53 protein-coding genes (2 of these 53 only partly in view) are annotated in these 55,955 nt (G+C 66.4%); 30 read left to right on the forward strand and 23 right to left on the reverse strand.

Going from position 1 to position 55,955, the window contains the following annotated elements:
• The 10 genes from ribD to argS all read right to left on the reverse strand — a co-directional run.
• A protein-coding gene (ribD, locus tag ACFSGJ_RS16665) for a bifunctional diaminohydroxyphosphoribosylaminopyrimidine deaminase/5-amino-6-(5-phosphoribosylamino)uracil reductase RibD (protein WP_390264402.1) crosses the window boundary here: on the reverse strand, window positions 1-683 show its 5' portion. It extends 424 nt beyond the left edge of the window; the window shows 683 of its 1,107 coding nt (coding positions 1-683); it begins with the start codon at window positions 681-683; the stop codon falls past the left edge of the window.
• Between the two features lie 11 nt (window positions 684-694).
• Entirely contained in the window at window positions 695-1,162 is a 468-nt protein-coding gene (nrdR, locus tag ACFSGJ_RS16670) for a transcriptional regulator NrdR (RefSeq protein ID WP_390264405.1), read from the reverse strand.
• Between the two features lie 83 nt (window positions 1,163-1,245).
• Complete coding sequence (locus ACFSGJ_RS16675) at window positions 1,246-1,671, reverse strand: secondary thiamine-phosphate synthase enzyme YjbQ (protein ID WP_390264408.1); 426 nt, start codon at window positions 1,669-1,671, stop codon at window positions 1,246-1,248.
• Window positions 1,671-3,164 (reverse strand): DNA recombination protein RmuC, encoded by a 1,494-nt coding sequence (locus tag ACFSGJ_RS16680; RefSeq protein ID WP_390264411.1) that lies wholly within the window; start codon window positions 3,162-3,164, stop codon window positions 1,671-1,673. The genes ACFSGJ_RS16675 and ACFSGJ_RS16680 overlap by 1 nt, the downstream gene beginning before the upstream one ends.
• 261 nt (window positions 3,165-3,425) lie before the next feature.
• Window positions 3,426-3,632 carry a hypothetical protein gene (locus ACFSGJ_RS16685; RefSeq protein WP_390264414.1) on the reverse strand — a complete coding sequence of 69 codons (207 nt, stop codon included), beginning with the start codon at window positions 3,630-3,632 and terminating at the stop codon, window positions 3,426-3,428.
• Window positions 3,633-3,652: 20 nt separating this feature from the next.
• Window positions 3,653-4,300, reverse strand: coding sequence for an SMC-Scp complex subunit ScpB (scpB, locus tag ACFSGJ_RS16690; RefSeq protein ID WP_390264417.1), 648 nt, complete (start codon window positions 4,298-4,300; stop codon window positions 3,653-3,655).
• Complete coding sequence (locus ACFSGJ_RS16695) at window positions 4,297-5,082, reverse strand: segregation and condensation protein A (protein ID WP_390264420.1); 786 nt, start codon at window positions 5,080-5,082, stop codon at window positions 4,297-4,299. Before ACFSGJ_RS16695 ends, scpB begins: the two co-directional genes overlap by 4 nt.
• Window positions 5,075-6,073, reverse strand: a complete 999-nt coding sequence (gene nagZ, locus ACFSGJ_RS16700; protein WP_390264423.1) for a beta-N-acetylhexosaminidase — start codon at window positions 6,071-6,073, stop codon at window positions 5,075-5,077. The genes ACFSGJ_RS16695 and nagZ overlap by 8 nt, the downstream gene beginning before the upstream one ends.
• Entirely contained in the window at window positions 6,074-7,039 is a 966-nt protein-coding gene (locus ACFSGJ_RS16705) for an SPOR domain-containing protein (RefSeq protein ID WP_390264426.1), read from the reverse strand. It lies immediately after the preceding gene.
• Between the two features lie 74 nt (window positions 7,040-7,113).
• Window positions 7,114-8,859, reverse strand: coding sequence for an arginine--tRNA ligase (argS, locus tag ACFSGJ_RS16710; protein WP_390264429.1), 1,746 nt, complete (start codon window positions 8,857-8,859; stop codon window positions 7,114-7,116).
• Window positions 8,860-9,032: 173 nt separating this feature from the next.
• Here argS and ACFSGJ_RS16715 point away from each other — a divergent pair, with 173 nt between their 5' ends.
• Together ACFSGJ_RS16715 and ACFSGJ_RS16720 are read left to right on the forward strand one after the other, a co-directional pair.
• Entirely contained in the window at window positions 9,033-10,925 is a 1,893-nt protein-coding gene (locus ACFSGJ_RS16715) for a propionyl-CoA synthetase (RefSeq protein ID WP_390264433.1), read from the forward strand.
• Between the two features lie 594 nt (window positions 10,926-11,519).
• A complete protein-coding gene (locus tag ACFSGJ_RS16720) occupies window positions 11,520-12,899 on the forward strand; it encodes a sigma-54-dependent transcriptional regulator (RefSeq protein WP_390264436.1) in 1,380 nt (459 codons plus the stop codon).
• 14 nt (window positions 12,900-12,913) lie between these two features.
• On the opposite strand, the gene ACFSGJ_RS16725 is transcribed toward ACFSGJ_RS16720, so the two are convergent.
• Entirely contained in the window at window positions 12,914-13,681 is a 768-nt protein-coding gene (locus ACFSGJ_RS16725; RefSeq protein WP_390264439.1) for an NAD kinase, read from the reverse strand.
• 167 nt (window positions 13,682-13,848) lie between these two features.
• On the opposite strand from ACFSGJ_RS16725, the gene glyA reads away from it, so the two are divergent.
• The 6 genes from glyA (at window position 13,849) to ACFSGJ_RS16755 (ending at window position 20,190) form a co-directional block, all read left to right on the forward strand.
• Complete coding sequence (glyA, locus tag ACFSGJ_RS16730) at window positions 13,849-15,144, forward strand: serine hydroxymethyltransferase (protein WP_390264442.1); 1,296 nt, start codon at window positions 13,849-13,851, stop codon at window positions 15,142-15,144.
• Between the two features lie 54 nt (window positions 15,145-15,198).
• Entirely contained in the window at window positions 15,199-15,975 is a 777-nt protein-coding gene (locus ACFSGJ_RS16735; RefSeq protein ID WP_390264445.1) for an alpha/beta fold hydrolase, read from the forward strand.
• A 195-nt stretch (window positions 15,976-16,170) separates the two neighbouring features.
• A complete protein-coding gene (locus ACFSGJ_RS16740; protein ID WP_390264448.1) occupies window positions 16,171-17,310 on the forward strand; it encodes an ABC transporter ATP-binding protein in 1,140 nt (379 codons plus the stop codon).
• On the forward strand, window positions 17,307-18,230 hold the full coding sequence (locus ACFSGJ_RS16745) for an ABC transporter permease subunit (protein ID WP_390264451.1): 924 nt from the start codon (window positions 17,307-17,309) through the stop codon (window positions 18,228-18,230). The genes ACFSGJ_RS16740 and ACFSGJ_RS16745 overlap by 4 nt, the downstream gene beginning before the upstream one ends.
• Window positions 18,227-19,033, forward strand: a complete 807-nt coding sequence (locus ACFSGJ_RS16750; protein ID WP_390264454.1) for an ABC transporter permease subunit — start codon at window positions 18,227-18,229, stop codon at window positions 19,031-19,033. Before ACFSGJ_RS16745 ends, ACFSGJ_RS16750 begins: the two co-directional genes overlap by 4 nt.
• A gap of 68 nt (window positions 19,034-19,101) precedes the next feature.
• Window positions 19,102-20,190, forward strand: a complete 1,089-nt coding sequence (locus ACFSGJ_RS16755; protein WP_390264456.1) for a polyamine ABC transporter substrate-binding protein — start codon at window positions 19,102-19,104, stop codon at window positions 20,188-20,190.
• Window positions 20,191-20,245: 55 nt separating this feature from the next.
• Here ACFSGJ_RS16755 and ACFSGJ_RS16760 read toward each other — a convergent pair whose 3' ends face one another.
• Window positions 20,246-22,735 (reverse strand): GcvT family protein, encoded by a 2,490-nt coding sequence (locus ACFSGJ_RS16760; protein ID WP_390264459.1) that lies wholly within the window; start codon window positions 22,733-22,735, stop codon window positions 20,246-20,248.
• A 176-nt stretch (window positions 22,736-22,911) separates the two neighbouring features.
• Window positions 22,912-23,898 (reverse strand): 2-hydroxyacid dehydrogenase, encoded by a 987-nt coding sequence (locus tag ACFSGJ_RS16765; protein WP_390264462.1) that lies wholly within the window; start codon window positions 23,896-23,898, stop codon window positions 22,912-22,914.
• 169 nt (window positions 23,899-24,067) lie between these two features.
• Between ACFSGJ_RS16765 and ACFSGJ_RS16770 the strand changes: the two genes are divergently transcribed.
• Entirely contained in the window at window positions 24,068-24,571 is a 504-nt protein-coding gene (locus tag ACFSGJ_RS16770; protein ID WP_390264465.1) for an SH3 domain-containing protein, read from the forward strand.
• 76 nt (window positions 24,572-24,647) lie between these two features.
• The gene (locus ACFSGJ_RS16775; RefSeq protein ID WP_390264468.1) at window positions 24,648-25,535 is read left to right on the forward strand and encodes a cation diffusion facilitator family transporter; all 888 of its coding nucleotides are present in this window, start codon (window positions 24,648-24,650) and stop codon (window positions 25,533-25,535) included.
• On the opposite strand, the gene ACFSGJ_RS16780 is transcribed toward ACFSGJ_RS16775, so the two are convergent.
• The 6 genes from ACFSGJ_RS16780 to ACFSGJ_RS16805 form a co-directional block, all read right to left on the reverse strand.
• Window positions 25,536-27,551 (reverse strand): M3 family metallopeptidase, encoded by a 2,016-nt coding sequence (locus tag ACFSGJ_RS16780; protein ID WP_390264471.1) that lies wholly within the window; start codon window positions 27,549-27,551, stop codon window positions 25,536-25,538.
• Between the two features lie 22 nt (window positions 27,552-27,573).
• Window positions 27,574-28,671, reverse strand: a complete 1,098-nt coding sequence (locus ACFSGJ_RS16785; protein WP_390264473.1) for a HesA/MoeB/ThiF family protein — start codon at window positions 28,669-28,671, stop codon at window positions 27,574-27,576.
• Window positions 28,671-29,135, reverse strand: coding sequence for a dUTP diphosphatase (dut, locus tag ACFSGJ_RS16790; protein WP_390264476.1), 465 nt, complete (start codon window positions 29,133-29,135; stop codon window positions 28,671-28,673). Before dut ends, ACFSGJ_RS16785 begins: the two co-directional genes overlap by 1 nt.
• Window positions 29,132-30,139, reverse strand: coding sequence for a phosphopantothenoylcysteine decarboxylase domain-containing protein (locus tag ACFSGJ_RS16795; protein ID WP_390264478.1), 1,008 nt, complete (start codon window positions 30,137-30,139; stop codon window positions 29,132-29,134). Before ACFSGJ_RS16795 ends, dut begins: the two co-directional genes overlap by 4 nt.
• Window positions 30,140-30,225: 86 nt before the next feature.
• Entirely contained in the window at window positions 30,226-31,023 is a 798-nt protein-coding gene (locus ACFSGJ_RS16800; protein ID WP_390264481.1) for a ChaN family lipoprotein, read from the reverse strand.
• On the reverse strand, window positions 31,020-31,898 hold the full coding sequence (locus ACFSGJ_RS16805) for an RNA polymerase factor sigma-32 (RefSeq protein ID WP_390264484.1): 879 nt from the start codon (window positions 31,896-31,898) through the stop codon (window positions 31,020-31,022). Before ACFSGJ_RS16805 ends, ACFSGJ_RS16800 begins: the two co-directional genes overlap by 4 nt.
• 98 nt (window positions 31,899-31,996) lie before the next feature.
• Here ACFSGJ_RS16805 and cobU point away from each other — a divergent pair, with 98 nt between their 5' ends.
• From cobU to ACFSGJ_RS16825, 4 genes are all read left to right on the forward strand, one after another.
• Complete coding sequence (cobU, locus tag ACFSGJ_RS16810) at window positions 31,997-32,536, forward strand: bifunctional adenosylcobinamide kinase/adenosylcobinamide-phosphate guanylyltransferase (RefSeq protein ID WP_390264487.1); 540 nt, start codon at window positions 31,997-31,999, stop codon at window positions 32,534-32,536.
• Window positions 32,533-33,111 carry a histidine phosphatase family protein gene (locus ACFSGJ_RS16815; RefSeq protein WP_390264489.1) on the forward strand — a complete coding sequence of 193 codons (579 nt, stop codon included), beginning with the start codon at window positions 32,533-32,535 and terminating at the stop codon, window positions 33,109-33,111. Before cobU ends, ACFSGJ_RS16815 begins: the two co-directional genes overlap by 4 nt.
• A gap of 78 nt (window positions 33,112-33,189) precedes the next feature.
• Window positions 33,190-34,083, forward strand: a complete 894-nt coding sequence (locus ACFSGJ_RS16820; RefSeq protein WP_390264492.1) for a glutathione S-transferase N-terminal domain-containing protein — start codon at window positions 33,190-33,192, stop codon at window positions 34,081-34,083.
• A 50-nt stretch (window positions 34,084-34,133) separates the two neighbouring features.
• Window positions 34,134-35,636, forward strand: a complete 1,503-nt coding sequence (locus tag ACFSGJ_RS16825; RefSeq protein ID WP_390264495.1) for a YifB family Mg chelatase-like AAA ATPase — start codon at window positions 34,134-34,136, stop codon at window positions 35,634-35,636.
• A gap of 388 nt (window positions 35,637-36,024) precedes the next feature.
• On the opposite strand, the gene gshB is transcribed toward ACFSGJ_RS16825, so the two are convergent.
• The 3 genes from gshB to rsmI are packed head-to-tail and all read right to left on the reverse strand — an operon-like array spanning window position 36,025 to window position 38,268.
• The gene (gshB, locus tag ACFSGJ_RS16830) at window positions 36,025-36,969 is read right to left on the reverse strand and encodes a glutathione synthase (protein ID WP_390264497.1); all 945 of its coding nucleotides are present in this window, start codon (window positions 36,967-36,969) and stop codon (window positions 36,025-36,027) included.
• Between the two features lie 55 nt (window positions 36,970-37,024).
• Entirely contained in the window at window positions 37,025-37,378 is a 354-nt protein-coding gene (locus ACFSGJ_RS16835) for a YraN family protein (RefSeq protein ID WP_390264501.1), read from the reverse strand.
• Window positions 37,375-38,268, reverse strand: coding sequence for a 16S rRNA (cytidine(1402)-2'-O)-methyltransferase (gene rsmI / locus ACFSGJ_RS16840; protein WP_390264504.1), 894 nt, complete (start codon window positions 38,266-38,268; stop codon window positions 37,375-37,377). Before rsmI ends, ACFSGJ_RS16835 begins: the two co-directional genes overlap by 4 nt.
• A gap of 86 nt (window positions 38,269-38,354) precedes the next feature.
• Between rsmI and ACFSGJ_RS16845 the strand changes: the two genes are divergently transcribed.
• The 5 genes from ACFSGJ_RS16845 to ACFSGJ_RS16865 are packed head-to-tail and all read left to right on the forward strand — an operon-like array spanning window position 38,355 to window position 46,077.
• Window positions 38,355-39,533: a penicillin-binding protein activator gene (locus ACFSGJ_RS16845; RefSeq protein ID WP_390264507.1), complete on the forward strand. Its 1,179-nt coding sequence runs from the start codon at window positions 38,355-38,357 to the stop codon at window positions 39,531-39,533.
• Complete coding sequence (locus ACFSGJ_RS16850; RefSeq protein WP_390264510.1) at window positions 39,493-42,297, forward strand: [protein-PII] uridylyltransferase; 2,805 nt, start codon at window positions 39,493-39,495, stop codon at window positions 42,295-42,297. Before ACFSGJ_RS16845 ends, ACFSGJ_RS16850 begins: the two co-directional genes overlap by 41 nt.
• Window positions 42,297-43,835 (forward strand): murein biosynthesis integral membrane protein MurJ, encoded by a 1,539-nt coding sequence (murJ, locus tag ACFSGJ_RS16855; RefSeq protein ID WP_390264513.1) that lies wholly within the window; start codon window positions 42,297-42,299, stop codon window positions 43,833-43,835. The genes ACFSGJ_RS16850 and murJ overlap by 1 nt, the downstream gene beginning before the upstream one ends.
• 58 nt (window positions 43,836-43,893) lie before the next feature.
• Window positions 43,894-44,949, forward strand: a complete 1,056-nt coding sequence (trpS, locus tag ACFSGJ_RS16860) for a tryptophan--tRNA ligase (protein WP_390264516.1) — start codon at window positions 43,894-43,896, stop codon at window positions 44,947-44,949.
• Window positions 44,950-46,077: a hypothetical protein gene (locus ACFSGJ_RS16865; protein ID WP_390264519.1), complete on the forward strand. Its 1,128-nt coding sequence runs from the start codon at window positions 44,950-44,952 to the stop codon at window positions 46,075-46,077.
• On the opposite strand, the gene ACFSGJ_RS16870 is transcribed toward ACFSGJ_RS16865, so the two are convergent.
• Window positions 46,064-46,636, reverse strand: a complete 573-nt coding sequence (locus tag ACFSGJ_RS16870) for a L,D-transpeptidase (RefSeq protein ID WP_390264522.1) — start codon at window positions 46,634-46,636, stop codon at window positions 46,064-46,066. The genes ACFSGJ_RS16865 and ACFSGJ_RS16870 overlap by 14 nt on opposite strands.
• Before the next feature lie 271 nt (window positions 46,637-46,907).
• On the opposite strand from ACFSGJ_RS16870, the gene ACFSGJ_RS16875 reads away from it, so the two are divergent.
• The 11 genes from ACFSGJ_RS16875 to ACFSGJ_RS16925 form a co-directional block, all read left to right on the forward strand.
• The gene (locus ACFSGJ_RS16875) at window positions 46,908-47,390 is read left to right on the forward strand and encodes a VOC family protein (protein ID WP_390264525.1); all 483 of its coding nucleotides are present in this window, start codon (window positions 46,908-46,910) and stop codon (window positions 47,388-47,390) included.
• A 77-nt stretch (window positions 47,391-47,467) separates the two neighbouring features.
• Window positions 47,468-48,334: a branched-chain amino acid aminotransferase gene (locus ACFSGJ_RS16880; RefSeq protein WP_390264528.1), complete on the forward strand. Its 867-nt coding sequence runs from the start codon at window positions 47,468-47,470 to the stop codon at window positions 48,332-48,334.
• A gap of 73 nt (window positions 48,335-48,407) precedes the next feature.
• Window positions 48,408-48,863, forward strand: a complete 456-nt coding sequence (locus tag ACFSGJ_RS16885; protein ID WP_390264531.1) for a universal stress protein — start codon at window positions 48,408-48,410, stop codon at window positions 48,861-48,863.
• A 74-nt stretch (window positions 48,864-48,937) separates the two neighbouring features.
• Window positions 48,938-49,498, forward strand: coding sequence for a NifU family protein (locus ACFSGJ_RS16890; RefSeq protein WP_390264534.1), 561 nt, complete (start codon window positions 48,938-48,940; stop codon window positions 49,496-49,498).
• 4 nt (window positions 49,499-49,502) lie between these two features.
• On the forward strand, window positions 49,503-50,141 hold the full coding sequence (tsaB, locus tag ACFSGJ_RS16895; protein ID WP_390264537.1) for a tRNA (adenosine(37)-N6)-threonylcarbamoyltransferase complex dimerization subunit type 1 TsaB: 639 nt from the start codon (window positions 49,503-49,505) through the stop codon (window positions 50,139-50,141).
• Complete coding sequence (rimI, locus tag ACFSGJ_RS16900) at window positions 50,138-50,539, forward strand: ribosomal protein S18-alanine N-acetyltransferase (RefSeq protein WP_390264540.1); 402 nt, start codon at window positions 50,138-50,140, stop codon at window positions 50,537-50,539. The genes tsaB and rimI overlap by 4 nt, the downstream gene beginning before the upstream one ends.
• Before the next feature lie 171 nt (window positions 50,540-50,710).
• Window positions 50,711-51,700, forward strand: a complete 990-nt coding sequence (locus ACFSGJ_RS16905; RefSeq protein WP_390264543.1) for a BMP family lipoprotein — start codon at window positions 50,711-50,713, stop codon at window positions 51,698-51,700.
• 10 nt (window positions 51,701-51,710) lie between these two features.
• Window positions 51,711-53,285 carry an ABC transporter ATP-binding protein gene (locus tag ACFSGJ_RS16910; RefSeq protein ID WP_390264546.1) on the forward strand — a complete coding sequence of 525 codons (1,575 nt, stop codon included), beginning with the start codon at window positions 51,711-51,713 and terminating at the stop codon, window positions 53,283-53,285.
• Window positions 53,285-54,373 (forward strand): ABC transporter permease, encoded by a 1,089-nt coding sequence (locus tag ACFSGJ_RS16915; RefSeq protein WP_390264548.1) that lies wholly within the window; start codon window positions 53,285-53,287, stop codon window positions 54,371-54,373. Before ACFSGJ_RS16910 ends, ACFSGJ_RS16915 begins: the two co-directional genes overlap by 1 nt.
• Window positions 54,373-55,338, forward strand: coding sequence for an ABC transporter permease (locus ACFSGJ_RS16920; RefSeq protein WP_390264551.1), 966 nt, complete (start codon window positions 54,373-54,375; stop codon window positions 55,336-55,338). Before ACFSGJ_RS16915 ends, ACFSGJ_RS16920 begins: the two co-directional genes overlap by 1 nt.
• A protein-coding gene (locus ACFSGJ_RS16925; protein WP_390264554.1) for a purine-nucleoside phosphorylase crosses the window boundary here: on the forward strand, window positions 55,322-55,955 show its 5' portion. Its footprint extends 170 nt past the window's final position; the window shows 634 of its 804 coding nt (coding positions 1-634); its start codon is at window positions 55,322-55,324; its stop codon lies off the right edge, out of view. The genes ACFSGJ_RS16920 and ACFSGJ_RS16925 overlap by 17 nt, the downstream gene beginning before the upstream one ends.

Genomic DNA, 55,955 nt, shown 5'->3' on the forward strand with positions numbered 1-55,955 from the left:
AGATGCCGCGCCGCGACTATGCGGACCGGCTGACGGGACATCCCCATCCCACGGACGGTCAGCATCGGATCATCCGCACGCGCCGTCCCGCCCCCGACCAGAACCGCGTCATGGCGCGCGCGCTCGGCATGGACAAGATGGCGCGCCGCCGGGCCCGTGATCCATTGGCTCTCGCCGCTCGCCGTGGCGATGCGCCCGTCGAAACTGGTGGCGAGCTTGAGCGTCAGCATCGGCCGCCCCTCGCGCACGCGCATCAGGAAACCCTGGTGATCCGTCTCGGCCGCGGCAGCCTCGACGCCCTCGGACACCTCGACCCCTGCGGCGCGCAGGATGGCATGGCCACGACCGGCCACACGCGGGTCGGGGTCGTGCAGGGCGGAAACGACACGGGCTATGCCGGCGCGCACAAGCGCCTCGGCGCAGGGCGGGGTCTTGCCATAATGGGCGCAGGGCTCAAGGCTTACATAGGCGGTCGCGCCTGCGGCGGCGGGGCCGGCCTCTGCCAGCGCCATCGCCTCGGCATGGGGGCGACCGCCGGGCTGGGTCCAGCCACGACCGACGATCCGCCCGGCCTTCACGATCACGCAGCCAACGGCGGGGTTCGGCCAGACCTGCCCCATCCCGCGCGCGCCAAGCGACAAGGCAAGCCGCATGAAGCGGCGGTCGTCATTACCCCCGGCCATGTGCGGCCCGGTCACTCTTCCACGGAGCTTTTCGGGCGCAGTTCCGACACGAACTTGTCAAAGTCGTCGGCGGCCTGGAAATTCTTGTAGACGCTGGCGAACCGCACATAGGCCACCGTATCCAGTCGGGCGAGCGTCTCCATCACGATCTCGCCGATGACCTTGGAGGCGATATCGGTCTCGCCCAGGCTTTCGAGCCGCCGGACGATGCCAGAGATCATCTGGTCGATGCGCTCCGGCTCCACCGGGCGTTTCTGCATCGCGATGCGGATCGAGCGTTCCAGCTTGCCGCGATCGAAATCCTCGCGCTTGCCACTCGACTTGACCACCACGAGGTCGCGAAGCTGCACCCGCTCATAGGTGGTGAAACGCCCGGCGCAGGCCGGACAAAACCGTCTGCGACGGATCGCCACGTGATCCTCGGCCGGGCGAGAGTCCTTGACCTGGGTGTCGATATTTCCGCAGAAGGGGCAGCGCATGGCCAGTTCCTCGGTCAGGCAATCCTTTTATCCACAGCGACTATAGGCGAACCCCAATTCGTTGGGTAGGGGGGATTTCCGCATCAAGATGTTGCGGTCATCAGATGTGCCGCGACGCTGCGCCGGTGGGGGGCATCGCGGTGTTCCACCACATAGATCCCCTGCCAGCGCCCCAGAAGCAACCGACCGCCGGCAACGGGGATCTGCACGCTTACCGGCAGAAGGGCCGCCTTGATATGGCCCGGCATGTCATCCGGCCCCTCATATGTATGCGTGAGGTAGCGCATCGACGGGTCGGTCGTGGGCGGCACCAGCCGCTGCAGAAAGGCTGTCAGATCCGTCCGAACCTCGGGGTCGGCATTTTCCTGAACCAGAAGCGAGGCCGAACTGTGCTGGATAAACAGCGTCAGAAGCCCGTCGGCACCTGTCGGCCGGACCCAACCCGCCACATCCTGCGTGATTTCGTAAAGACCCGGGCCAGCGGTCTGAACACTTAAACTCCGCTGCATCAGACCGGCCCGGTCAGCCGCTCGCGCGCGGTGTCCTGTGGGAGGCTTTCTGCGGCCTCGTCCTCTTCCTCATCGAAAGGCACGGGCAGCGCCTTGCTGGTGCGGGCGCCCAGCTTGCGCAGCTTTTCAACCTGGCCAAGCACATTGCCGCTGCCCCGGGACAGCCGGTCAAAGGCCGTCGAATGGGCCTTTTGCGCGTTTTCCAGACAGTCGCCGACGCGCTGCATCTCGGTCACGAAGCCATGCACCTTGTCGTATAGCTTGCCTGCCCGGTCGGCGATTTCCTCGGCGTTGCTCTCGCGCCGTTCGACCGACCAGATATGCTCGACCGTCTTCAGCGCGACCATCAGCGTCGTGGGGGTCATGATGCCCACCCCCTTTTGCAGCGCGTAGGATGTCAGGTCCCCGCGCATCCGCAGCGCCTCGGACAGGGCCCCTTCGATCGGCACGAACATCAGGACATAGTCCACCGTGCTGGCGGACAGCCCCTGATACCCCTTGGCCGACAGCGTATCGATATGCCGCAGGATCGAACGCACATGTTCGCCCATCTTCAGGTCGCGCTCTTCCTCGGTCTCGGCGCTCAGCGCAGCCTCATAGGCGACAAGCGAGACCTTGGAATCGATCACCATGGTCTTGGACTTGGGCAGGCGCACGATCACGTCGGGGCGCCAGGCGCGGCCGGCCTCATCGCGCTGGCTCGACTGGACGTCGTAATGCAGCCCGCGTTCCAGCCCGGAATCCTCAAGAATGCGTTCGAGGATCATCTCGCCCCAGGCACCCTGCCGCCGCACATCGCCCTTGAGCGCGCGGGTCAGGTTCACCGCCTCCTGGCTGATCTCCTCGGACCGGCGGTGAAGCTGGGCGATCTGCTCGCGCAGTCGGGCGCGTTCTTCATCGGCGGATTTGTGAACGTTCCGCAATTCCTCCTGAAACCGCCCCACATGATCCTTGAGCGGGCCAAGGAGCGCGCCGAGCCGCTCCTGATGCGCCTTCGACAGATCCTCGCCTTGCAGGCGGAGCGTTTCCCCGGCGAGTTCGCGGAACTGGCGGCTCATCTCCTCGCGCAGGTCGCGCAGGGTGGCGATCTCACGTTCCGCCGCCGCGCGGTCCTTGCCGGCCTCGGTCGCGGCGATTGCAAGGCGGGATCGCAGGTCGGCCACGGCCGCCTCTGCCTCGCGTATCCGCGCGGCAAGGCTGTCACGTTCGTCCCGCAGGTCGATCATCCGCGCCTCGATCGCGTCGCGGGATTCCTGCAGACGTTCGGCCCGGGCGAATTCCGTCGTGATCCGGTTGTCCTTGTCGGACAGCAGCTGATCCTGCGCGGTCATACGATCGGCAAGCTTCGCGGCCCGCGCCTCTGCCTCGGCCAGTTGTTGCGCCAGGAATTCCGCCTGATCGCGCCAGCGCGACGTGCCGCGCCCCATCCAGACCATCAGGACAAGCAGGACGGCGAGGCCGACAAGCATCAGGGACAAGGGATCAGCGGGCATTGTTCTTCCTATGTTCCGCTCTCAGCATAGGGACCGGAAAGGGAATGACAAGCCCAAATGACGGCCCGAATGAAGGATGGGGAAGGGTCGCGGCCGCGTCCCCTTCCCCAGAACTTTCCGGCCAGCCGGAACAGATGCGGCTGCCTACGCGCAACCAGGGAAACTCATGACCAGCAACATCCGCACTGCCCGAACTTCATGCCTGTCGCTGCGGCGCAGAACAAGCCCCGTCGACGGCGGCAGGCAGAGCTTTGCCGAGCCTCAGCGTCCCAGTCGGCGGGTTATCCGCGCGGCCTGGCGGGCGCGCTTGGCGGCGGCGCGGGATTGTGCGTCAAGCCCCTTGCCCTTTGCCGCCCCTGCCCCGCCCGCTGCACCACCTGGACGGCGGGTCGCGGGCCTGCTGGCCGCGCGCATCCCCCGTCGCATGAACAGCCGCAGCACCATCATGATCAGCCGGTTGAAATTCATCGCGCACTCCTTTCGTGCGTTCAGTCCTCAAAGAGTTCGCTCTGCCCCACGGCAGGCGCTTCGTCCTGTTCCGGCCCCTCACCGGCAAGACCCGGCGGCAGGGGACGGTTATCAAGCAATCCGGCCTCGCGGAGTTCCCGGAGGCCGGGCAGATCGCGCGCGCTTTCAAGGCCGAAGTGATCGAGAAACGCCTCGGTCACAACATAGGTCACCGGACGCCCCGGTGTCATCCGCCGTCGCCCGAACCGCACCCATTCCAGCTCGATCAACTGGTCGAGTGTTCCGCGGGAAACCGCGACGCCGCGAATCTCCTCGATCTCGGCGCGGGTCACCGGCTGATGATACGCGATGATGGCCAGCGTTTCGATGGCCGCGCGGCTCAGCTTGCGGGTTTCCACCCGTTCCTTTTGCAAAACCCATCCAAGATCGGGCGCCGTGCGAAAGGCATAGCCGTCGCCGATCCGCACGATCCGCACGCCGCGCCCCTCATACTGCGCGCGCAGCCGCAGCAAGGCCTCGGCCGGGTCCGATCCGTGCGGCATCCGTTCGGCCAGGTCGCGCAGCGCAAGCGGCTCGGGGCTGGCAAAGAGCATCGCCTCGATCATCCGCTCCTGTTCCGGCAGGGGCGGCGGATGAAAGAGCGGCTGGTCCCGGGGCGCGTCCGTCATGCCCGGCGCCGCACATGGATGGGCGCAAAGACGCCGTCCTGACGCAGTTCGACCTTGCCGCCCTTGGCCAGCTCCAAGGTCGCCGCAAAAGTGGCGGCGGTCGCCGACCTACGGCGCGCGGGGGCATCGCCCCAGCCCTGCGGCAACCAGTCCGAGAGGTCGATCCAGTCGCCTGCGAACCCGATCAGCCCCCGCAGCCGGTCAAGCGCCTGTTCCATCGTGTAGACGTCGCGCCGGTCAAAGGCGTAGGGGCGGAATTCGTCCCGGGTCCGCAGCCGCGCATAGGCCTGCATCAGGTCCAGAAGACCCGCCGTATACCTGATGCGCCGGGTCTGCCGAACTTCTTCGACGCTGCCCCGCGCAAAGAAATCCCGGCCCTTCTGGTCGCGCGCCATCAACTGGGCGGCGGCCTCGCGCATCGCCTGCAACCGCTCAAGCTGATAGGCCAGATGCGCGGCCAGTTCCTCGCCCGTCGGGCCCTCTTCGGTCGGGTCGGGCGGCAGCAGAAGCCGCGATTTGAGATAGGCGAGCCAGGCGGCCATCACCAGATAATCCGCCGCCAGCTCGATCCGCAGCGCCCGCGCGCGATTGACAAAGCCCAGATACTGTTCGGCAAGCTGAAGAACCGAGATGCGGCGCAGGTCCACCTTTTGCGTGCGCGACAGCGACAAGAGCAGGTCGAGCGGCCCTTCAAAGCCGTCCACATCGACGATCAGCGCCTCGGAGGCCAGGCGGGCCTCGACGCTGTCATCGGGTATGGTCGCGGTGTTGGTGTCAGACATGATCCTGCTCGCCCATCAGGGCGGCAAGTTCCTCTTCCAGCGCGTCCAAGTCAACTGCCGCCGGGGTCACGCGCTGCGCAAGCGCCGCCTCGGCGCGCCGGGAGCCGTCGGCATCAAGCTGGCCGGCATGGCGGACGACCTCGGCCATCTCGGCCATATCGCCGTTGCAATGCAGCACCACATCGCAGCCCGCCGCCCGCGCCGCCGCGCTGCGTTCGCCGATCGTGCCCGAAAGCGCCTGCATGGAAACATCATCGCTCATGATCAGGCCGGCAAAGCCGATATCGCCGCGGATCACCTGCATCATCGGCCCGGAACAGGTTGCGGGCGCGGCATCGAAAGCCGAATAGACAATATGCGCGGTCATCGCCATGGGCAGGTCGTTCAGCGCCCGGAAGGCGGCAAAATCCTCGGCCTGCAGAACCTCCTGCGCGGTATCGACCCGGGGCAGGTCCAGATGGCTGTCGGCGGTCGCGCGGCCATGGCCCGGAATATGCTTGAGCACCGGCAGGACACCGCCGGCCAGCAAGCCGTCGGCGACGGCCCGGGCGGCGGCAACTACCTGTCCGACCGTTTCGCCATAGCACCGGTCACGCAGAAAGGCGTGGGTTTCGGCAAATGCTATATCGGCCATGGGGGCGCAGTTCACATCCACCCCGACCGCCCGCAATTCGGCCGCGATCAGGCGATAGCGCAACCACATGGCGCGCGCGCCGTCCCGCGCCTGCCGGACATGCGTCAGTGGGGCGGGCCATTCGCGCCACCGGGGCGCCCGCAGTCGCTGCACCCGCCCGCCTTCCTGATCGATGAGGATGGGCGCATCGCGGCCGACCGCGTCGCGCAGATCATCCGTCAGACGGCGGATCTGATCCGGCGTCTGAACATTGCGCGCGAAAAGGATAAAGCCCCAGGGCGCCGCCTCACGGAAAAAGGCGGCCTCCTGCGGCCCGAGCACCGGGCCGGCACAGCCAAGGATCGCAGCGCCGGTCATTCAGCGGATCTGAACAGGGATACAGGCGGCCTGCTCGGCCAGCAGCGCCGAACAGAAACGGCGCGCATCGGCATCGTCGGAAAACCCGTGGGCCCGCAGCCGGTAAAAGGTGCGTCCGCCGCTTTCTGCGGTCTGGATCACCCGCGCCTTGCCCTGAAGATAGGCCGGGAAGCGTCCGGAAAGGCGGTCCCATTCCCGCCGCGCGCTGGCGGCATCGTCGAACGCCCCAAGCTGCACGAGGTTCGTTCCGGCGGGCAGGCTGTCGGCGCTGATGTCCTGAACCGGCGCGGCAGAGGGTGCGGGTGCGGCGACGGCGGCGCTGGCAAGGGTCGCGCTGGCTGTCGCCACACGGGCCGGGCGGGCCGCGGGACGCGGCGAATAGGCAACGGCGGTCGCCGTGGCGGGGGCAGGCGACGCCGCCGGTTCCTCGGTCACGACGGGTGCGGTATCTGATGCAGCGGTGGCCAGTTCCTGTGCGAGCGCCAGCGCGAGGCCCTGCGCCTCTTCGACACCGAGCGCGGGGGCGGAAAGATCCTCGACCAGCGCCTCGGTCGCGATGCCTTCGGCGTTGACGGCCTCGGCGATCTGCGCCGGGTCGCGCAGTATCGGCTGAAGCGCCGCCGGCGGCACATCCTCGGATGTCAGGTCAAGCGGCTGCGGCGCGAGCACAAGCCGATCGGGCGGCGGTGCGGCCTCTCCCTCGGCGGCGACGGCGTTCACCGCCAGACCCTGATGGCTGGCAAGCCGGCCGCCCGGGTCCTCGGGCGCGATCCGCATTGGACCTTCCAGCGCGCGGACGACCGGAATCCCCGTCACATCCCGCACCGCCAGCCGGTATCCCCAGAACGCCACCCCCAGGATGAGCGATACCGAAATCACCGCACCGGCAAGATTCACATACCTTTGCAGACCGGCCCCAGTTTGCGGGGCCTCGTCGTCAAAGACGTCATATCCCATAACCGCCATGCCCAAGCCTCACTGTCCCACGGGTCATTCGCGCCCGCAGTGTCACTGCTCATTCAGCCGGCGGTGCGCTTGTATCAACGCATCTCTTGGACCGGCGTCACGCCAAGGATACCAAGACCGGCGGAAATAACAACCGCAACCGCCTTGGCCAGCGCGATTTTCGCTTGCGAGGTCTCCGGATCGCCCTCTTGCACGAAGCGCAGCTCGGGCAATTCGTTGCCGCGATTCCACAATCCGTGGAATTCGGAGGCGAGTTCATAGAGGTAGAACGCGATCCGATGGGGCTCGTTCGTGCGCGCGGCGGTCTCGACCAGACGGGGCCATTCGGCGATCTTCCGCGCCAGCGCGATCTCGGCCTCATGGGCGATGCGGTCCAGATCGGCGCCGGCCAGTGCGGCATCCGACGTGTCGACGCCCGCCTCGGCCGCCTTGCGCAGAACCGAACAGATCCGCGCATGGGCATACTGGACGTAGAAGACCGGGTTGTCCTTGGACTGCTCCAGCACCCGGTCAAAGTCGAAGTCGAGCGTCATGTCGTTCTTGCGCGTCAGCATCACGAACCGCGTCACGTCGGGCCCGACCTGATCGACCACATCGCGCAGGGACACGAAGGTCCCTGCGCGCTTGGACATCTTGAACGGCTCTCCGTTCTTGAAGAGCTTCACAAGCTGCATCAGCTTGATGTCGAGCGGCACCTTTCCCCCCGAAAGGGCCGAGACCGCCGCCTTCATCCGCTTGACATAGCCGCCGTGATCGGCGCCGAACACGTCGATCAGCGCATCGAACCCGCGCGTGATCTTGTCATAGTGATAGGCGATGTCGGGCGCGAAATAGGTCCAGCTTCCGTCCGACTTCTGCACCGGGCGGTCCACGTCATCGCCATGCGCGGTCGAGCGGAACAGCGTCTGTTCGCGCGGCTCCCAGTCCTCCGGGGTCTTGCCCTTGGGCGGCTCCAGCACACCCTGATAGATCAGGCCCTTTTCCCGCAGTGCGTCCAGCGCGGCCTCGATCCGGCCCGTGCCGTAAAGCGATTTCTCGCTGTAGAACACATCCATCGTGACGCCCAGCGCCCGAAGATCTTCGCGGATCATCGCCATCATGCGGTCGGTCGCGAATTCGCGCACCCGGACAAGCCAGACCTCTTCGGGCTGGTCGAGCAGGCTGTCGCCAAGCTCTGCCTTCAGCTCTTCTCCCAGCGGGATCAGGTAGTCGCCGGGATAAAGCCCCTCACGGATCTCGGGCGAGAGGCCATGCGCCTCGCGGTAGCGTTCGTAGACCGAGCGCGCCAGGACATCGACCTGTGCGCCGCCGTCGTTGATATAGTATTCTCGCGTCACGTCATGGCCGGTGAAGGCCAGAAGCCGGGCAAGCGCATCGCCGAAGACCGCGCCCCGGACATGACCCACATGCATCGGTCCGGTCGGGTTGGCAGAGACGAATTCAACGTTCACCCGCCGGCCCGCACCATAGTCCGAGCGTCCGAAATCATCGCCCGCCACGACCGCCTTGCGCAGCAGATCGCGCCAGACCGACGGGACAAGCCGCAGGTTGATGAACCCCGGTCCCGCGACCTCGGCCAGTTCCACGCGCGGGTCCTGGGCCAGACGCGCGGCCAGCGCATCGGCAATATCGCGCGGTCGCAGGTTCGCGGGCTTTGCCAGCACCATCGCCGCGTTGGTCGCCATGTCGCCATGGGCCGCGTCGCGCGGCGGTTCGACCGTCACGTTGCCGAAATCGAGGCCCGACGGCAGCGCGCCGTCGATTTCCAGGCTGCCCAGCGCGTCGATCACCAGCGCCCGCAGATCGTTAAAGAGGTTCATGATCCCGCTTCCTTCATTCGCGAGCGGTTTATCATGCCAGTGTCACAGGTCAATCGAAAGGCCCGGCAGCGTCCGCCAAGGCTTTCTTTGTCGGGTTGCGCTAACATCCGCGCAAGAATCTTGTGCGGGAAAACCTTCCGCCGTAACAGGATTGCGAGGAGAGGGAGGACCACATGAGCTACGCCGAAACCTATGCGCGTTGGAAGGCCGACCCCGAAGGGTGGTGGATGGAGGCTGCGCGCGCAATCGACTGGTTCGATCCCCCGTCGCGCGCGCTGTTCGAGGGGCGCGCGCCGCTCTACGAGTGGTTCTCGGACGGCACGCTCAATGCCTGCTGGAACGCGGTCGATCGTCATGTCGAGGCGGGAAATGGGGCGCGCGTCGCGATCATCCATGACAGCCCCGTCACCGGCTCGATCACGCGGATCACCTATGCCGAGTTGCGCGACCGCGTCGCCCGGCTTGCCGGTGCGCTGGCCGCGCGGGGCGTCACCAAGGGCGACCGCATCGCCATCTACATGCCCATGGTGCCCGAGGCGCTGGAGGCGATGCTTGCCTGCGCCCGGCTGGGTGCCGTTCATTCGGTCGTCTTCGGCGGGTTCGCCGCGCCCGAGCTTGCGACGCGCATCGACGACTGCACACCCAAGGCGGTGATCGCCGCCTCTTGCGGAATCGAGCCGGGGCGCGTCGTCCACTACAAACCCCTGCTGGACGAGGCACTGCGCCTTGCCCGCCACCAGCCGGATTTCTGTCTGATCCTGCAGCGGCCGCAGGAAATCGCCGCCCTGCACCCCGGCCGGGATCTGGACTGGGGCACGGCGGTGGCCGAGGCGGACCCGGTGGACTGCGTTCCGGTTCCGGGGAACCACCCGCATTACATCCTCTACACCTCGGGCACGACCGGGCAGCCCAAGGGCGTCGTGCGCCAGACGGGCGGCCATCTCGTCGCGCTCCACTGGACGATGCGCCACATCTACGGCGTGAGCCCGGGCGAAGTGTTCTGGGCCGCCTCGGATGTGGGATGGGTCGTGGGCCATTCCTACATCTGCTACGCGCCGCTTCTGCATGGAAACACGACGCTGGTTTTCGAGGGCAAGCCGGTGGGCACGCCCGATGCGGGCACCTTCTGGCGTGTCATCGCAGATCACGGGGTTACGACGCTTTTCACCGCGCCGACCGCGCTCCGCGCGATCAAGCGCGAAGACCCTGATGCGACACGCACCGCGGATCATGACCTCGGAAGCCTGCGCACCCTTTTCCTTGCCGGGGAACGGGCCGACCCCGACACCGTGCATTGGGCCGAAAAGGCGCTGAAGGTGCCGGTCATCGACCATTGGTGGCAGACCGAAACGGGCTGGCCAATCGCGGCGAACCCTATTGGCGTGCAGGCGCTGCCGGTCAAGGTCGGGTCCTCCTCGGTGCCGATGCCGGGCTATGACGTGCAGATCCTCGACGAAGGCGGCCACCCCGTCGCCCCGGGCGTCCTGGGGGCGGTTGCGCTGCGCCTGCCGCTGCCGCCCGGCACGCTCTCGACGCTCTGGAACGCCGAGGAAAGGTTCTGCAAAAGCTATCTCTCGCATTTCCCGGGCTATTATGAGACCGGCGACGCGGGCTATGTGGATGAGGACGGGTATGTCTTCATCATGGCCCGGACCGACGATGTGATCAACGTCGCCGGGCACCGGCTTTCGACCGGCGCGATGGAAGAGGTCGTGGCCAGCCATCCCGATGTCGCCGAATGTGCGGTGATCGGCGTGGCCGACGATCTCAAGGGACAGCTTCCGCTGGGAATCGTCTGTCTCAACCGGACCTGCACCCGCGATGCGTCGCAGATCGTGCCCGAAGTGGTGGCTCTTGTGCGCGACCGGATCGGCCCGGTCGCCGCATTCCGCCACGCCGTCGTCGTCGAACGCCTGCCCAAGACGCGGTCGGGCAAGATCCTGCGGGCAACCATGTCGCGGATCGCCGACGGAACCCCCGGCAAGGTGCCCGCCACCATCGACGACCCCGCGATACTGGAGGAGATCGCCGCCGCCTTTCGCGGCATCGGCTATCCGCGCGCATGATCGTTACGCCAGCAATGCACGTTAACACGTTTTGGGTGTTGCAAGCGGTTGGTCGCCCCCTAAAACTGGTGTAACCAAAGGGGGCGCAACCGCCGATTGCAGGTCGCGCTGCACCCATCAAGCTGGTGAGAGAATGTCCGGTTTCCTTGCGGCTGACCCCGCAAAAAAGGTCGATTGCCCGTGTACTGCCGCTTCTGGCGCCGTCGTTACCGGCGACGTGCTTGACGCGGGGCGGNTGCTTGACGCGGGGCGGCTGGACGGGTTGCGGACGATGGCGGGCGATCTCTGGCCGGAAATCCTGTCTCAGGTTCAGGCCGACCTGCACACTGCGGCAAGCGCTCTTGCGATGCCAGAGGCGGGGCAGAATGCGGCGATCGTGCGTGCCCAGACCCATGTTCTGATGGCAGTGGCGGGAACCGTGGGCGGGCTCCGCGTGCAGGCAGGCGCCGAGGCGCTCAACGAGCGCGCGCATGAAGACGGGACCGACCTAGCAGACCCTGTCGCGGAACTTCGCTGCGAAATTGCGCTCCTTCTGGATGCGCTTGCCCTGGTCGGGCGGGACGGGGATGCCGCCAGTTCACCCGGGGATATTGCATGAGCCGGCCACCGCTGCTGCTGATCGAGGATACGCCCTCGCTCCAGATGGTCTATCAGGCGACGCTGCGGGGCGCGGGCCATGAGGTCGTGACCGCCGGAACGGGCGAGGCCGGACTGGCTGCGTTCGGGCAGATCAAGCCGGGGGTCGTTCTTCTCGACCTGATGCTGCCGGACCGGGACGGGCTCGACGTGATGCGGCACATTCTGACGACGGATCCGGCAGCGCATGTGATCGTCATTACGGCCAACGGCTCGATCAAGAAGGCCGTAGAGGCGATGCGGGCGGGGGCGCACGACTTTCTCGTAAAGCCCTTCGACAACCAGCGGCTGCTCCACGCGGTCGAAAATGCCAGCCACGCCCTTCAGGTGCAGTCAGCCACAGCGGAGCCGAGCCGCACCGACGCCCCGCTTGGCGATTTCATCGGATCCTCGCCCGCGATGCAGGATGTCTACACGCGTATCCGTTCCGTCGCACGCTCCATGGCGACGGTCTTCATCACGGGCGAAAGCGGAACCGGCAAAGAGCTTTGCGCCCAGGCGATCCACAGCACCTCGAACCGCGCCGGCGGCCCCTTCATCGCGCTCAACTGCGGCGCAATCCCCGCGGACCTGCTGGAATCAGAGGTCTTTGGCCATCTGCGCGGGGCCTTTACCGGGGCCATCGCCGACAAGATCGGGGCGGCGGCGGCGGCGGATGGCGGGACGCTCTTTCTCGATGAGATCTGCGAGATGGATCTCAATCTGCAGACCAAGCTGCTGCGGTTCCTTCAGACCTCGACCATCCAGCCGGTGGGCGCGTCCCGCCCCCGCAAGGTCAATGTCCGCATCCTCTGTGCGACGAACCGCGATCCGATGGAATCCGTGCGTCGCGGCCAGTTCCGCGAGGATCTTTATTATCGCCTGCATGTGGTGCCGATCCACATGCCCCCCCTGCGCGACCGCGGCGATGACGTGATCGAGATCGCCGAAGCCCTTCTGACGAAATTCGCGCGTGAGGAACGCCGAAGCTTTACCGGTCTCAGCGCCGAGGTGAAGGAGATCTTCCGCCGCCTGCCCTGGCCCGGCAATGTGCGCCAGCTGAACAACGTGCTCTGGAATGTCGTCGTCCTGAACGAAGGACAGAACGTCACACCCGCCATGCTGCCGCTTGACCTGCGACCATCGGCCGGACCCGCCGATCCCCCGCCGGGGCCCGGCATGGCACATCCGCTGCGCGGACTTGCCGGCAAGACGCTGGCGGAAATCGAACGGCTGGTGATCGAGGATGCGATCCGCCGCCACAACGGGTCGGTGCCCCGGGCAGCGCGCGAGCTCGACGTCTCGGCCTCGACCCTTTACCGCAAGCGCGAAGGCTGGATGCGCACGACCAGCGCGTGATCAGCGCGCGGGGCCTAGACGAATTGCTCACGGATCAGCCGTTCCTCCAGCCCGTGGCCGGGGTCGAACAAAAGCCGGTGCCGGATGGCCGGTTCGCTCATGATCCGGACGCTTTGCACATAATGGGGCGCGCGGCCGTCGGCGTCGGCCATCACCGGGCGTTTCTCCGGCTCCAGCACCTCGAACTCCACCAGCGCCGTCTTGGGCAGGAGCGCGCCGCGCCAGCGCCGGGGCCGGAACGCCGACATCGCCGTCAGCGCCAGCACATCCGCCCCGATCGGCAGGATCGGCCCGTGGGCGGAATAGTTGTAGGCCGTCGAGCCCGCCGGCGTGGACAAAAGCGCGCCGTCGCAGACCAGTTCGTCCAGCCGCACCTTGTCATCGACCCGGATGCGCAGCTTGGCGGCCTGCGGGCCGGCGCGCAGCAGCGACACCTCGTTGATCGCCAGCGCCTCATGTTCCTGCCCCGCCCGGTCGATGGCGCGCATCCGCAACGGGTTCAGAACGGCCTCTTCCGCCGCAGCCGCCCGCAGGGGCAGGTCGCCCTCTCGATACGCGTTCATCAGAAAACCGACGGTGCCCCGGTTCATGCCATAGACCGGCACATCCAGATGCTGCGTCGCGTGAAGCGTCTGGAGCATGAAGCCATCGCCGCCCAGCGCCACGATGATCTCGGCCTCTTCCAGCGGATGATCGCCATAGCGGGCGGCAAGCCGCGCCAGCGCCTCTTGCGCGATCGGGACGCTGCTGGCGGTAAAGGCGATGCGCGCGGCGTTGCTCATCCTGTTCCCCCGTTTCCGAAAGTCATCGCCCGGCACCAAGGGAAACACAAGGGCACGAAAATCGGCCCGACGCCGCCCCCGGCATCGCCGGCGTCGGAATTCCACGCTTCCGATGTGCGGCCCCATGGGATAAAGGAGGCCGCATTGCAGTCTTGCCGGAGTGTCCCATGAACGCCAGCCACCGCGACAGCGGCTTTTTCAGCGAAAGCCTCAGCACCCGTGATCCCGAACTCTTTGGCGCCATCCGCAAGGAACTTGGCCGGCAACAGGACGAGATCGAACTGATCGCCAGCGAGAACATCGTGAGCCGCGCCGTGATGGAGGCGCAGGGCTCGGTCATGACGAACAAATATGCCGAGGGCTATCCGGGCAAGCGATATTACGGCGGCTGCCAGTATGTGGACATCGCCGAGAACCTCGCCATCGAACGTGCCTGCGCGCTTTTCGGGGTGCAGTTCGCCAATGTGCAGCCGAATTCGGGCAGCCAGGCGAACCAGGGGGTGTTCAACGCGCTGGTGAAGCCGGGCGACACGATCCTGGGGATGAACCTCGCATCGGGCGGGCACCTGACGCACGGGGCCGCGCCGAACCAGTCGGGCAAGTGGTTCAACGCAGTGCAATACGGCGTGCGTCAGCAGGACAACATGATCGACTATGACGAGGTCGAGGCGCTGGCCAAGGAGCATCAGCCCAAGCTGATCATCGCGGGCGGCTCGGCCATTCCGCGCCAGATCGACTTTGCCCGCTTCCGCGCGATCGCCGACATGGTGGGCGCCTATCTCCTCGTGGACATGGCCCATTTCGCCGGGCTCGTCGCGGGCGGCGCGCATCCCTCGCCCTTCCCGCACGCCCATGTGGCGACGACCACGACGCACAAGACCCTGCGCGGCCCCCGGGGCGGCATGATCCTGACCAATGACGAAGAAATCGCGAAAAAGGTCAATTCAGCAATCTTTCCGGGCATTCAGGGCGGCCCGCTGATGCATGTGATCGCCGCCAAGGCGGTGGCCTTCGGCGAGGCGCTGCGGCCCGAATTCAAGGCCTATGCCGCGCAGGTGGTCAAGAACGCGCAGGCGCTGGCGGACCAGTTGATGAAGGGCGGGCTCGACATCGTCACGGGCGGGACGGATACGCATGTCATGCTGGTCGACCTGCGACCCAAGGGGGTCAAGGGGAACGCGACCGAAAAGGCACTGGAGCGGGCGCATATCACCTGCAACAAGAACGGCATCCCGTTCGACCCGGAAAAGCCCGCCGTTACCTCGGGCGTCCGGCTGGGGACGCCTGCGGGCACCACGCGCGGCTTTGCCGAAGCCGAGTTCCGCCAGATCGCCGACTGGATCGTCGAGGTCGTTGACGGGCTCGCCGCGAATGGCGAGGACGGCAATGCCGAGGTGGAGGCCAAGGTCCGCGCCGAGGTGCTTGCCCTCTGCCAGCGTTTCCCGATCTATCCCGAGATCTGAGAAAGCCACCGGCGGTGGCGGGAACGTCGCCGCCGGTCCCTGAGGGAACAGCACGTGCTGCATTTCGACCGCATCGCCGGGCAGGACCCGCGACATCCGCCCCTTCTGATCGTGCATGGGCTGTTCGGCTCGGCGCGGAACTGGGGCGTGATCGCGCGACGGCTGGCCGACACCCGCGACACGATCACCGTGGACATGCGCAACCACGGCGCCAGCTTTCACGCAGCCAGCAATGGCTATGACGATCTGGCGGCCGATCTTGCCGAGGTGATCGAGGCTGCAGGCGGGCGGGTGGACGTTCTGGGCCATTCGATGGGGGGCAAGGCGGCGATGATGCTGGCCCTGACCCGGCCCGAGCGGGTGGACCGGCTGATCGTGGCCGATATCGCGCCCGTCGCCTATGGGCACAGCCAGTCACACCTGATCCACGCGATGCGCGGGCTGGACCTGACCGGGCTGACCACGCGCGGCGAGGCGGATCGTCGTCTTGCGGAAGAGCTCCGGGCCCCGGTCCTGCGCGCCTTCCTGCTCCAGTCGCTCGACCTCAAGGCGCAGCCCCCGCGCTGGCGCCTGAACCTCGATGTGCTGGAGGCAGAGATGGACCGCATCATCGGCTGGCCGGATATCTCGGGGCAGTTCGACGGGCCGTCGCTGTTCCTTTCGGGGGGCGCGTCCGACTATGTGCTGCCCGAACATCGCGCGCGGATAAAGGCGCTCTTCCCCAACAGCCGCTTTGCCCGCATCCCCGGCGCGGGGCACTGGCTGCACGCGGAAAAGCCGCGGGAATTCGAGGAAAACGTCCGCGTCTTTCTCGCATCCGGCCGGGAATGACAGGCCCGGATCGGCGCCCCCGGACCTGCGCCTGAAAAAGCGGCATCTGCCCGTTGCGGCGTCGCCGCAGCCACTGCTTGCCTTGACAGCCAAAGCGGCACTTGCATAGTTTTCCATGACCTGCCGGAAGGTCGCCCCGCACCCGCCGCCGCCTTTCCCGCCACGATCCCCTGCCCCACCCCTGCCGGAGCGTTGATGTCCCAGCCCCAAGCGAATGCCGCGACCAAGCCCTGGCTCCTGCCGGATGCGAAACCCTTCGTCCGCATCCACAAGGTCACCAAGAAATACGACGACTTCTACGCGGTGGACGATGTCAGCCTCGATATCTATCGCGGCGAGTTGTTCTGCCTTCTGGGCGGGTCGGGCTGCGGCAAGTCCACGCTGTTGCGGATGCTCGCGGGGTTTGAAACCCCGACCGAGGGCCGGATCGAGATCGACGGACAGGACATGGCGGGCATCCCGCCCTATGACCGCCCGACCAACATGATGTTCCAGTCCTACGCGCTCTTTCCGCATATGACGGTCGAGGCGAACGTGGCCTACGGGCTGATGCGCGAAGGCATGGCCAAGGCCGAGGCGCGCGACCGCGTGGCCGAGATGCTGCGGATGGTGCAACTGACACCCTTTGCCCGGCGCAAGCCGCATCAGCTTTCCGGCGGGCAGCGGCAGCGTGTGGCGCTGGCCCGTTCGCTGGTCAAGCGGCCCAAGCTTTTGCTGCTGGACGAACCCCTTGGCGCGCTCGACAAGAAGCTGCGCGAGGAGACGCAATACGAGTTGATCCGGATTCAGGAAACGCTGGGCGTGACCTTCATCATCGTGACCCACGATCAGGAAGAGGCGATGACCCTGTCCACCCGGATCGGGGTGATGAATGCCGGCCGGATCGTGCAGGTGGCCGAACCGCGCGAGATATACGAATTCCCCAAATCCCGCTTCGTTGCGGATTTCGTGGGTTCCGTGAACATGTTCGAGGGCCGCGTGGTCGAGGATGAGCCCGATTTCATCCGCCTCGCCAGCCCCGACATGGGCGGCACGATCCATATCGGCCACGGTGTGTCCTGCACCATGAACCAGCAGATGTGGTATGCGATCCGGCCCGAAAAGATCACCCTCGGCCGCGAAAAGCCCGAAGATGACGTGAACGCCGTGCAGGGGATCGTCGAGGAAATCCTCTACATGGGCAATCTCAGCATCTATCGCATCCGGCTCGACACCGGCAAGACGGTGCGGGCGACGCAGGCGAACCTGTTCCGCCAGTCGCAAGAGGCGATCACCTGGGACGAGCGCGTCTGGCTCAGCTGGGGCGACACCTCGGGCGTGGTGCTGTCGGAATGAGCGCGGTCTGGCGCCACAGCGCGGCGCTTTTGGGGCGCCTTGGTATCTCGGGGCGCGGGCTGGTCATCGCCATCCCGCTCGTCTGGCTGCTGATCTTTTTCCTGATCCCGTTTCTGGTCGTCGCCAAGATCAGCCTGTCCGAGGCCGCGATCGCCCGCCCGCCCTATCTCCCGCTGGTGGAATGGGACGGGCTGCGCGCCACCGTCAACCTGAACTTTGAAAACTACGCCTATCTCTGGCAGGACGCGCTCTATACCAACGCCTACATCTTTTCAATCCGGGTCGCCTTCGTCTCGGCAACCTTTGCGCTGCTGATCGGCTATCCTATGGCCTATTACATCGCGCGCAGCCCCGAACCGCGCCGAACCATCCTGCTGATGCTGGTGATCCTGCCGTTCTGGACCTCGTTCCTGCTGCGGGTCTATGCGTGGCAGGGGTTCCTTCGCACGAACGGCGTGGTCAACAACGTCCTGTTGTCGCTGGGCATCATCGACACGCCGATCCAGATGCTGCAGACCAACTTCGCGGTCTATCTGGGAATCGTCTATACATATCTGCCGTTCATGATCCTGCCGCTCTATGCGAACCTCGTAAAGCTGGACGACAGCCTGCTGGAGGCCTCGGCCGACCTGGGCGCGCGCCCCATCTCGACCTTCTTCAACGTGACGCTGCCGCTTTCGATGTCGGGGATCATTGCGGGCTTCATGCTGGTCTTTGTCCCCGCCATCGGTGAATTCGTGATCCCCGAGCTTCTGGGCGGGCCGAACACGCTGATGATCGGGCGCGTCTTGTGGAACGAGTTCTTTTCCAACCGGGACTGGCCCGTCGCCTCGGCGGTTGCGATCGCGATGCTGATCGTGCTGGTCCTGCCGATCATGGCGCTGCGCAACGCGCAGGCCCGGGCGGAGGAACGGGGATGAGGCGCGGCTGGTTCCTTCCCGTCGTGGCAGTGCTGGGGTTCGTGTTCCTCTATGCGCCGATCCTGTCACTGATCGTCTTCAGCTTCAACGAAAGCCGCCTTGTCACGGTCTGGGGCGGGTTTTCGACCCGCTGGTATGGCCAACTTTTCCGCGACCCGCAAATCCTTGGCGCCGCCTGGATCAGCCTCAGGGTCGCGTTCATCAGCGCCAGCATCGCCGTGGTTCTGGGAACGCTTGCCGCCTATGTGCTGATGCGGTTCGGCCGGTTCCGCAGCCGCGCGCTGCTGACCGGCATGGCCACTGCCCCCCTCGTGATGCCCGAGGTCATCACCGGCCTTTCGATGCTCCTGCTCTTCGTCGCGATGGAGCAGCTTCTGGGCTGGCCTGCGGGCCGGGGCGAAACCACCATCATCATCGCCCATGTGACCTTCTGCATGGCCTTTGTCGCCGTGGTCGTGCAGTCCCGCCTTGCGGGCATGGACCAGAGTGTCGAGGAAGCCGCGATGGATCTGGGCGCGCATCCGGTCCGGGTCTTTTTCGACATCACCCTGCCGATCATCGCGCCGGCGCTGGTGGCGGGCTGGCTGCTGGCCTTCACGCTGTCGCTCGACGATCTGGTGATCGCGAGCTTCGTGACCGGGCCCGGGGCATCCACCCTGCCCATGGTCATCTTTTCCAAGGTCCGGTTGGGCGTCAGCCCGGATGTGAACGCGCTGGCCACGATCATCATCGCCATCGTCGCGCTGGGGGTCGGCATCGCCATGTGGCAACTGCGCCGCAGCACGCATCGCGACCCGGAGTGACGCCGCCAGTTTACGGACCCGCCCGCAGCCCCTACCCTGTCGCCTGTATTTCCAACCGGGAGTGAATGATGAAGAAACTCGCCATCCTGAGCATTGCCGCCAGCGCGGTCGCCCTGCCCGCCCTCGCCCAGCAGCAGACCGTCAATGTCTATAACTGGTCGGATTACATCGCCGAAGATACGATCGCCCGGTTCCAAGAGGCGACAGGCATCCGCGTCGTCTATGACGTCTATGACAGCAACGAGGTGCTGGAGGCGCGTCTCCTGGCCGGGTCCTCGGGCTATGACGTGGTGGTTCCCACCTCGCAATACCTTCAGCGCCAGATCGCAGCGGGCGTCTATCAGCCGCTGAACCGCGACCTTCTGCCGAACCTCGTCAACATGGACGAAGGGCTGATGGAGGCCGCCGCCGCCTATGACCCCGGCAACGAACATGCCGTCATCTACATGTGGGGCACGACCGGCATCGGCTACAACGTGGCCGCGGTCGAGGAGCGGCTGGGCGAGGATGCGCCGGTCGACAGCTGGGCGCTGGTCTTCGACCCGGAAATCGCCTCGCAGCTTGCCGATTGCGGCATCACCTTCCTCGATTCCGCCCCCGACATGATGCAGACGGCGCTGAACTACCTGGGCCTCGATCCGCTGTCGAACGAAGAGGCCGATCTGGAACAGGCGGCGGCATTGCTGGAATCGGTGCGCCCCTATGTGCGCTATTTCCATTCCTCGCAATACATCACCGATCTTGCGAACGGGGACGTCTGCGTGTCCGTCGGCTGGTCGGGCGATGTCTTTATCGCGGCGGACCGGGCGCTGGCGGCCGAGAACAACGTCGAGGTCGGCTATTCCGTGCCGGTCGAGGGCGCGATGCAGTGGTTCGACATGATGGCGATCCCCGCCGACGCGCCGAACCCCGAGGCAGCCCATGCCTTCATCAACTTCATCATGGAGCCCGAGATCACCGCCGACATCACGAACTACGTCTACTATGCGAACGCCAATTCGGCCTCGCTGCCGATGGTGGACGAAGAAATCACGAGCGATCCGGCGATTTTCCCGCCCGCAGAGGTGCAGGAGAAACTGTTCCCGACCGTCGTGCGTGATGCCCGGACCGAGCGTATCGTGACGCGGCTCTGGACCCGGGTGCGCACCGGCCAGTAAGACCGCGATCCGTCATGCAGGAAGGGCCGGCAGCACGCCGGCCCTTTTTCATGCGTCAGCCGTCCTGGCGGATGCGGGCATTCTGCGGATCATAGGGGCTGTCCTCGACAACCTCGGCATCCCACAGATCGCCCATGATCCGGACCTTGAGCCGCGTGCCCACCGCCGAAAGATCGGGTCGCACATAGCCCATTCCGATCTGGCGGCCAAAGGCGACCGACCAGCCGCCCGAGGTCAGGCGCCCGACCCGCGCGCCGTCATGGAACAGCGCCTCACGCCCCCAGGGGTCGGCATCATTCGGTCCGTCGATCAGCAGCGTGACGCAGCGCGACCGGATGCCCTTGGCAAGCATCGCCTCCTTGCCGAGGAAATCCTTGGTCAGGTCCACGAACCGGTCGAGCCCGCCTTCCAGCGGGGTTGCATCGCGGCCGAGTTCCGTGCCGAAGGCGCGATAGGACTTTTCCTGCCGCAGCCAGTTCTGCGCCCGCGCCCCCACCAGTTTCATCCCATGCGGCTCACCCGCCGCCAGGATCCGGTCAAAGAGGTAGTTCTGCATCTCGATCGGGTGGTGCAGTTCCCATCCCAGCTCGCCGGTATAGGCGACACGGATGGCACGGACGGGGCACATCCCGAGTTCGATATTGCGCATCGAAAGCCAGGGGAAGCGCTTGTTCCCCAGCACGGTGGCCGGCTCGGCATCGCGCACGAGGTCGTTCAGGATCGCGCGGCTGTTCGGCCCCGCCAGCGCAAAGACACCCCATTGGGTCGTCACGTCCTGAACTTCCACATAGCCGAAATCGGCCTGGCGGTCGGCCGCGCATTTGCGCAGGTAGTCGGCATCATAGGCCGTCCAGGCCCCCGCGCTGACAAGGTAATATTCATGCTCGGCCAGCCGGACGATGGTGTATTCGGTCCGCGTGGTGCCCGTCGCGGTCAGGGCATAGGTCAGGTTGATCCGCCCCACGGCCGGCAGCCGGTTCGTGGTGAACCAGTCGAGGAAGGCTGTCGCCCCCTGCCCGGCCACCCGATGCTTGGTAAAGGCCGTTGCGTCGATCAGACCCGCGGTTTCACGAACCGCCCGGGCCTCGGCCTCGGCATATTGCCACCAGCCACCGCGCCGGAAACTGCGCGCGGCATGGTCGTCAAAGCCCTGCGGCGCGTAGTAGTTCGGACGCTCCCACCCGTTGACCTGCCCGAACTGGGCGCCCCGCGCCTTTACGCGGTCATAGCAGGGCGCGGTGCGCAGCGGGCGGCAGGCCTCACGCTCTTCGTCCGGGTGGTGCAGGACAAAGACGTGCTCATAGCATTCCTCGTTCTTGCGCGCGGCATATTCGGTGGTCATCCAGTCGCCATAGCGGCGCGGATCGAGGCTCGCCATGTCGATCTCGGCCTCACCCTCGACCATCATCTGCGCAAGGTAATGGCCCGTGCCACCCGCCGCCGTGATGCCGAAGCTGAAGCCCTCGGCCAGCCACATGTTGCGCAGCCCCGGCGCCGGCCCGACCAGCGGGTTGCCATCGGGGGTGTAGCAGATCGGCCCGTTGAAATCGTCCTTGAGCCCCACTGTCTCGGAGGACGGAATACGGTGGATCATCGACATGTATTCCTCTTCGATCCGCTCCAGATCGAGGGGGAAGAGATCGGCCCGGAAGCTTTCGGGCACGTCATAGAGGAACCGCGCCGGCGCGTTCCGTTCATAGGGGCCCAGAATCCAGCCGCCGCGCTCCTCGCGCACATACCATTTCGCATCCGCGTCGCGCAGCACCGGATGTTCCGGGTTCCCCGCGCGCCGCCACTCGACCAGCGCCGGGTCGGGCTCGGTCACGATATACTGATGCTCGACCGGGATCGCGGGGATCTTGATCCCCAACAGGCGCGCGGTGCGCTGCGCATGGTTGCCCGTAGCCGTCACGACATGTTCGGCCCGGATCTCGAACACGTCGTCCGAGGGCACGAGGTTGCCGCCCCGTTCCTCCATCCGGCAGCAGGTGACGACCCATTCCGCGCCCGTCCAGCGATAGCCCTGCGCCTGCACCTTGCGCACGATCTCGACGCCGCGCTGGCGCGCACCCTTGGCCATTGCCTGCGTCACATCGGCAGGGTTGATATAGCCGTCGCCCGGGTGAAAGAGCGCGCCCTTCAGGTCCTCGGTCCGCACCAGCGGCCAGCGTTCACGGATCTGGGCGGGCGTCAGGAACTCATGCTCGATCCCCACCGTCTCGGCGGTCGAGGAATAGAGCCGGTATTCATCCATCCGCGCCCCGGTCTGGGCCATGCGCAGGTTGCCGACGACGGCAAAGCCCGCGTTCAGCCCGGTTTCTGCCTCGAGCGTCTTGTAGAAGCGGACGCTGTAGTCGTGGATGTGGCTGGTCGCATAGCCCATGTTGAAAAGCGGCAGCAGACCCGCCGCGTGCCAGGTGGACCCGCTGGTCAGCTCGTCGCGTTCCAGCAGCATCACCTCCCATCCGGCCTTGGCAAGGTGATAGGCAATGCCGGTGCCCACCGCACCGCCGCCGACGACAAGGGCTTTGACATGGGTCTTCATGGCGCGACTCCGTTGGTCCGTTTCAGCCTTCATGCCAGAGGGCGCGGCACAGGGGCCTATCCCCCCGACCACTTGCGGCAGGAAAACGACACCGCGCGCGTCAGCGCGCGGCCGGGCCCAACGGGATGAGGCGCGCAAGCGCCGAAGACGGGCGGGAGAAGCCCCGTCCCGCCCCCCTACAGCATCCCGGGCAGGACCAGATCCGGTGGCCGATGCCCGTCGGCAAAGGTCTTGATGTTGATGATGACCTTTTCGCCCATCTCGACCCGACCCTCCAGCGTCGCAGACCCCATATGCGGCAGCAGAACCACATTGGGCAGTTCCCGCAGGCGCGGGTTCACCTGCGCGCCCCGCTCGAACACGTCGAGCCCCGCGCCCGCGATCTCGCCCGCGCGCAGCATCCGGGTCAGGGCGTTTTCGTCGATCACCTCCCCGCGTGAGGTATTCACGATCACCGCCGAGGGTTTCATCAACTTCAGCCGCCGGGCATTCATCAGGTGAAAGGTCGAGGGCGTATGCGGGCAGTTGACCGAGACGATATCCATCCGCGCCACCATCTGGTCGAGGCTCTCCCAGAAGGTCGCCTCCAGCGGGGTCTCCACCTCGGGGCGCAGGCGCTTGCGGTTGTGGTAATGGATCTGCATCCCGAAGGCCCGGGCGCGCCGCGCCACCGCCTGCCCGATCCGCCCCATCCCGAGGATGCCGAGCCGCCGCCCCGCGATGCGCCCGCCCATCAGCGCGGTGGGCGACCAGCCCTGCCACTGCCCCGCCTGCATCAGCGCCATCCCTTCCGGCAGCCGCCGCACCACGGCAAGGATCAGGGCAAGCGTCATGTCCGCCGTATCCTCGGTCAGAACCCCGGGTGTGTTCGACACCAGAACGCCGCGCTGTCGGGCGCTGGCAACGTCGATATGGTCGACACCCGCGCCGTAATTCGCGATGAGCTTCAGCTTTTCCCCGGCGCCCGCCAGAAGGTTCGCGTCGATCCGGTCGCCGATCGAGGGCACCAGCACATCCGCCCGGCGCATCGCCGCCGCCAGTTCGTCGCGCGTCATGGGCGTGTCCGGATCGCGCAGGTCGACGTCGAACAGTTCCTTGAGGCGCGTCTCGACCACCTCGGGCAGGCGCCGCGTCACCACCACATTCAGCCGCTGCTTCGCCACCGGGACCCCTCCTCGCTCTTTCCATGGACGCCACTTGCTGGCAAACTGCCGGATAGGAGGCACTGGCACAAGCATGACATTCGGCACCTGTCTTTTGCCATGTCGTGGCGACGCGCAGGCGCCCCGAACGAAGAACAGACCTGACGAAGACAGGCGGATGGGCAGAACAATGATTGCATTCAGGCGGGCGGCGCTGGCCGTCCTCGTTTCGCTGGTGGCCGGCGGCGCGGCGATGGCCGAACAGTTGCGCGGCCCGGTCACCAACCTTCCGCTGCCGCGATATGTCTCGCTCAAGGGTGGCGAGGGGAACGCCCGGCGCGGGCCGGGGCTCAGCCACCGGATCGACTGGGTGTTCACGCGGCGCGACATGCCGCTGCGCGTCACGGCCGAACACGAGCACTGGCGCCGGGTCGAGGATCGGGACGGCGCCGGCGGCTGGGTTCATTACGCGCTGCTCTCGGGCGTGCGTACCGTGATCGTGGACGAAAACATGTTGGCGCTCCATTCCCGCCCCGATGCCGGGTCCGAGGTCACCGCCTATCTGGAGGCCGGGGTCGTCGCGCGGCTGCAGCAGTGCCAGCCCGAATGGTGCCGCCTGAATGCCGATGGGGCGCGCGGCTGGGCGCCGCGCAGCGCGCTCTGGGGCATCGACCCGGGCGAGGTCATCGACTAGGGGGCGGACGCGGGCTTGCGCGAATCCGGCGCAGCGCCTACCAGAACGGTCCCTGTCACTATCCCGGGGTGCGAAGATGGACCGCATGAAGCTGAACGCGCATCCGCGCCTGAACCTGACGGCGGGCATCGCCTCGGTCACGGTGGCATCCATCCTTGTGGCGCTGAAGCTCTGGGCGCTGGCCGAAACCGGCGCGCTTTCGGTGGCCGCATCGCTTGCCGACAGCGCGCTTGACCTGATGATCTCGGCGGCGGGCCTCGCGGCCATAGCCTATGCCGCGCGCCCGCCCGACGACGACCACCGCTTTGGCCATTCCTCGGCCGAGGATCTGGCGGCGCTCGGGCAGGCGCTGTTCATCACGGTCTCTTCGGTGGTGATCGCGGTCGCGGCGTTGCGCCGGCTGGCGCTGCCCGATGACGGCCGGATCGAGGCCGAGGGGGCGGGCATCGCCGTGATGCTGATTTCGGTCGCGCTGACGATGGGTCTCGTGCTCTGGCAGGGGCATGTGGCGCGGCAGACCGGCAACCGCGTGGTTCAGGCCGACCGGCTGCATTACCTCGGCGATCTCATCCCCAATCTGGGGGCCATCGTGGCGCTGATCGCGTCCTCCCGGTTCGGGCTGCCGCAGGTGGATTCGGTCGTCGCCCTGCTCGCGGCGGCGATCCTGCTGCGGGGCGCGTTGCGGATCGGGCGCGGCGCCTGGGACGCGCTGATGGACCGCAGCGCCGACCCCGGCACCATCGCGGGCATCGAAAATATCGTGGCGGGCTGGCCGGGCGTACATGGCCACCACGATCTCAAGACCCGGACCTCCGGGTCGCGCCTGTTCGTGAACCTTCACATCGAACTCGACGGCACACAGACGCTGGATCAGGCCCATGGCATTGCCGCGGGCCTCAAACGCGCGATCCTCGAAGCCTATCCGCAGGCCGATGTCATCATCCACAAGGATCCGCTGCGCTGATCACGCAGCGTCGAGCCCCCGGCCCCGCAGCAGCGCCTCGGGGCCGGGCATCCGCCCGCGAAACGCACGATAAAGCTCTTCGGCATCGGCCGAGCCGCCAGCAGCAAGGATGTGACGTTCCAGCCGCGCGGCAAGTCCGGGGTCAAAGGGATCGCCCGCCTCCTCAAAGGCGGCGAAGGCGTCGGCGTCCATCACCTCGGACCACATGTAGCTGTAGTAGCCGCTGGAATACCCGTCGCCCGAAAAGACATGGGCGAAATGCGGGGTCGCGTGCCGCATCGTGATGGCGCGGGGCATCCCGATTTCCGCCAGCACCTCGGCCTGCCGGGCCATCGGGTCGGCGGGCGGCGGGCCTTCGTGAAAGGCCAGATCGACCAGCGCCGAGGCGACATATTCGACAGTCGCAAAGCCCTGGTCGAAGGTCCGCGCCGCAAGCAGCCGGTTCAGCAGGTCTTGCGGAATGGGCGCCCCCGTCCGGGCGTGGCGCGCGTGACGTTCCAGAACCTCGGGAACCTCCAGCCAATGTTCGTAAAGCTGGCTTGGCAGTTCCACGAAGTCGCGCGCGACCGAGGTGCCCGAGATGAAGGAATAGGTCACGTCCGACAGCATCTGGTGCAGCGCGTGGCCGAATTCGTGAAACAGCGTGCGCGCGTCGTCATAGGACAAAAGCGTCGGATCGCCCTTGGCGAAGTTGCAGACGTTGACGACGATGGGCCGCGTCTCGCCACCCAGTTTTTTCTGGCTCCGCATCGCCGAGCACCAGGCGCCCGAACGTTTGGAGGATCGCGCGTAATAGTCGCCGATGAAAACCGCCATGTGCCGCCCGTCCCGCGTCACCTCCCACACACGGGCGTCCTCATGGTAAAGCGGCAGGTCGAGCGGCCGGAAGTCGAGCCCGAACAGCCGGTGCGCCACATCGAAGGCCGCGGCGATCATCGCGTCGAGCGAGAAATAGGGCTTCAGCGCGGCCTCATCGAGGTCATGTTCCGCCTGCCGCCGCTTTTCCGCGTAATGGCGCCAGTCCCAGGGTTCCAGCGCGCCGTTGATGCCCTCGGCGTTCATCATCGCCTCCAGCACCTTCGCGTCGGCCTCGGCGATCCGGCGCGCAGGTGCCCAGACCTGCATCAGAAGGTCGCGCACAGCAGCAGGGCTGCCCGCCATCTCGGTCTCGAGCTTGTAGCTCGCGAAATCCGCATGGCCGAGCAGCGCCGCGCGTTCGGCCCGAAGGGCAAGCGTTTCGGCCGCGATGGCGCGGTTGTCGTGGTCGTTGCCGTTCGCGCCCCGGGCCGTCCAGGCGCGCCAAGCCGTTTCGCGCAGATCGCGCCGGGCCGAGAATTGCAGGAAGGGCACGATCAGCGACCGGTTCAGCGTCAGGGCATGGCCCGTCAGCCCCCGTTCCCCGGCGGCGGCGCGGGCGGTGTCGCGGACAAAATCGGGCAGGCCCGCCAGATCGTCCTCCGCAAGCGGCATCGACCAGCCGCGTTCATCCGCCAGAAGGTTCTGGGTGAACTGCGTCCCCAGAACCGCAAGCCGTTCCTTCACCGCCGTCAGCCGGTCGCGCGCCGCCCCTTCCAGCGCCGCCCCGGCCCTCAGGAACATCCGCCGATAGAGCATCAGAACCCGCATCTGTTCGGCAGTCAGACCCAGATCGTCCCGTCGGGACCAGAGCGTCTCGATCCGGTCGAAGAGGGCGCGGTTGTTCGTGATCTCGGAACTGAAGGCCGAGAGCCGGGGCGCGAGATCGCGCTGCAGGGCCTCGCGCGCAGGCGTCGCATCGGCGCTGGCGAGGTTGAAGAACACCCCCGCCACCCGGTCCAGCGCGGCGTCGGCGAACTCCATCGCCTCGACCGTGTTGGCGAAGGTCGGGGGCTCCGGGTTATCGGCGATCGCGGCGATCACCATGCGCCCCTCGGCGAGCGCGGCATCGAAGGCGGGGGCGAAATCCTCATCCCGGATCAGGTCGAAGGGCGGGATCTGGAACGGCGTTTCCCAGCGGTTCAGCAGCGCGTTGGTCATCGGGATCTCCTTTGAAGCCAAGCTATGTATTCGCGGGCGCCGCTTCCACCCCGCCCCTGTGTTCATCCGTGCGTGCGGAGCCGCAGGCGGCGCAATCCGGCCGCCGATGCAACGTGATGGCGCGAGTTTCGGCATAAAGCGCATCATGGATCAGCAGCCGCCCGGCCAGCGTCTGGCCCGCCCCCGTCAGGTGCTTGACCGCCTCGAGCGCCATCATCGACCCGAGGACGCCCGGCAAGGGCGCGATCACCCCGGCCTCGGCGCAGGTCGGCACGAGCCCGGGCGCGGGACGTTCCGGAAAGACGCATTCAAAGCAGGCGGTGCCGGCGGCGCTGTCATAAAGGGCGATCTGCCCCTCCCACCGCGCCATCGCGGCAGCGATAAGCGGCTTGCCGGTCCGCACGGCCACGCGGTTGACCAGATAGCGCGTGTCGAAATTGTCGCTGCCATCGAGGATCAGATCATATTCCGAGAAAAGCGCCGCCGCGATTTCAGGCGTCAGGCGGCGATGATAGGGCCGGATCGTAACATGAGGGTTCAGCGCGCGCATCGCCTTTTCCGCCGAAAAGACCTTGGGCATCCCGATCCGGTCATCCGTATGGATCACCTGCCGCTGAAGGTTGGAGTTTTCGACCGCATCGTCGTCGATCACCCCGATCGTGCCTACCCCCGCCGCGGCAAGGTAAAGCAGCGCGGGCGAGCCCAGGCCCCCCGCCCCGATCACCAGCACCCGCGCGGATTTGAGCGCCTTCTGCCCCGGTCCGCCGACCTCTCGCAGCATGATGTGGCGGGCGTAGCGGTCAAGCTCGGCATCGGAAAAGGGCGCCTTGGGGGGCTGCGCCGGACCCTGCGCATCATCCGTGGTACGCGCGCGGCTGCGCAGCCGCGCCAGCGCCGCGCGATAGCCCATGCCAAGTCCGATCAGGGCGATCAGCACGACCCAGCCCGCCGCATTCCCCCCCGTGGCGGTGCGCAGCGGGTTGTCCGGCGGCAGGATCAGATGCCCGAGGATCACACCGATCAGCAGCAGGCCCATCATCCCCAGCCGCGCGCGCACCGGCGCCCCCATCGCCCAGCCGATGCCCCAGATCGCTGCGCAGAGGATGAGCACAAGCGCCATCAGCGCCGCCCCGTAGAGCCGAACCCGCCCGAACCGCGCGTGGTCTCGCCCAGCACCTCGACCAGTTCGAACCGCGCCTGCACCACGGGCGCCACGACCATCTGCGCGATCCGGTCGCCGTGATGCACGGTGTAGGGCTCGGCACCCAGATTGATCAGGATCACCCCCAGCGGCCCGCGATAGTCGCTGTCTATGGTCCCCGGCGCATTCGCAAGGGTGATCCCGTGCTTTGCGGCAAGGCCGGAGCGGGGGCGTATCTGCACCTCGTGGCCCGCCGGAATTTCCAGTCGCAACCCGGTCGGGATGATCGCGCGGCCCATGGGCGCAAGCGTCACGCCCGCCCGCTGATCGGCCGGCAGGTTCGCGCGCAGATCGGCGCCGGCCGCGCCCGCCGTTTCGTAGGAGGGCAGAGGCAGGGTGGTGTCGGCCCAATCCTCTCTCAGGACTTGCAGAACAGGGATCATCTCAAGGCCTCCGCAATTCTCGTCGCCAGACGCTCGGCGACCTGGTCCTTGCCCATGCGGGGCCAGGTCTCGGCGCCGGCCGCCGTGATCAGCGTCACCGCGTTTTCCCGCCCGCCCATGATGCCGGTGCCGGGCGAGACGTCGTTGGCGACGATCCAGTCGCAGCCCTTTCGCAGCCGTTTCGCCGTTGCATGGGCCAGCACGTCGTCGGTCTCGGCCGCGAAGCCGATCACGAGACGCGGGCGCCCCACGGACCGCTGCGCCACCGCCGCAAGGATATCCGGATTTTCGGTAAAGCTCAGTTGCGGAAGGCGGCCGCTGCCGTCCTTCTTCATCTTGGAGGTTGCGGCCTGCGCCACGCGCCAATCCGCCACCGCCGCCGCAAAGACCGCCGCATCGGCCGGAAGCGCGGCCTCGACCGCGTCGCGCATCTGGATCGCGGTCTCGACCCGGACCAGACGCACCCCGGTCGGCGGCGGAACCGCTGCCGGGCCGGTCACGAATGTCACCTGTGCCCCCTGCGCCACAAGCGCCCGCGCGATGGCCGTGCCCTGCGCACCCGACGACCGGTTGGCGATGTAGCGCACCGGGTCAATGGGTTCATGGGTGGGACCGGAGGTCACAAGAACATGCCGCCCCGCCAAGGGCCCCTCGTCCGCCGCAAGCGCCGCGATGCAAAGCTCGGCAAGATCGGCCAATTCCGGCAGGTCGGACCCCGGGGCACCGACGATCAGGCGGGGACCCCGTTCGGGAGCCAGGTCTGCAAGCGCGGGCCCCACCGCAAATCCCAGCGTAAGGTCGGCGTCGACCCCTTGGGGACCCTCAACCACCGCGCGCGCGGCGCGTTCCGCCAGGGCGGCGGGCGTCACATAGACCAGCGCGCCGGGCAGCGGAAACGGGATGACCTCGGCCCCGGCTGCGCGCAGATGCCGGATCGCCTCGGGCGCGGCCGAGGCCCCGGGTGCATCGCCGATCATCAGAAGAATGCGTTTTCCCGTCAGCATCGCAGCGCCTCGCAGTTCCCGCTCACAAAGTCATGGGACGGGTTCATGGCCACAGGTTTATGGCGGGGGGCGGGCGAACTCAACCGTCAGCGAAACGCGGCGCAAGGGTCGCCCCGGTCAGGCGCAGAGGTCACGATCCAGTAGTCGAAGGGCGGCACGCCGTCCGGCGGGGTTTCCAGCTGACCCAGCGCGATCACCGAAAGGTCGGGCGCCGCAAGCGCCAGCTTGGCAGGAATTCCCCGGTCGCGCCTCGCGTGGCCGGTGCCCGCGATGACCGCCACCGGCCCGCCGGTTTCCCCATGCGCCCGGATTGCGACCTGCGCCAGGCGCGCGTCGCGCACCCGCTGTGCGGTGACCATGCCCGGCAGCAGATCAGGCGGGAGCGCGTTGCAATGGGCCTCGGCGAACTCGGCCTCTCTGGTCGTCTGATCGGCGGCCGCCAGTGGCTGGTCGAGACCGTAGCGCGCCGCCTCGGGACCGAACACGGCCTCGGCGCCCCCCGTCATGGCGCGGCGCGCCTCGTCCCGCGGTATCGCCGCGCCATGCACCGCGCCGCCAACCTGAAAGAGCGGGCAATACATCGCGAAATCCGGCCAGCCCGAGGACTCCCAGTCCAACGCCTCGGCCAGCGCCTTGCAATCGGCGCGCAGATCCGGAGTGACGCGGGCGGCCTGATCCGGCGTCAGCATCTCGAAGACGACCGCCGCAGGCCGCATGGTATCAAGCACGGCCTTCTGGTTCATGTGATGCGCGGGGTTGTCATGCACCTCTCCGACCACCACCACATCGGCGCGCGGGAGGGCGGAAAGCCCCTCTGCCCCGATCTCGGCGCACTGGGCGACGCAGGGGGCGGCAGCAAGGGTGGCAAGGACAATCAGCCTCATACGAGGAAGTTGTGGACCTCTCGCGACTGGGCTTCAAGGCTTTTGCGCATTTTCCCGAAGGCCGCCGCTTCCAGTTGCCGCACCCGCTCTTTCGAGAGCCCGAGTTCATCGCCCAGCGACTCGAGCGTCCGCGGTTCCTCGCGCAGCTTGCGTTCGCGCACGATGAACCTTTCCCGGTCATTGAGCGCCGACATCGCGGTCAGCAGCCATTCGCGCAGCCGCGCGGAGTCGTGGCTCTGCTGCACCATTTCCGCCGCCTGAAGCCCGTCATCCTCCAGCGCGTCGATCCATTCCCGGCCCTCTTCCTCGGACGACTGGGTCGCGTTGAGCGAATAGTCGGAGCCCGAAAGACGACCCTCCATCATCTCCACATCATGCAGGGGGACGCCGACCTCGGTCGCGATCATCTGGCGCAGCTGGTGCCCGTCGAGCGACTCGCCGCGTGCGAGCGCCTCACGCTCCAACCGCGCCTGAACCCGGCGCATGTTGAAAAAGAGCGATTTCTGGCTGGATGTGGACCCCGTCCGCACCATCGACCAGTTGCGCATGACGTAATCCTGAATGCTCGCCTTGATCCACCAGACGGCATAGGTGGAAAAGCGCACGCCGCGATCCGGGTCGAACTTGTCGGCGGCCTTCATCAGGCCCAGCCCCGCCTCCTGGATGAGGTCGTTCATCGGCGCGCCGTAGCGGCGGAATTTCGACGCCATGGAAATCGCAAGCCGCATATAGGCGGTGATCAGCCTGTGCAGCGCCTGTTCGTCGCGCTGGTCGCGCCAGGCATAGGCAAGCCGCAGCTCCGTTTCGGCATCAAGCAGTTCCGCCTTCATCGCGCGGCGGGAAAATCCGTTGTCGTTGTAACCGTCCAGTGCCATATCCAACCCCCAGGGTATGACGTTGACTGCCCTTAAAATGTAACTTCACCGGCTGATACGTCATGGCTCAACAACCGGATCATATGAAAGTTCCCCGCGTGTCGTGGCCTCAACTCTGTGTGATCACGGGGGGCGCCCGCTGCGGTAAATCGTCCTTCGCGGAACGGCTTGTGGGGCATAGCGGGCGCGACCGGGTCTATCTCGCGACCGCGCAGGCCTTTGACGACGAGATGCGCGACCGGATCGCCGCCCATCTGGCGCAGCGCGGCGCGGGCTGGCGCACGATCGAGGCGCCCGACGACCCCGCGGCACATCTCGCAACGGCGGGGACGAATGAAATCGTGCTGTTGGATTGCGCGACGCTCTGGCTGTCGAACAGGATGCTGCGGGACGCCGATCTTGCCGCCGAGACGGAATTTCTTATGGCCGCGCTGCGCAACTGCGCCGCGCCGGTGGTGGTCGTGACGAATGAGGTGGGCATGGGGATCGTGCCCGAAAATGCGCTCGCCCGCAGGTTCCGCGATGCACAGGGACGGCTGAACCAGCGGCTTGCAGGGGCCGCCGATCTGGCCGTTCTGGTGGTGGCCGGGCTGCCGCTGGTGCTGCGCGGCGCCCTGCCCGACGGCTTTCGGGGATGAGCCGCTGGTTCTGGGTTCGCCATGCGCCCACCCATGCGCGGCGGATGATCGGCTGGACGGATATCCCGGCGGACCTGGGCGATACCGAACGGATCGCGCGGCTGGACGCCATGCTGCCCCGGGGGGCGCTCGTCATCTCCTCCGACCTGCTGCGCGCAACGATGACAGCGGATGCGATCACGAATGGCAGAACCCGCCTGTCCCATGACGCGGGTCTGCGGGAAATCCATTTCGGCGCCTGGGAAGACCGCGCCCATGATGAGGTTCACGCCGAAACGCCCGACCTGATCCGCGCCTTCTGGGACCAACCCGGCCCGACGGCGCCGCCCGGTGGCGAAAGCTGGGGCGTGTTTGCAGGGCGGGTCAACGCAGCCGTGGACCGGATCGCTGCGGCCCATCCGGACCGGGACATCATCGCCGTGGCCCATTTCGGCACGATCCTGACGCAGATCGAACGGGCGCTCGGCCTGCCCACCATCGAGGCCTTTGCGCAGCGGATCGAGAACCTCTCGCTCACCGAGCTTCATCGGACAGACAGCGGCTGGACGACCGGCCGGATCAATCACCATCCCTGATCGCCGCTTCGCCAAAATTGCATTCGGCGGGACGCAGAAGCTGCGCTAGCCTCGGCGCCGCAGCATGGGGGACGTCGGATGGATTACGAACTTGCAATCGGGGATCGCGCCTATTCAAGCTGGTCGCTGCGCGGCTGGCTCCTGTTCGATGCCTTCGGCATCCCCTGCCGGACGCGGCGCGCACAGCTCTATACCGATGAATTCCCCGCCTTGCTGGCGGATTTCGCCCCGGCCCGGACGGTTCCAGCGCTGCGCCTGCCCGAAGGGCCGGTCATCGCCGACAGCCTCGCCATCGCCGAAGAGCTTTCGTCCCGCCATCCCGGCGCTGGGATATGGCCCACAGAGCCGGGTGCCCGCGCCATCGCCCGAACGCTCGCGGCCGAGATGCATTCGGGCTTTGGCGCCTTGCGCAACCACTGCCCGATGAACCTGCGCATCGCCTATACCGGCTGTCCGCTGCCCGACCCGGTTCTGGCCGACCTGCGCCGGCTGGAGACGATATGGGACTGGGCGCGCGCGCAGACCCGGTCCACCGGCCCATGGCTCTGCGGCGCCTACAGCGCGGCTGACGTCTTCTTTGCCCCTGTCGCCACGCGCATCGCCGGCTATGACCTGCCGGTCGGCCCTGCCGCCGCTGCCTATGTCGCGGCCCATCTGGCCCACCCGTCCTTCCGGCGCTGGCGAGCGATGGGTCTTGTCGACGGCCCCGATCAGCCGAACTATGGCCGCGACTGGCCCACGCGTCCCTGGCCGGTGCCCGCGCCGCTACCGGCACGGGCCGTCGCCGATGGTCCGGCGGAAAACGCCGCCTGCCCCTATTCAGGCCGCCCGGTCACGCATTTCCTTGAAATGGAGGGGCGGCGCTTTGGCTTTTGCAACGCGTTCTGCCGCGACAAGACGGTCGCCGACCCAGCCGTCTGGCCGACCTTCATGGCCCTCTGGCTGGGTGACAGCGGGTCCGAGGCGCGTTAACCATCCGCAAACCAAAACCCCCTAGGGCTGGCAAAACGTCAGGGGGTGGCATGATCACACGGGCCTTTACCGTCGCATTCGAAGGCGCAGAGGCGCGCACGGTCGAGGTGCAATGCGCCCTGTCGCCGGGGCTGCCCGCGTTTTCGATCGTGGGCCTTCCGGACAAGGCGGTGTCCGAGGCCCGGGAACGGGTTCGCGCCGCGCTGTCGGCACTGGCGATTGCCCTGCCCGCCCGCCGCATCACCATGAACCTGTCCCCCGCCGACCTGCCGAAAGAAGGGTCGCATTTCGACCTGCCGATCGCGCTCGCGCTCATGGCGGCGCTCGATATCGTGCCGCGTGATGCGGTCGAAGGCATAACAGCGCTGGGGGAGCTTTCGCTCGACGGGCGGCTGGCGCCGGTGGCCGGGGCGCTTCCGGCGGCGGTGAACGCGGCCGCCGAGGGACGTATCCTGATCTGCCCCACCGCCTGCGGGGCCGAGGCCGCCTGGGTCGGCACCACCCGCGTTCTGGGGGCGGACACGCTGGCCGAGGTGCTGCGGCACCTCGGCGGGCAGACCGCCCTTGCCCCCGCCGTCGCGAAAGAGGCCATGCCCCACGCCACATCGCCCGACCTGCAGGAGGTCAAGGGCCAGGAACGCGCCAAACGCGCGCTTGAGATCGCGGCTGCCGGGCGCCATCACATGCTGATGATCGGCCCGCCCGGATCGGGCAAGTCGATGCTGGCCGCGCGCCTCCCGGGCCTTCTGCCCCCGCTCAGTGCTGCCGAGGCGCTTGAAACCTCGATGATCCATTCGCTCAAGGGTCTCCTGATCGACGGCGGGATTTCTCGCAGCCGGCCATTCCGGACACCGCACCACACGGCCTCGACCGTGTCGCTGGTGGGCGGCGGGCGTGCCGCGCGGCCCGGGGAGATCTCGCTGGCGCATAACGGCGTGCTTTTTCTGGACGAACTGCCGGAATTTCCCCGCATGGTTCTGGAAACGCTCCGCCAACCGATCGAGACGGGGCAGGTCATGGTCTCGCGCGCCAATGCACATGTTCAGTATTCTTGCCGGTTTCTGCTGGTCGCGGCGGCCAACCCCTGCCGTTGTGGGCATATGGCAGATGCCGCGCGCGCCTGCGCCCGTGCGCCGGGATGCGGGGCGGATTATCTGGGCCGGATCTCGGGCCCGATTCTCGACCGGTTCGATCTGAGGATCGAGGTCCCGCCCGTTGCCTTCACCGATCTCGACCTCCCCCCCACCGGCGAGACAAGCGCCACCATCGCCGCCCGTGTCGCCCGGGCGCGCGAGATTCAGGGCGCCCGTTTCGCGGACACCCCGGCGCGGGTCAACGCGGACGCCGAAGGCGCGCTTCTCGAACGGATCGCCGCCCCCGACGCCGCTGGTCGCGCCCTGCTCTTGCGGGCGGCAGAGCGGTTCTCGCTCTCGGCCCGCGCCTATCACCGCGTGCTCCGCGTCGCCCGGACCATCGCCGATCTGGAAGGCGCGGAGGCTGTCGGCCAACCCCATATTGCAGAGGCGCTGAGCTTTCGCCTGCCGGGTGCGTGAGGGGGTATTGGGCGGATGCGCACGCAGGAGGGGCGGCCGGCAGCCATACCTTCCAGGCCGGCGCTTGGGTTTGTTTCCGCGTGCTGGGCTTGCGTTTACTTCCAGCGTGCTGAGAGGGGCCGCGTGGAGCAGCCGCAGTTATCGATCAGAGCCCGGTTTGACCGCTCTCGTGCGCGGGATCAGATACCGGTCGGAACCGGCTCCCGGCTTACGCAGAAACTCCGTGATCGAACATGGCGGCGGGCGCAGCTCCTTGCATGTGAGAGCTTTATCCTCGCTCCGCTAAGCCGCTTATGGCGCAACCCTCAACCACTCGGAGCACACTGAAGCCCGCATACCCAAACCTCGGGACCTCTCCGAGCCAGGCCCGCGAAGCGCCAGAGCGGCGTCACCCCGCCCGGCGGCGTTCGATCGCCTCCCATATCCGCGCGGCGACGTTTATGCCGTCGAACCGTTCGAGCTCCTGAATGCCGGTGGGTGAGGTCACGTTGATTTCCGTCAACCAGTCGCCGATCACGTCGATCCCCACGAATATCTGTCCCTTCTCGCGCAGCACCGGGCCGATGGCGGCACATATTTCCAGATCGCGCGGGGTCAGGGCGATCTTTTCGGGCCGGCCACCGACATGCATGTTGGAGCGTGTCTCCCCCTCGGCCGGGACCCGGTTGATCGCGCCGACGGGCTCTCCATCCACCAGAATGACGCGCTTGTCGCCCTTGGCCACGGCGGGCAGGAATTTCTGCACGATCAGTGGTTCCCGGCTGAAACCGGTGAACAGTTCATGCAGCGCCGAAAGGTTCCGGTCATTCGGATCGAGCCGGAACACACCTGCGCCCCCGTTCCCGTAAAGCGGCTTGAGGATCACGTCGCCATGCGCCTCCTTGAAGCTGCGGATGGTCGCGAGATCCCGGGCGATCATTGTCGGCGGCGTCAGATCAGGAAAGCGCAGCACCAAGAGCTTTTCCGGCGAGTTCCTGACCCAGAACGGATCGTTGACGACCAGCGTCTGCGGGTGGATCATCTCCAGCAGATGCGTCGTGGTGATATAAGCCATGTCGAATGGCGGGTCCTGCCGCAGCCAGACGACATCCCAGTCAGCCAGATCGACTTCCTGTTCCTCACCCAGATGAAAGTGATCCCCGATCTGACGCTGAACCCGGAGCGGCCATCCGCGCGCGACCACGCGCCCCTCACGGAAGGCAAGCCGGTCGGGCGTGTAGTAGAAAAGTTCGTGACCCCGCGCCTGCGCCTCTTCGGCGATCCGGAACGTGCTGTCGGCGTTGATGTTCACGGACCCGATCGGGTCCATCTGAAAAGCGATCCTGAGACCCATGCGATGCTCCTCTTGCTGCGCTCTTGATGGACCGGCGCAGGCAGAGTTGCAATGCTCAGGCACAAAGTGCGTTCGGGAGGATGTCGATATTTCCCGCGCCGTCCACCAGCGCCACGTCGAACCGCATCGGCGTATCGAGCGTGAAGCCCCGCACCCCGAGAAATTCCTGCGCGGCATTGAACAGGCGGCGGATCTGTCGCGCACCAAGGTTTTCTGCGGCACGGGCGAATGAGGTGCTTTTCTTGACCTCTACGAAGACAAGGCCTTCGGGCGAAGAGAGGATCAGGTCGATCTCGCCGCTTTTTCCGCGCCAGCGGGACGCGGCGACCTGATGCCCGCTGCGCCGATAGCTGTCCGCCACACGTTCCTCTGCCACACGTCCGGCGTGAAAGTTCCTTGAACCGTTCATTCCCGCTCCAGTCTCAAAGCCATCTGATAGACCCGCCGGCGTGGCAGATCGAGCGATGTCGCCACTTGGGCAACAGCATCCTTCATCGTCAATTCTGCCATGGCGCTGCGCAACGCATCCTCGACCTCGCCCTCCGACACGGTCTGGCCCCGCGCCCGGTCGACGAGGACGACCACCTCCCCCTTGACCGGCTGATCGGCAAGTCGTGCGGCCAGTTCCCCCAGATTGCCCCTCAGCACCTCCTCATATCGTTTCGTAAGCTCTCGGCACACCACGGCCTCCCGCTCAGCGCCCAGTATATCCGCCAATTCGGTTAAGAATTTCCCAACGCGTTTCGGGGATTCGTAGAATATGAGCGTCGCGGGCACCGCGGCTGCCTCGGTCAGGTATTTTTTCCGTGCCCCCGCCTGGGCTGGGGGAAACCCTGCGAAATAAAAGCGGTCCGTCGGCAGCCCCGCTACGGCAAGCGCCGCGAGCGCGGCCGAGGCGCCGGGCGCTGCAAGAACCTTGTGCCCCGCCGAGAGCGCGGCACGCGACAGTTGATAGCCCGGGTCAGCCACCAGCGGCGTACCGGCCTCGGACGCATAGGCGACGCTCTGCCCCTCTGCCAGGGCGCGCAGGATACGGGGGCGCATCGCTTCGCCATTGTGATCGTGATAGGCAAGTATATGCCGCCCGCCCAGATCAACGCCGTGGATCTCCATGAGATGGCGGAGCGTGCGCGTATCCTCTGCGACCAGAAGATCCGCCGAGGCCAGAATATCGAGCGCGCGCAACGTGATATCTCGGGCGGCCCCGATCGGCGTTGACACAAAATAAAGACCTTTGGGCAAAGCTGCCACCTGTGCCCACCCCTTTGACCGGAGTTCCGATTTTGTCGTGCCTTCCATGGAACCTTCCCCTGTCAAGTTTACTTCAACTTCCCGTAAGCTTAGGCTTTCGACGATGATCCGAACAGGGACAGCGAGGTATTTCCATGATTTCCGCATTGAGGATGGCGCGTAGCGGCGCCGTCAAACTGGTTCTCGGTCTTTCCGCCCTCTGGCTTGCCGCTTGTGAGCCGACGACGGGGCCGCTCGCCGGTGGCGCGGGGCCGCAGGTGAGCCGTGGCGCCCCGGTCGCCGTTGCGTTGCTGGTTCCGGCCGGGTCGGGACAGGCGAACGATCAGGTCCTGGCGCGGAGCCTTGAGAACGCGGCGCGCCTCGCCATCGCCGATCTGGACGGGGTCGAGATCGACCTGCGCGTCTACAACACCTCCGGTCAGGCGGCCACCGCGGCAAGCCTTGCAAGCCAGGCCGTCGCGGATGGTGCCCAGATCATCCTCGGCCCGGTCTTCGGCGGCGAGGCGAACGCCGTCGGAAATGCGGTCGCGGCGCAGAATGTCAGCGTCCTGAGCTTTTCCAACAATACGGACATCGCGGGCGGCAACGTCTTTGTCCTTGGCCCGACATTCCAGAACACGGCGGACCGGCTGGTGCGCTATGCGGCGCAGCAGGGGCGCGGAAACATCCTCGTGGTGCATGAACGCAATGCCTCGGGCGATGCGGGACGCCGCGCGATCGAGCAGGCCATCGCCGCAAGCCCGGCGACGCTTGCCGGGGTCGAAAGCTATGAGTTTTCGCAAAATGGCGTGATCCAGGCGATGCCGCGCATCGCAGGGGCTGCCGGGTCCGCGGATTCGGTCTTTCTTACGGCGGATACAGCCGGGGCGCTCCCGCTTCTTACCCAGCTCATGCCGGAAAATGGCATCAACCCTGCAGCGACCCAGTATATCGGCCTGACCCGCTGGGACGTGCCGCAGGCCACCCTGTCGCTGCCGGGCGTTCAGGGCGGCTGGTTCGCGCTGCCCGATCCGGGCCTTACCCGCCAGTTCGAGGCGCGCTACCGTGCCGCCTATGGCGAAAGCCCCCACTCCATCGCGGCGCTGGCCTATGACGGCATCGCCGCAATCGGGGCCGCCGCCCGGACCGGCGACCCAAATGCCCTGAGCCGTGCAGGCCTGACACGCGGCTCGGGCTTTGCGGGCGTCAATGGTGTCTTCCGTCTGCGCAACGATGGCACTAATGAACGGGGACTGGCTGTGGCCCAGATCCGCAATAACGAGGTGGTCATCGTTGACCCAGCCCCAAGAAGCTTCACCGGCGCGGGACTCTGACGCCACGCCGGCTTTGCCTGCAGCGTCGGCCAAAATCCCGCCGCTGCAGGATATTCCCGTTGATGCGGCTCGCACGGCGCTCTTTGCGGCGCTGGGCGGGTTGGACGATGCCAAGGCGGCACGCGCCGCCGCGGTTGAGCATCTGGACGCGCTGCGCCGGGAACGAACGGTCGCGCTTGGGGCCAGTTTCGCCGCGGCGCCACGCGACGCGCGCGCCCTGATCCAGGCCCAGTCCCGACTGATGGATGTGATCGTCACCCTGGCGTTCGAGGTCGCCACCCGACATATCCACCCTCTTGCCACCCCGACCGAGGCGGAACGGCTGTCCGTCATCGCCGTCGGCGGCTATGGCCGCGATGAAATGGCGCCCCATTCGGATGTCGACCTGCTCTTCCTGACCCCCTACAAGGTGACGCCGTGGGCGGAAAGCGTGGTCGAAACCATGCTCTATATCCTGTGGGATCTGCGCCTGAAGGTCGGCCATGCGACCCGCACCGTAAAGGACTGCCTGCGCCTCGGGCGCGAGGATTACACCATCCGCACCGCCCTGCTGGAGCATCGCTTTCTGGTGGGCGACCGGGCGCTCGCGGGCGATCTGGGCGACCGGCTCTGGTCGGATCTCTTCAGCGGCACGGGCGGGGAGTTCATCGAGGCGAAACTGGCCGAACGCGCCGCACGCCACAAGAAACAGGGCGGCCAGCGCTATGTGCTGGAACCCAATGTGAAAGAAGGCAAGGGCGGGCTGCGCGACCTGCAAACGCTTTACTGGATCGCCAAATACCTCAACCATGTCGAACGCGCGGCCGAGCTTGTCGATCTCGGCTTTTTCACGCGCGAGGAATATCTGCGCTTTCACGAGGCAGAGAATTTCCTCTGGGCGGTGCGCTGCCATCTGCATCTGATCGCGGGCCGCGCAATGGATCAGCTGAGCTTCGACCTGCAGGTCGAAGTGGCCGACCGGATGGGCTATGACGACCATTCGGGGCGCCGGGCGGTCGAACACTTCATGCAGGACTATTTTCGCCACGCCACCCGCGTGGGTGAGCTGACGCGCATCTTCCTGACCGCGCTCGAGGCGCGGCATGTCAAGCGGGAACCGACGCTGCTGGGGTTTTTCCGGCGCAAACGCAAGGCGCGGGACGGTTATGAGATCGTTCAGAACCGGCTGTCGGTCGCCGATGAAACCGCGTTTCTTGCGGACAAGCTGAACCTGATCCGCATCTTCGGCGAGGCGCTGCGCACGGGGCTGCAACTGCACCCGAACGCGATGCGGCTGATCGCGGCCAATCTGGACCTGATCGACGACGACATGCGCCAGGACCGCGAGGCCGTGCAGATATTCCTCGACATGCTGCTGAAGCACGGGAACCCCGAACGCGCCCTGCGCCACATGAACGAGATCGGCGCGCTAGCGGCCTTCATTCCGGAATTCGAGCCGATCGTGGCGATGATGCAGTTCAACGTCTATCACCATTACACGGTGGACGAACACACGATCCAGTGCATCTCGACGCTCGCGCAGATCGAACGCGGCGAACTGACCGAGGAACTGCCGATCGCCAGCAGGATCCTGGTGGACGGCGTGAACCGCAAGGTGCTTTACGTCGCGCTGCTGCTGCATGACATCGGCAAGGGCCGCCCCGAGGATCACTCGGTTCTTGGCGCCCAGATCGCCCGGCGAGTGGCGCCGCGCCTCGGGCTCAACAGCGACGAAAGCGAGACGGTCGAGTGGCTCGTGCGGTATCACCTGCTGATGTCCGACATGGCGCAGAAACGGGATATCGCCGATCCGCGCACCGTCCGGGATTTTGCCAAGGCGGTCAAAAGCCGGCGCAGGCTGGACCTGCTGACGGTTCTCACGGTCTGCGACATTCGCGGTGTGGGGCCGGGCACCTGGAACAACTGGAAGGCGATGCTGCTGCGCCAGCTTTACCGCGATACCGCCGAGGCGCTGGAAACGGGGCTCGAGGATCTCAACCGCGAAAAACGCGAGGATGAGGCCAAGCGTGCGCTGCGCGAGGCGCTGGCCGACTGGGACCGCAAGGACCTGCGGGCCGAGACCGCGCGCCATTACGGCCCATACTGGCAAGGGCTGACGACCGAAGCGCAGGTGGTTTTCGCCAATATGCTGCGCGACATCACCGATGATGAAATCCGCATCGACATCCGCCCCGAGGAAGATCGCGACGCGACCCGCGCCTGTTTCGCGCTGGCCGATCATCCGGGCATCTTTTCCCGGCTTGCCGGGGCGCTGGCCCTTGTCGGCGCGAATGTGGTCGATGCACGGACCTACACGTCCAAGGACGGATATGCGACGGCGGTGTTCTGGATTCAGGATGCCGATGGCCGGCCCTATGAGACCGCCCGCCTGCCCCGCCTGCGCCAGATGATCGAAAAGACCTTCCGCGGCGAGGTCGTCGCGCGCGACGCGCTGAAGGACCGCGACAAGATCAAGAAACGCGAACGCCAGTTCCGCTTTCCCACCTCGATCGCCTTCGACAATGAAGGGTCGGAGATCTATACCATCATCGAGGTCGACACCCGCGACCGCCCCGGCCTGCTGTATGACCTGACGCGGACGCTCGCCGCCAACCACATCTACATCGCCAGCGCGGTGATCGCGACCTACGGGGCGCAGGTGGTCGATACGTTTTACGTCAAGGACATGTTCGGCCTCAAACTCCATTCCCGCGCGCGGCAGGAGGCGCTGGAAAAGAAGCTCCGGCAGGCGATCACCGAAGGTGCCGAAAGGGCGCGTGCCTGATGCGGCCGATCCGTCTGGTAAGCGGCTTTCTGACTGTCGGCGGCTGGACCCTGCTGAGCCGTGTCGTGGGTTTCATCCGCGACATGATGATGGCCGCCTATCTGGGCACCGGCCCGGTGGCCGAGGCGTTCTTTGTCGCCTTTTCCCTGCCGAACATGTTCCGCCGCTTTTTCGCTGAAGGGGCGTTCAACATGGCCTTCGTGCCGATGTTCGCCAAGAAATACGAAGCCGGCGAAGATGCCGAAGGGTTTGCCCGGGACGCGTATTGGGGCCTGACCTCGGCCCTCATCGTCTTCACGCTGGCGGGGATGCTGGCGATGCCGCTTCTGGTGCTTGCGATGGCGGCGGGCTTTCACGGGGATGAAAGGTTCGGACTGGCCGTGGATTTCGGCCTGATCACCTTTCCCTACATCCTCTTCATCTCGCTGACCGCGCTTTTGTCCGGGGTCCTGAACGCGACCGGGCGCTTCATGGCGACGGCGGCCGTTCCGATCCTGATGAACGCGCTTTTCATCCTTGCGATCTGGATCGCCTTGTGGCGCGACTGGCCGATGGGCATGACGCTTGCCTGGACCGTCCCGATCACCGGGATCGCGCAGCTGGGGATGACCTGGGTGGCGGCGCGGCGGGCGGGGTTTTCCTTCCGCTTTCGCTGGCCCCGGCTGACGCCGGAACTGCGCCGTCTGGCGGTCATTGCCGCGCCCGCGGTTCTGGCGGGCGGGGTCGTGCAGGTAAACCTGATCGTGGGCCGGCAAGTCGCGTCCTTTACCGAAGGGGCGATTGCCTGGCTCAACTATGCCGACCGGCTTTATCAGCTTCCGCTGGGGGTTGTGGGGATCGCGGTGGGCGTCGTCCTGCTGCCGGAGCTATCGCGCAGGCTCCGGGCGGGCGACGTCGCCGGCGGGCGGGCGAGCTTCAACCGCGCGACGGAATTCGCGCTGGCCCTGACGCTGCCCGCCGCCGTGGCACTGATGGTGATCGCCGTGCCGCTGGTCTCGGTTCTTTTCGGCCGCGGCGCGTGGACGGCGGCGGATACGACGAACACGGCGTTGGCGCTGGCGATCTATGGCGCGGGCCTGCCCGCCTTTGTGCTGCACAAGGTGCTGCAGCCGCTTTATTACGCGCGTGAGGATACGCGCAGCCCGTTCCGCTTTGCGCTCTGGTCGATGGTGGTGAACGCGGTCCTTGCCATCGGGTTGATGCCGCTGATCGGCTTTGCCGCCGCCGCGCTTGGAACGACGCTCGCCGCTTGGGCGATGGTCTGGCAGCTCTGGTCCGGGACGCGCAGCATGGGCGAGGCCGCAGAGGTCGATGACCGTTTGCGCAGCCGGCTTGTCCGGATCGGGGGCGCCTGCGGGATCATGGGGCTTTGCCTGCTGGCCGCCGCCGCCGCAATGGGGGACTGGCTGACGGCGCCGGGCCTGCGCTATCTGGCGCTCGGGGCGCTGGTGCTTCTGGGCATTGTGACCTATTTCGGCTCGGGCTTTGCACTGGGGGCGTTCCGGACGGCCGACCTGCGCGGCGCGCTCCGCCGTTGACGCATCCCCGGGCGGGGGATAAGCCGAAGCCCACGCTTATTCCTGATTGGAGACGATGATGACGGAAGCGGTCCAAACGCCTCTCGTCCAGGCCACGCACAAGACGCGCGTGTTTTCGGGCATCCAGCCTTCGGGCGGCCTCACGCTGGGCAACTACCTTGGCGCGCTCAAGCGCTTTGCCGTGGCCCAGGACAACGGGATCGAGACGATCTATTGCATCGTCGATCTTCATGCCATCACCGTCTGGCAGGACCCGGCGACACTGCGTCAGGCGACGCGGGAACTTGCGGCAGGCTTCATCGCAAGCGGTGTCGATCCGGCGCGCTCGATCCTCTTCAACCAGAGCCAGGTGTCCGCCCATGCGGAACTGGCCTGGGTCTTCAACTGCGTCGCGCGGATGGGCTGGCTGAACCGGATGACCCAGTTCAAGGACAAGGCCGGCAAGAACCGCGAAAATGCGAGCGTCGGGCTGTTCGCCTACCCGAACCTCATGGCCGCCGACATCCTGACCTATCACGCCACGCATGTGCCCGTGGGGGACGATCAGAAGCAGCATCTGGAGCTTGCCCGCGACATCGCGATCAAGTTCAACAACGACTTCGGCGTGAACTTCTTTCCCGTGGTCGAGCCGGTGATCGAGGGCGTCGCGACACGGGTCATGAGCCTGCGGGACGGCGGTAAAAAGATGTCGAAATCCGACCCTTCGGACCAAAGCCGGATCAACCTGACCGACGATGCCGACGCGATCTCGCAAAAGATCCGCAAGGCGCGAACCGACGCCGACGCGCTGCCCGATACGCCCGAAGGGCTGGAGGGACGGGCCGAGGCGCGCAATCTCGTCAACATCTATGCGGCCCTGGCCGACAAGACGGTGGCAGAGGTTCTGGCGGAATATGGCGGGCAGGGTTTCGGTGCGTTCAAGCCCGCGCTCGCCGATCTTGCCGTGGCAAAGCTGACGCCGATCAGTTCCGAGATGACACGGCTTTTGCAGGACGTGGCCGAGATCGACCGCATCCTGGGCGAGGGCGCCGACCGTGCCGAGGCTATCGCCCGTCCGATCCTTGAACAGACCTACGACATCGTCGGCATGGTCCGCTCTCGTCCCGGACGTTAGATGGCGCGCGCCCTCGCCCGCGCGGTTCTTTTTCTGCTGATGCTCGGGTCGCTGGCCCTGACCGGCCTGAACCTGAACCGGCTTGCCGATACCGGGCTGGGACGAGGGATGATCGAACGCAGCACGGCCGAAATCTCGGCCGCGCTGGAACGGCAGTTGGCACGAACCGCCACGGCAGAGGCGATTGCGGCCCGGATCGAGGCGCAGCTTGCCGATGAGCCACGGAACTGGGTGGTGATCACCGCGCTGACCGACCTGGCCGGGGAGCGCGGGATCGCCCTGCCCCCGGATTTGCAAGAGGCCGTCGCGGCGGCCGATGAGGCCGATCATGGATGGGTCAACGGGTCCCTTACCTGCGCCGCTTGCGCCTATGACGTGCGCAACTGCCCCTTGTCGCCGGTTCTTGCTTGCCAGCTGTCCGGAATGTTGACCCCTGTCGGCGATGTCGTGGCCATCGCGCGCGAGTCCGGCAATTACATCGCCGGGACTGAAGTTGACGAGCTTGACCTTGGCCTCTCGGTCGTGGGGCTGGGTTCGTATCTGCTGGCCGCGCCGAGCGGCGGGACGAGTTTCGGCATCTATATGGGCGCGCGCACGGCGAAAACCGCCCGCCGTCTGGACCTTCTGTCACCGCCCCTGCGCGCCACGCTGGTCGATGCGTTCCGCCGCGGGATCGACTGGCGCGCCATTCCCCGAAGCCGCAGCACGGACGATCTGGCGCGGGCGCTCCGGCCCGAGGTTCTGCGCCCCGTCACCCGGATGCTCGACGACACGTTCGCGCTAAGCCAGCGGGCCGGTGGGATAGAGACGCTTCACCTGATCCGCTATATCGACACGCCCGCCGATGCGCGGCGGCTGGCAGGCGCTGCCGAAGCCGTCGGGCCCCGGATGATCGCGCCCCTGGAACTGATGGGGAAATCCCGCTTTCTGCGGCTGACCATGCGCTTTGCGGATGAGCTCTGGTATGCCATCGCCGGTTTCGCGGCTTTCGTGGCGAGTCTCAGCAGCCTCGTGGTCTCTGCCGTAATCTCGGCTGCCAACCGACAGGCCCGCAGATCCCTGCGCGCCTGCCCTGCGCCCGTGCCGCCGCAACTGGCGGCACGCGGGTTCGGTGTCAGATCATCTTGACCTGGGTTCCCACCTCGACCAGCTCGAAAAGCTGTTCCACGTGGTGGTTGAACAGGCCGACACAGCCGTTCGAGGCCTGACGCCCGATCTTGTCCACGTTGTCGATGCCGTGGATGCGGTAATAAGTCCAGCCGAGGTTCATCGCGCGCGTCCCCATCGGATTGTCCGGTCCGGCCTCGACACGCTCGGGCAGCGTCGGATCACGTTCACGCATGTTCGGCGTCGGAATCCAGACCGGGTCGCGCCGCTTGAGCACGACCTCGGTATATCCGCGACGGGCGAAATCGTCGCTCATGGGCACCGAGGACGGGAAAAGAAGGTAGGTCTGTTCATCCTCGGACCAGAAATGCAGCGCGCGCGATTGCAGGTCGCAGAGGATGGCACCGCGGCGCAGGTGCTGGAAATGGTCCTGCCACGCGACGGTGCGGAATGCGGCAAGATTGCGGGTCGAGTCACCCAGCGGGCGTGGGTTGGCGCGGGCGATCATCGGAACCGCAAGCATGGCGGCAAAGGCACCTGCCCCGGTCAGAAGCTGGCGACGGTCTATCCTCGTCTGCATGAACGTTTCCTTTCAACTTATTTTCGGGAAAATCCCTCTGGACGGGAATTCGTTCCCATGAACTGCATCGTGGGGTCCCGGGGATCAAGGTCATGGCCCGCCGGGATAACGCGCTTGTCATGGGCCGCGGGCCGTTTGCGGCCCGCCTGTTGCAGTGGGCACACATATCGCGTGGCCAAGCGGGCCAAACCGCACAGCTCATGTGCGCGCCTGTCCCTTTGCGGTGTGTCCGTCGATGCCCAGATAAATAGAAACCAGAGGGAGACCCGAAATGACACCCGTTCACCCGCAGACCCGCGTGGGTCACGTGCATCTGAAGGTCGCCGATCTCGACCGGGCCATCGCCTTTTACAGCGGCGTCCTGGGCTTTGAGGTGCAGCAGCTCTTTGGCGACCGCGCGGCCTTTCTTGGGGCAGGCGGCTATCACCATCATATCGGCCTCAACACCTGGGAAAGCGCGGGCGGCACGCCCCCGCCCGCCGGTCACACCGGGCTTTACCACAGCGCGTTCCTTTATCCGGACCGGCCCAGCCTGGGCGACGCGCTGCGGCGGGTGCTTGACGCGGGCATCCCGCTGGACGGTGCTGCCGATCATGGGGTGAGCGAGGCGATCTATCTTCGCGACCCGGACGGCAACGGGGTCGAGCTTTATCGCGACCGCGCGCCCGAGGACTGGCCCCGGAACCCCGATGGCAGCCTTGCGATGACGAATGCGCGGCTCGACCTGCGGGCGCTTCTGGCCGAGGCGCCCTGACCGGAGGACGATCCGGAACCCCGCTGGACCGCCCGGAACGGGCGCGATAAGGTCGCGCCCGGTTTCAGGAGGCACGAATGGCAACGGGAAAGAACATCCGCACCTGGTTCGAGGGCAGCTGGCATGACGGCGACGTCCCCGTGATGCGGGCCGCGGATCACGGAAGCTGGTTGGGCAGCACGGTTTTCGACGGCGCGCGCTGGTTCGAGGGCGTAGCCCCGGACCTGGAGGCCCATTGCGCCCGCGTCAACCGTTCCGCCGAGGCGCTGCTGATCACCCCGACCGTTTCTGCCGAAGACATGGTCGCCATGGTGCATGAGGGGCTTTCGACCTATTCCAAAAATGCCGCCGTCTATATCCGCCCGATGTACTGGGCGCTCGACGGCGGCGATCTTGGCGTTCTTCCGAAAGAGGGTGCGACCGGCTTTGCCATCTGCCTGGAGGAAATCCCGATGGCGCCGCCGGAGAAATCCACGACACTGACCACGACACGCTTCCGTCGGCCGACGCTCGACTCGGCCGTGGTGAATGCCAAGGCCGGATGTCTTTACCCGAACAACGCGCGGATGCTGGCCGAGGCACGGGCCAAGGGCTTTGGCAATGCGCTGGCGACCGACGCGCTTGGCAACGTGGCAGAGGCGGCGACCGCGAACATCTTCATGATCCGGGATGGCGAGGTCCTGACGCCCATCGCCAACGGCACCTTCCTTGCCGGGATCACGCGCGCGCGCCACATCGCGAACCTGCGCGCCGATGGTGTCACGGTGCATGAAGCGGTGCTGAGCATCGACGATTTCCGCAAGGCCGATGAGGTTTTTCTGTCGGGCAACATGAGCAAGGTCACGCCGGTCACGCAGTTCGACGACGTGCATTACCAGATCGGCCCGCTGACCCGGCGCGTGCGCGACCTGTATTGGGACTGGGCGCATTCGGGCAGGGGCTGACGACAGACCCTTCTCCGAGGCCCCTTGCATGGCGCGGGCGCAAACGCCATCATCCGTCGGCAAGGGGGAAAACATGCGCAAGTTTCTTGTCATTCTGGATGACAGCCGCGAATGCCTGAACGCGATGCGGTTCGCAACGCTGCGCGCCCGCAACACCGGCGGCGCGGTCCAGATCCTCTCGGTCATCCCGCCCGAGGATTTCCAGACCTGGATCGGTGTCGCCGATCTCATGCGGGCCGAGGCGCGCGAGCGGATCGAGGCGCATTTCGAGGTCTTTGCGAAATGGATGCGCGACCGCCATCGGGTGGACCCGGAACTCGTGATCCGCGAAGGGGAGCCTGTGACCGAGATCCTCGCCCAGATCCGCGAGGACCCGGAGATCGGCGTACTCGTCCTGGGCGCGGGCACGGAAAAGGCGGGGCCGGGGCCGCTCGTGACGCAGATGTCGCGCATATCGGGCACGCTACCCGTGCCCATCACCATCGTTCCCGGAGAGATTTCCAAGGAGCGTCTGGAAGCGATCACATGATTTAGAACGGTTCTAATCCTTGACAGGGCGCCCCCCCGCGCGCATATCAAGAGGCGAAACCGGAGGGTCCTGCCATGTTCATCCAGACCGAGTCGACGCCCAACCCCGCCACGCTGAAGTTCCTGCCGGGTCAGTCCGTTCTGGACATGGGCACCGCCGATTTTCCCACCGCCGAGGCGGCCAATGCCTCGCCGCTCGCCCGGCGCGTTTTTGGCGTCGAGGGGGTGGCCGGCGTGTTCTTCGGCACCGATTTCGTGACGGTGACCAAGTCGGACAGCGTCGCTTGGGAACATATCAAGCCGGCGATCCTTGGCGCGATCATGGAACATTACCAGTCCGGCGCCCCGGTTCTGGAAGGCGAACAGGCGGCCTCGGGCCATGCCGACCATTCCGGCCCGGATGGTGAGATCGTCAAGCAAATCAAGGAATTACTGGATACCCGCGTGCGTCCTGCCGTCGCACAGGATGGCGGCGACATCACGTTCCACGGCTTCGACCGCGGGGTGGTCTATCTGCACATGCAGGGCGCCTGCGCCGGTTGCCCCTCGTCAACGCTGACGCTGAAGATGGGGATCGAGAACCTGCTGCGCCACTACATCCCCGAGGTGCTGGAGGTTCGGCCCGTTGCCGCATGATCCCATGCGGGAGCCCCTGATCCTCGGCTTCGACACATCGGCCGCGCATTGCGCGGCCGCTTTGCTGATGGGCCCCCGTGTCATCGCGCAGCGCCATGAACCGATGGACAAGGGGCAGGCGGAACGTCTTGTCCCCCTGCTGGAGGATATGCTGTCCGAGGCCGGGCATCGCTGGCCTGACCTGACCGCCATCGGCGTGGGCATCGGTCCGGGGAACTTCACGGGCATCCGGATCGCGGTCGCGGCCGCACGGGGCCTTGCGCTCGCCCTGCGCATCCCCGCGATCGGCATCACGAGCTTCGAGGCGCTGGCCCATGGCCTGCCGCGGCCGCTGCTCGTGACGCTCGACGCGCGAAGGGGCGCGCATTACGCGCAGGACATCGGTGCGGGCGCGCCCTTTCTGGTTCAGGACGGCACCCTCCCCCATCCCCTGCCCGGCCGGAACTGCGTCGGCGACGATGCCGGCACCTTTGCGGTCGCCACCGGGGGGCGCGCGCTAAACCCGGCGTTCCCGCTTGCCGAGGCGATCGCGCGCGAAGCCCTGATGCGGCTGGGGCAGGATAATCCGCGGCCCGCGCCGCTTTATCTTCGGGCGGCGGATGCCGCACCCTCGTCAGACGTTCCGCCCCGGATATTGCCGTGACGGCGGGCGACATGGCGGCGCTGCACGCGCTTTGCTTTACCCACCCCCGTCCCTGGAGCGCCGCCGAATTTGCGGACCTGTTGCGCGCGCCGCATGTGTGGTCGGTCGAGCTTGGTCAAGGCTTTGCCCTCTGCCGCGCCATTGCAGGCGAGGCAGAGCTTCTGACCCTTGCCGTTCATCCCGCCGCCCGCCGGCAGGGCCTGGGGCGGCAGCTTTTGTCCCGCTACGAATCCGACGCCGTTCTGAGGGGTGCGCAGAAGAGCTTTCTGGAGGTTGCGGCGGACAATCAGGCTGCCCGCGCGCTCTATTCCCGGGCGGGATATGCCGAGGCGGGCATCCGGCGGAACTATTACGGCGCAAAGATTGACGCCATCGTGATGCGAAAGCCGCTGATTTGATCGCCCGCGCGAGAACGCAGCGGAAGATCGCGTCCCGGCTTGGCAGAGCGACGGGCGCCCGATAAAAACCTGTTGACGCTCTGCGCCGGCTCCGGCGTAAACTGGCGTGAATTCAACGGGCATAAAAATGCCAGGGCGCGCCTTGCGTCCATATGATCCGGGAGACCCTGAATGACCCTGACGCAGAAACTTCTCGGCGCCGCTGCCGCGCTCGCCCTTTCGTCCGGCATGGCCGCGGCGGAACCCGGGCTGGTGATCGACCTGGGCGGCAAGTTCGACAAGTCGTTCAACGAGGCCGCCTATAACGGGGCACAGCGTTGGGTCCAGGAAACCGGCGGCACCTATCGCGAGATCGAGATGCAGACCGAGGCGCAGCGCGAACAGTTCGTACGCCGCATGGCCGAAGCCGGCGCGAACCCGATTGTCGTCATGGGCTTCCAGAACGCCTCGACCCTGGAACAGGTGGCGCCCGATTACCCGGACACCCGCTTTGTGCTGATCGACGGTGTGACGGATGAGCCCAACGTCCGCTCCGTCGTCTTTGCCGAGCATGAGGGGTCCTATCTGGTCGGGATGCTGGCCGCGATGGCCTCGGAAACCGGCACCGTCAGCTTTGTCGGCGGCATGGACATCCCGCTGATCCGTCGCTTTGCCTGCGGCTACGCGCAGGGCGCCCGGGCGGCCAACCCGGATATCGCGATCATCCAGAACATGACCGGCACCACCCCCGCCGCCTGGAACGACCCGGTGCGCGGCGGTGAGATCACCCGCGCGCAGATCAGCCAGGGATCCGACGTGGTCTTTGCGGCTGCAGGCGGCACCGGGATCGGCGTTCTGCAGACTGCCGCCGACGAAGGCATCTATGGCATCGGCGTCGATTCCAACCAGAACTACCTCTTCCCGGGCAGCGTCCTGACCTCGATGGTCAAGCGCGTGGACAATGCCGTCTATGAGGCGTTTTCCGAAGGCCCCGGCCTTGAAACCGGCATCGTGACGATGAACCTCGCGGCGGGTGGCGTGGGTTATGCGCTGGACGAATTCAACGCCGAGCTTCTGACCGAGGAAATGCTGGCCGCCGTGGATGCCGCCGCCGAACAGATCATGGCCGGCGAACTGCAGGTCCATGACTACATGTCCGACGACACCTGCCCGGTGAACTAAGGCCGTTTGCATGACGATCACACCTGATACGGGGCGGCAGGCACAACCTGCCGCCCCCGCTTTCGCAATTGAACTGCGCGGCATCTGCAAGGCCTTCGGCCCCGTTCAGGCGAACAAGGACATCTCGATCCAGGTCGAGAAGGGGACGATCCACGGGATCATCGGCGAAAACGGGGCGGGGAAATCGACGCTCATGTCGATCCTCTACGGGTTCTACCGCGCCGACCAAGGCGAGATCCTGATCGACGGCGCCCCCACCCAGATCGCCGACAGCCAGGCGGCCATCCGGGCCGGTATCGGGATGGTGTTCCAGCATTTCAAGCTGGTCGAGAATTTCACGGTTCTTGAAAACGTGATCCTCGGCGCAGAAGAGGGTGCGCTGCTGCGCCCCAGCCTTGCCAAGGCCCGCCGGTCCCTGACGGATCTGGCGCGGGAATACGAACTGAATGTCGATCCGGATGCGCGGATCGAGGATCTTTCGGTCGGGCATCAGCAGCGGGTCGAAATCCTCAAGGCGCTTTATCGTCAGGCGGAAATCCTGATCCTGGATGAGCCCACCGGGGTTCTGACGCCCGCCGAGGCCGACCACCTGTTCCGCATCCTCCGCAACCTCAAGCGCGAGGGCAAGACGATCATCCTGATCACCCACAAGCTGCGGGAGATCATGGAGATCACGGATAATGTGAGCGTGATGCGCCGTGGCGAAATGACCGCCACCCTGCGCACCGCCGAGGCGACGCCCGAAACGCTTGCCGAACTGATGGTCGGGCGCAAGGTTCTGCTGCGGGTCCAGAAGACCCCCGCGCAGCCCGGCAAGCCCGTGCTGGAGGTCGAGAACCTGAAGGTGGTCGACGACAAGGGCGTGGAGCGGTTGCGCGGCATCGACCTTTCGATCCGCGCCGGCGAGATCCTGGGGATCGCGGGCGTCGCGGGCAACGGGCAATCGGAATTGCTGGAGGTACTGGCCGGCATCGCGACCGGAACCGGGACCGCCCGGCTGAACGGGACGGCGCTTGACCTGACGGGCCGCACCTCTGACGGGCAGACGCGGCGCGCCTCACGGGTGGCCCATGTGCCCGAGGACCGCCATCGCCGCGGCCTGATCCTCGACTTCGCCGCGTGGGAGAACGTGGGTTTCGGCTATCACAACGCGGTGGCCTATCAGAAGAATGCGCTTCTGATGGACAATGACGCGCTGGTTCGTGACACCGCCGCCAAGATGGAGCGGTTCGACATACGCCCCCCGAACCCGAGGCTGGCGGCCAAGAACTTTTCCGGCGGCAACCAGCAGAAGATCGTGCTGGCCCGCGAAATCGAAAGCGCGCCGGACCTTCTGCTGATCGGGCAGCCGACCCGGGGCGTGGATATCGGCGCGATCGAGTTCATCCACCAGCGCATCGTGGCGCTGCGCGATGCGGGCAAGGCGATCCTGCTCGTGAGCGTGGAGCTCGATGAGATCATGTCGCTGTCGGACCGGATCGCCGTCATGTTCGACGGGCAGATCATGGGCGAATGCCTTCCGCAGGACGCGGATGAACGACAACTGGGCCTGATGATGGCCGGGATGAAAGGGGGGTCTGCCTGATGGAGCGGATGCCGAAATGGGCCGACACCGTTCTCGTGCCCCTCATCAGTCTCTTGATCGCCTTCGTGATTTCGGGCCTCGTGATCCTCGCCATCGGTGAGAACCCGGTCGAGGCGATGCAGATCATGGTCTCGGGCGCGATCGGGTCGACCTATGGCTGGGGCTACACGCTCTATTACGCCACGAACTTCATGTTCACCGGGCTTGCGGTGGCGGTCGCCTTTCACGCAGGACTGTTTAACATCGGCGGCGAGGGTCAGGCAACGCTGGGCGGGCTTGGGGTCGCGGTCGTCCTCTTGTCGGTGGGCTGGCCGCACTGGACGGTCGCGCTGATCGCGGCGATGGCGGGGGCCGCGCTCTTTGGCGCGGCCTGGGCGGCGATTCCGGCCTGGCTTCAGGCCCGGCGCGGCAGCCATATCGTGATCACGACGATCATGTTCAACTTCATCGGCGCGGCGCTGCTCAACTACCTGCTGGTGAATGTCATGCGCCCGGCGGGCTCGATGGACCCGTCCTCGGCGCGGTTCGGCGTGACGCTGCCGGGCCTGCATGAGGTTCTGGCCCTTGTCGGCATCCCGTTTTCCCGTGCGACCCCGGCCAACATCACCTTCTTCATCGCGATCCTCGCCTGTGTGGTGGTCTGGGCGCTGATCTGGCGCACGCGGCTCGGCTTTCAGATCCGGGCCTTTGGCAAGTCCGAACCCGCAGCGGTCTATGCCGGCATCTCGCCGGTGCGGATCACCATGTATGCGATGCTGATCTCGGGCGGGCTTGCCGGTCTCATGGCGATCAACAACGTGATGGGCGAGGCGAACCGGCTGGTGATGAACGCCGTCGAAGGCGCGGGCTTCATCGGCATCGCGGTCGCGCTGATGGGGCGCTCGCATCCGTTCGGAGTGTTCCTCGCGGCGATCCTCTTCGGGTTTCTTTATCAGGGCGGGGCGGAGCTGGCGCTGTGGACCTCGATCCCGCGCGAACTGATCATTGTCATTCAGGCGCTCGTGATCCTCTTTACCGGCGCGCTCGACAACATGGTGCGGCTCCCGATCGAGCGGATCTTTGCGGCGCGCGGGCGGAGGGGCGTGTGATGGACCTCGGCACGATACTGCAGATCCTCGATTCCACCATCCGGCTCGCGACGCCGCTGCTCTTTGCCTGTCTCGCGGGGCTCTTTTCCGAGCGCGCCGGCATCGTCGATATCGGGCTCGAGGGCAAGATGCTCGCCGCGGCCTTCCTGTCGGCAGCCGTCGCCGCGCTGACCGGCTCGGTCTGGATCGGCCTCTTTGCCGGGATCGGGGCATCGGTCGCGCTGTCGCTCGTACACGGGCTCGCCTCGATCACCTTCCGGGGAAACCAGCTCATCTCGGGCGTGGCGATCAACTTTCTGGCCTCGGGGCTGACGGTGCTGATCGCGCAGAACCTCTTTCAGCAAGGCGGGCGCACGCCGTCCCTGACGGGGGATGCGCGGTTTTCGCCGATCCGCCTGCCCTTCGCGGCCGAACTGCGCGATGTGCCGGTGATCGGACAGCTTTATTCGGTGCTGCTGTCCGGGCACTCGCTGCTGGTCTATGTCGCGCTGATCTGCGTGCCGCTGTCCTGGTGGGTGCTCTTCCGCACCCGGTTCGGGCTGCGCCTCCGCGCCGTTGGGGAAAACCCTGCGGCGGTCGATACCTCGGGCGTGTCGGTCGTGGCGCTGCGCTATGCGGCGGTGGTGATCTGCGGCGTGCTGACCGGGCTTGCGGGGGCATATCTCGCGACCGGTCTTTCCGCCGGTTTCGTCAAGGAGATGACGGCGGGCCGTGGCTTCATCGCGCTTGCGGCACTCATCTTCGCGAAATGGCGGCCGGTTCAGGCGCTGTGGGCCACGCTGCTTTTCGGCCTGCTGGAGGCGATCGCCAACCGCTATCAAAGCCTTGAACTGGGCGGTCTCGTCATCCCGGTCCAGCTGATGCAGGCCCTGCCCTACATCCTGACCGTCATCATCCTTGCCGGCTTTGTCGGCAAGGCAATACCCCCCCGCGCCGGAGGACAGGCCTATGTCAAGGAACGCTGAAGAAATCGCCGCCATCGTCCGGGACCGGGCGGGCGCGGCGCCTGTCCGGATCGGGCTCGTGCTCGGGTCCGGGCTGGGCCATCTGGCGGACCGGGTAAATGGCGTGGCGATCCCCTATGCCGATCTTCCGGGTTTTCCCCATGCGGGCGTGTCGGGGCACAATCCCAATCTGGTGGTCGGCGACCTGATGGGCCAGCGCGTCGCGGTCTTTGGCGGACGGGCGCATTACTACGAATCCGGGCGCGGCGACGCGATGCGCCTGCCTTTGGAGGTGCTGAAGGCGCTGGGGGCGGAAAGCCTGATCCTGACCAATGCCGCGGGCTCGTTCCGGCAGGATGTTCCGCCGGGCGACCTGATGCTTTTGTCGGACCATATCAACTTTTCCGGCCTGAACCCGCTGATCGGTGAGCCGACGGATGCGCGGTTCGTGCCGATGACCGAGGCGCATGACCCTGCCCTGCGCGCGGGTCTGCGCGCCGCCGCCGAGGCCGAGGGTATCGCCCTCGCCGAGGGGGTCTATGCCTGGTATTCCGGCCCCTCGTTCGAAACCCCAGCGGAGATCCGGGCGCTGCGCATCCTGGGCGCCGATGCGGTCGGCATGTCCACCGTGCCCGAGG

Origin of the sequence: Halodurantibacterium flavum, from assembly GCF_042681825.1 — a bacterium.
Taxonomy (GTDB): Bacteria; Pseudomonadota; Alphaproteobacteria; order Rhodobacterales; family Rhodobacteraceae; genus Halodurantibacterium; species Halodurantibacterium flavum.

What these genes read in the sequence shown, in the direction of transcription:
- nrdR (WP_390264405.1), bottom strand. Translation starts at nt 1,162, where the DNA reads ATGCGCTGCCCCTTCTGCGGAAATATCGACACCCAGGTCAAGGACTCT.
- ACFSGJ_RS16675 (WP_390264408.1), bottom strand. Translation starts at nt 1,671, where the DNA reads ATGCAGCGGAGTTTAAGTGTTCAGACCGCTGGCCCGGGTCTTTACGAA.
- ACFSGJ_RS16680 (WP_390264411.1), bottom strand. Translation starts at nt 3,164, where the DNA reads ATGCCCGCTGATCCCTTGTCCCTGATGCTTGTCGGCCTCGCCGTCCTG.
- ACFSGJ_RS16685 (WP_390264414.1), bottom strand. Translation starts at nt 3,632, where the DNA reads ATGAATTTCAACCGGCTGATCATGATGGTGCTGCGGCTGTTCATGCGA.
- scpB (WP_390264417.1), bottom strand. Translation starts at nt 4,300, where the DNA reads ATGACGGACGCGCCCCGGGACCAGCCGCTCTTTCATCCGCCGCCCCTG.
- ACFSGJ_RS16695 (WP_390264420.1), bottom strand. Translation starts at nt 5,082, where the DNA reads ATGTCTGACACCAACACCGCGACCATACCCGATGACAGCGTCGAGGCC.
- nagZ (WP_390264423.1), bottom strand. Translation starts at nt 6,073, where the DNA reads ATGACCGGCGCTGCGATCCTTGGCTGTGCCGGCCCGGTGCTCGGGCCG.
- ACFSGJ_RS16705 (WP_390264426.1), bottom strand. Translation starts at nt 7,039, where the DNA reads ATGGCGGTTATGGGATATGACGTCTTTGACGACGAGGCCCCGCAAACT.
- argS (WP_390264429.1), bottom strand. Translation starts at nt 8,859, where the DNA reads ATGAACCTCTTTAACGATCTGCGGGCGCTGGTGATCGACGCGCTGGGC.
- ACFSGJ_RS16715 (WP_390264433.1), top strand. Translation starts at nt 9,033, where the DNA reads ATGAGCTACGCCGAAACCTATGCGCGTTGGAAGGCCGACCCCGAAGGG.
- ACFSGJ_RS16720 (WP_390264436.1), top strand. Translation starts at nt 11,520, where the DNA reads ATGAGCCGGCCACCGCTGCTGCTGATCGAGGATACGCCCTCGCTCCAG.
- ACFSGJ_RS16725 (WP_390264439.1), bottom strand. Translation starts at nt 13,681, where the DNA reads ATGAGCAACGCCGCGCGCATCGCCTTTACCGCCAGCAGCGTCCCGATC.
- glyA (WP_390264442.1), top strand. Translation starts at nt 13,849, where the DNA reads ATGAACGCCAGCCACCGCGACAGCGGCTTTTTCAGCGAAAGCCTCAGC.
- ACFSGJ_RS16740 (WP_390264448.1), top strand. Translation starts at nt 16,171, where the DNA reads ATGTCCCAGCCCCAAGCGAATGCCGCGACCAAGCCCTGGCTCCTGCCG.
- ACFSGJ_RS16745 (WP_390264451.1), top strand. Translation starts at nt 17,307, where the DNA reads ATGAGCGCGGTCTGGCGCCACAGCGCGGCGCTTTTGGGGCGCCTTGGT.
- ACFSGJ_RS16750 (WP_390264454.1), top strand. Translation starts at nt 18,227, where the DNA reads ATGAGGCGCGGCTGGTTCCTTCCCGTCGTGGCAGTGCTGGGGTTCGTG.
- ACFSGJ_RS16755 (WP_390264456.1), top strand. Translation starts at nt 19,102, where the DNA reads ATGAAGAAACTCGCCATCCTGAGCATTGCCGCCAGCGCGGTCGCCCTG.
- ACFSGJ_RS16760 (WP_390264459.1), bottom strand. Translation starts at nt 22,735, where the DNA reads ATGAAGACCCATGTCAAAGCCCTTGTCGTCGGCGGCGGTGCGGTGGGC.
- ACFSGJ_RS16770 (WP_390264465.1), top strand. Translation starts at nt 24,068, where the DNA reads ATGATTGCATTCAGGCGGGCGGCGCTGGCCGTCCTCGTTTCGCTGGTG.
- ACFSGJ_RS16775 (WP_390264468.1), top strand. Translation starts at nt 24,648, where the DNA reads ATGGACCGCATGAAGCTGAACGCGCATCCGCGCCTGAACCTGACGGCG.
- ACFSGJ_RS16780 (WP_390264471.1), bottom strand. Translation starts at nt 27,551, where the DNA reads ATGACCAACGCGCTGCTGAACCGCTGGGAAACGCCGTTCCAGATCCCG.
- ACFSGJ_RS16785 (WP_390264473.1), bottom strand. Translation starts at nt 28,671, where the DNA reads ATGGCGCTTGTGCTCATCCTCTGCGCAGCGATCTGGGGCATCGGCTGG.
- dut (WP_390264476.1), bottom strand. Translation starts at nt 29,135, where the DNA reads ATGATCCCTGTTCTGCAAGTCCTGAGAGAGGATTGGGCCGACACCACC.
- ACFSGJ_RS16795 (WP_390264478.1), bottom strand. Translation starts at nt 30,139, where the DNA reads ATGCTGACGGGAAAACGCATTCTTCTGATGATCGGCGATGCACCCGGG.
- ACFSGJ_RS16800 (WP_390264481.1), bottom strand. Translation starts at nt 31,023, where the DNA reads ATGAGGCTGATTGTCCTTGCCACCCTTGCTGCCGCCCCCTGCGTCGCC.
- ACFSGJ_RS16805 (WP_390264484.1), bottom strand. Translation starts at nt 31,898, where the DNA reads ATGGCACTGGACGGTTACAACGACAACGGATTTTCCCGCCGCGCGATG.
- ACFSGJ_RS16815 (WP_390264489.1), top strand. Translation starts at nt 32,533, where the DNA reads ATGAGCCGCTGGTTCTGGGTTCGCCATGCGCCCACCCATGCGCGGCGG.
- ACFSGJ_RS16820 (WP_390264492.1), top strand. Translation starts at nt 33,190, where the DNA reads ATGGATTACGAACTTGCAATCGGGGATCGCGCCTATTCAAGCTGGTCG.
- ACFSGJ_RS16825 (WP_390264495.1), top strand. Translation starts at nt 34,134, where the DNA reads ATGATCACACGGGCCTTTACCGTCGCATTCGAAGGCGCAGAGGCGCGC.
- gshB (WP_390264497.1), bottom strand. Translation starts at nt 36,969, where the DNA reads ATGGGTCTCAGGATCGCTTTTCAGATGGACCCGATCGGGTCCGTGAAC.
- ACFSGJ_RS16835 (WP_390264501.1), bottom strand. Translation starts at nt 37,378, where the DNA reads ATGAACGGTTCAAGGAACTTTCACGCCGGACGTGTGGCAGAGGAACGT.
- rsmI (WP_390264504.1), bottom strand. Translation starts at nt 38,268, where the DNA reads ATGGAAGGCACGACAAAATCGGAACTCCGGTCAAAGGGGTGGGCACAG.
- ACFSGJ_RS16845 (WP_390264507.1), top strand. Translation starts at nt 38,355, where the DNA reads ATGATTTCCGCATTGAGGATGGCGCGTAGCGGCGCCGTCAAACTGGTT.
- murJ (WP_390264513.1), top strand. Translation starts at nt 42,297, where the DNA reads ATGCGGCCGATCCGTCTGGTAAGCGGCTTTCTGACTGTCGGCGGCTGG.
- trpS (WP_390264516.1), top strand. Translation starts at nt 43,894, where the DNA reads ATGACGGAAGCGGTCCAAACGCCTCTCGTCCAGGCCACGCACAAGACG.
- ACFSGJ_RS16865 (WP_390264519.1), top strand. Translation starts at nt 44,950, where the DNA reads ATGGCGCGCGCCCTCGCCCGCGCGGTTCTTTTTCTGCTGATGCTCGGG.
- ACFSGJ_RS16870 (WP_390264522.1), bottom strand. Translation starts at nt 46,636, where the DNA reads ATGCAGACGAGGATAGACCGTCGCCAGCTTCTGACCGGGGCAGGTGCC.
- ACFSGJ_RS16875 (WP_390264525.1), top strand. Translation starts at nt 46,908, where the DNA reads ATGACACCCGTTCACCCGCAGACCCGCGTGGGTCACGTGCATCTGAAG.
- ACFSGJ_RS16880 (WP_390264528.1), top strand. Translation starts at nt 47,468, where the DNA reads ATGGCAACGGGAAAGAACATCCGCACCTGGTTCGAGGGCAGCTGGCAT.
- ACFSGJ_RS16885 (WP_390264531.1), top strand. Translation starts at nt 48,408, where the DNA reads ATGCGCAAGTTTCTTGTCATTCTGGATGACAGCCGCGAATGCCTGAAC.
- ACFSGJ_RS16890 (WP_390264534.1), top strand. Translation starts at nt 48,938, where the DNA reads ATGTTCATCCAGACCGAGTCGACGCCCAACCCCGCCACGCTGAAGTTC.
- tsaB (WP_390264537.1), top strand. Translation starts at nt 49,503, where the DNA reads ATGCGGGAGCCCCTGATCCTCGGCTTCGACACATCGGCCGCGCATTGC.
- ACFSGJ_RS16905 (WP_390264543.1), top strand. Translation starts at nt 50,711, where the DNA reads ATGACCCTGACGCAGAAACTTCTCGGCGCCGCTGCCGCGCTCGCCCTT.
- ACFSGJ_RS16910 (WP_390264546.1), top strand. Translation starts at nt 51,711, where the DNA reads ATGACGATCACACCTGATACGGGGCGGCAGGCACAACCTGCCGCCCCC.
- ACFSGJ_RS16915 (WP_390264548.1), top strand. Translation starts at nt 53,285, where the DNA reads ATGGAGCGGATGCCGAAATGGGCCGACACCGTTCTCGTGCCCCTCATC.
- ACFSGJ_RS16920 (WP_390264551.1), top strand. Translation starts at nt 54,373, where the DNA reads ATGGACCTCGGCACGATACTGCAGATCCTCGATTCCACCATCCGGCTC.